Raw genomic sequence first — 53,918 nt, 5'->3', positions numbered from 1 at the left:
CGCCGGTGCCGGAGTTCAGCACGGTCAGCGTGGACGACGAGGAGTTGCCGGACACCGGGACGTCGCCGCCGGACCAGGACACCTTCAGGGAGTCCTTCTCGTTCGGCGGGGTGATCAGCAGCGCGGCGGGCTTGGCCGCCTTCGCACCGCTGACCTGCGGGTTGGAGAACGTCAGACCGGACCAGGCGCTCTGTCCCGGACGCAGCGTCACGGTCACCGGGGAGCCGGAGGTCCGCTTGGGGTCCGCACCGAGCTGGGAGCCGGAGGCGCTGACGAACGCCGCACCCGGATAACCGGTCAGCGTGCAGGTGCGGGAGGACTTGTTGGTGAGCACCAGCGGGAAGTTCTCCTGCCCGGCGCCCGGATTGTTGGTGCCCACCGAAGCGCTCAGCTCCGATGTGTGGCAGCGGCTGCCCGACGCCGCGCTGTCGGCCTTGGTCTGCCCGCCCGCCGACGCCGACGCCGCCGCCGAGTCGGAGCCCTTGGCCGAGGCGGAGGCCGCGTCGGTCGGGGTGGAGGCCGACGAGGAGGCGGCGGAGTCGGAGCCCTGCGGGGCCTCGGTGGCCGGGCCCGCCGTCCCCGGGTCCTTCTGCGGACCGGAGGCCGTCTGGCCGCCGCACGCGCTGAGCACACCCACCATGACAGCCGCGCCCGCGAAGAGGGCTCCGCGGCGGTAGGACCGGGAAGAGTACGCCATGTCGCTCAACACTCCTGGATCGTCATGGCACGCGTCCCGCGCGTGCCGTCGGCGCCGGGTGCGCCGTCACCACATCCGATGACGGACCCGGAGGAAAAGTTCGGAGACCGCCGGATTCTTTTCCGGGCGCCCGCTTCGCGCACCCCCCTCCGACCGTCCCCGCCCACGGATTCAGATGACCCGCAGCGAGCGGAGTATGCCCGGCGTCGCGTCCGTTTTGTCCCGCTGGCGCACCTGCACGTACACCTGCGGCTGAGCCGCTCCGCCGACCGGCCTGAGCGCCGTCTCGGTGACCGTGCCGCCGCCCGGACACCCCGTCCAGGTCCGCACCCGGCCTGTCCAGTGGGCGTCCGTGAACGCCTGCCCGCCCGCGTAGTCGCAGTCCGTGTGCGCGAGGGCGTCCACCCGCGGACCGACCTCACCATGTTCGCTGACGCCGACGAACGCGCCGTCCACGGGCGCCTTCAGGTTCGGCCAGTCGGCCAGGTCGTCGCTCACCACCAGCCCCGGCTCATGGCCGCGGGCCAGCCCGAGCGCGTGCGGGTCCCAGCCGGAGTCACGGAACTGGCGTGCCCACGAGGACGGCACCTGCACCGACACCCGGTCCGAGGCGTCCTTCACCGTGGTCCGCGCGGCCGTGGTGTCCGGGTGGTGCTGCATCAGGGTGACGACGACGGCGGCGACCGCGGCGGCCGTCACCCCGGCCCCGGCGAGGGCCACCGTGCCGAGCCGGGAGCGCAGCCCGTCCAGCCGACGACGCCGGCCGAACGTCCCGGCCAGCCGCTCCAGTTCGGCCGCGAACGCCAGCGCCGTCGGCCAGCGCCGCTCGCGGTCCGGCTCCAGCGCCCGCAGCAGCGCCCGCTGCGCCTCGTCGCCCAGCTCCGGCCGCAGCCGCACCGGCGGCACCGCCCGGCCCGGCGGTCCCGGCACCGTGCCCGTCACCAGGTTGTAGCCCACCGCGCCCAGGCTGTAGACGTCGGCCCGCGCGTCGATGCCCGCGCCCGGCTCCGCCTGCTCCGGCGGCTGGTACCCCGCCGAGCCCGCCGCCAGCGTCAGCTGCGACGCCTGCGCCAGCGACTTGGCCAGCCCCAGGTCGGCCAGCAGCAACCGGGTCGTGCCGTCGGGCGCGGTGTGCAGCAGGACGTTGGTCGGCTTGATGTCCCGGTGCACGATCCCCGCCTCGTGCAGCGCGGCGGCGCCCCGCGCGGCCTCGGCGGTCAGCGCCAGCGCCCGCGGCACGGGCAGCGGGCCGTCCGCCGCCGCGTCGGCCAGGGTGCCGCCGTCGGCGTACTCCATCACGAAGTACGGCCTGCCGTCGGGCAGCTCCCCGATGTCGTAGACCTGCACCACCCGTGACGAGCCCGCGCGGCGCAGCAGCCGCGCCTCGGACAGGAACCGCTCCCGGATGTCGAGCCGGTGCGCCCAGTTGTCGGCGAGGACCTTCACCGCGACCGGCGCGTCGAGGTCGTCGTCGTGGGCGAGCCACACCGTGGCGAAGGCTCCGGTGCCGAGGCGCCGTTCCAGGCGGTAGCGGCCGATCCGCTCCAGGGAGTGCATGCGACTATCATGCCTGCCTGGAGAGCGACCCCGAGGAGAACCCCGACGTGCACGACGGTATGACGGTCGAGGAACTGGCCCGGCAGGCGGCGACGGGGGACCCGACCGCGCTCGACCGGCTGCTCGCCGAACTGCGCCCGGAGGTGCTGCGCCGCTGCGGACGCTTCCTGCCCTGCCGGGAGGACGCCGAGGAGGCCGCGCAGGACGTGCTCCTCCAGGTGTCCCGGCACATCGGCTCCTTCGAGGGCCGCAGCCGCTTCAGCACCTGGCTGTACACCGTGGTCGCCAACTGCTGTCGGCAGAAGTACCGCGAGCTGAAGCGCCGCGCCGCCGAACAGCCCGTCGTCTTCGAGCCCTCCGAGCACGTGGACCCGCGCACCACCAGCGTCATCGCCGGGTCCCGCGTCGATCTGCTGGACGCCCTGGACCGGCTGGAGCGGGAACACCCCCAGCTCGTCGCGCCGCTCGTCTACCGGGACATCTGCCAGCTCGACTACGCCGAGGTCGCCGAACGCATCGGCGTCCCGCTCGGCACCCTCAAGTCCCGGCTGCACGAGGCCCGCAAGCAGGTACGGCCCTGGCTGCGCGCGCAGTGAACCCCCGGTCGGCACGGACCGCCCCGTACTCGCTCGGCGCGGGCCGCGGCTAGAACAGGCGCGGGCCGCGGCTAGAACACGTCCCCGCCGAACGCCAGGCCCTCGTCCTGCGGGCCCAGTTCCGCCCAGATCGTCTTGCCCTCCGGGGTGTGCCTGCTGCCCCAGCGCTGGGTGAGCTGGGCGACCAGCAGCAGCCCGCGGCCCCCCTCGTCGAACGTCTTCGCGCGCCGCAGGTGCGGTGCGGTGTGGCTGGTGTCGGAGACCTCCACGATCAGCGTGTCGGCGTCCTGGATCAGCCGGAGCCGGATCGGCCGGGCGCCGTACCGGATGGCGTTGGTGACCAGCTCGCTCACCACCAGCTCCGCCGTGAACGTCATCTCCTCCAGCGACCACTCCTCCAGCCGCTCCACCACCTGCTTGCGTACGTTCGCCACCCGTGCCGGGTCGGCGGGCACGTCCCAGGTGGCGACCTGGGAGGCGGGCAGCGCGCGGGTGCGGGCCAGCAGCAGCGCCACGTCGTCGGCGGTGCCGCCCGGGGGCAGCAGCGAGTGCAGGATGCGGTCGCAGGTCTCGTCCAGGGAGTCCGCGTACGCCGACAGCGCCGGGAACAGCCGCTGGGCGCCCTGCTCCGCGTCCGGCTCGCGGGACACCACCAGACCGTCGGTGTACAGCGCGAGGACCGTTCCCTCGGGCAGTTCCACCTCGGCCGACTCGAACGGCAGCCCGCCCACGCCCAGTGGGGGACCGGCGGGCAGCTCCACTTGGCGGGGCGGCTCGCCGGGCTCCCGCAGCACCGGCGGCGGATGTCCCGCGCGGGCCATCGTGCACCGCCGGGACACCGGGTCGTAGACCGCGTACAGACAGGTCGCGCCCACCTCGCCGGGGCTGCCGTCCACGCCGTGCTCCGCGGAGAGCCGGACCACCAGGTCGTCCAGATGGGTGAGAAGTTCGTCCGGGGCGAGGTCGATGTCGGCGAGGGTGCGCACGGCGGTGCGCAGGCGGCCCATCGTCGCCGACGCCTGCACTCCGTGCCCGACCACGTCCCCGACCACCATCGCCACCCGCGCCCCGGAGAGCTGGATGACGTCGAACCAGTCGCCGCCGACCCCGGCGCGGGCGGCCGGGAGATAGCGGAACGACGCCTCCAGGGCCGCCGTCTGCGGGAGCGTGCGGGGCAGCAGGCTGCGCTGGAGGGCCAGCGCGGTCTCCCGCTCGCGGGAGTAGCGGCGGGCGTTGTCCACGCAGACCGCGGCACGGGTGGTGATCTCCTCCGCCAGCAGCCGGTCGTCCGCCGTGAACGGATCGGGGCGCCGGTGCCGGGTGAACACCGCCACCCCGAGGGTGAGTCCGCGCGCCCGGATCGGCACCGCCATCGACGAGTGCATCCCGTACCGGCGCACCCGCTCGCCACGCGCCGCGTTCCAGGACAGCCAGGGCCGCATGTCGCCGCCGGTCGCGGAGGCGATGATGGTCCGGCCCGCCGTCAGTGAGTCGCACTGCGGCGAGCCGGGCGGATAGACCTCCGTCTGGCCGGGCTTGAGCACCGACTCCGGCACCCCGTCCAGCACCGAGCGCTGCGCGGTCCGGCGCAGCGTGACCGGCGCGGTGATCCGGGCGGGCGGCTCGCCGCCGTGGGCGGGCGGGTCGAGGAGGTCGATGGTGACGAAGTCGGCGAGCGCGGGCACGCACACGTCCGCCAGCTCCTGCGCCGTACGGGTGACGTCGAGGGTGGAGCCGATGCGCACGCTCGCCTCGTTGACCAGTTGGAGCCGCTCGCGGGCGCGGTAGTTGTCGGTGACGTCGTGGGCGGCCAGGCACACTCCCCGCACTCGCCCCGTGTCGTCGGTGACCGGCACCATCCGGGCCAGCCAGGCACGCGGCCGGTCCCCGCCCCCGGTGCGCATATAGGTCTGCACGTCCAGCGGGCGGCCGGAGGAGAGCACCTGGAGCAGCGCGCGCTCCATGTCCTCGCTCTGCGGCTTGCCCCCGATCTCCGACGGGCGCAGCCCCCGCACCCGGTGCTCGGGCAGCCCGACCACCTCGCACATGGCGTCGTTCATCCGGCGCAGCCGCAGGGTGTCGTCGTAGATGGAGACCGCGCAGGGCACCTGGATCAGCTCCGCGCGGTCCAGCGGGTCGTCCGGCGGGGCGGGGAGGGGGGCCGCCGCCGGGGACAGCGGGGTGACGACGAGCCAGTCGCCGGGACGGCCGTCGGCGGCCGGGCGGTGGTGGGCGAGCAGCCAGACCGGGAGCGTACGGCCGTCCCGGTGGCGCAGTTCGACCGTGCCGTCCCAGCGCCGCGCGGTGGGTTCCACCGGCGGGACGGGCCCGGCCAGCAGCTCGGCCGCGGGGCGGCCCACGACGGCGTCGGCGGAATGGCCGAGCAGGCGGCGGGCGCCCTCGCTCCAGCCGACCAGCGTTCCGTCGTCGGCGATGACGGCCCGGCCCGTCGGCGCGTCGTCGAACGGATAGACCCGGCTCATCGTCGCCGCTCCCAAGCGCACACTCACAGTGAAAAGGTGGCACTACCTGGGTTCCAGCCTAGTGCTTCCGGGGCTCCCGTGTTCGGCGACCGGAAGAGCCGCCGCGGTCCGTCACCCCCGGTCAGGGGCGGTTTTCGGCCGCGCCGGGTCCGAAGCGGGCGCCCGGTGGCGATTCCGTGCCGCACCCGCGTGCCAGTCCGCCGGAGTCCGCCCGTTCACGATCGGTTGTGAACGATCCGGCGCGGAACGGGGTGCCGGGCGTGTACCGCCCCGGCCGGACCAGCCGGGGCGGTACGCCTGCGTCAGCTGCGGTAGCCGAGGATCGTCATCATGCCGCTCTCCGAGTGGTACTGGTTGTGGCAGTGCAGCATCCACAGGCCCGGATTGTCCGCGTCGAACTCGACGACCAGCTTGCGGTGCGGCAGCACCACGGCGGTGTCCTTGCGGACGCCGCGCCCGTCGATGCCCGCGATGGCGAAGGTGTGCCCGTGCAGATGCAGCGGGTGCCACATGTCGGTGGAGTTGATCAGCGACAGCCGCACCCGCTCGCCCGCCCGCACCGGGTGGCGCTGGCGGACGTCGTACGCCTTGTGGTCGAAGCCCCAGTCCCAGCGGTGCATGTTCCCGGTGACCCGGACGCGGATCTCGCGGTCCGGCTCGCGGTCGGGCAGCGCCACCGACTCGTGCGGCTCGAGCCGCCGCGCCTGGATGATCCGGCCGTCCAGCTCGGCGGGACGCACGGTCACCGGCGGAACGGTTCTGCCGTTGTCGGTGCGGAGCACGGCCAGCGCCTTGCCCTTCTTGCCCTCGGCCAGCGCGACCAGCGGGAACACCCCGTCCTTGGCGGTGACCAGCACGTCGTAGCGCTCGGCCATGCCCACCAGCAGCGCGTCGGTCTCCTTGTGCGCCACCGGGTAGCCGTCGGTGTGCGTGACCGTCATGGTGTGGCCGCCGAGCGCCACCCGGAACGCGGTCTCGGACCCGGCGTTGATGATGCGCATCCTGATCCGGCGCCCCGGCTTGCAGCGGAACGTGGCGGGCCGGGCCGGGGTCTTCCCGTTGATCAGGTACAGCGGGTAGTCCACGCTGCCCGCGTCGCCCTGGAGGAGTCGGCTGTGCGAGTCGCGCAGCACCCGCGAGGGGCCGCCGCCCGCGTGCGCGGAGTGCGAGGCGTGCGGGCTCGCCGTGCCGCTCGCCCGGCCGCTCGGCGCCGGGTGCTCGGGGCCCCCCATCGCCATGCCCGGCTTCATGCCCTTCGGCATCAGCTGGGCGAGCGCCGAGTCCGGGGTGGAGCCGTCCACGCCGTCCAGCCAGTCGTCCAGGACGACGATCCACTCCTCGTCGTACTTCAGGGGTTCGCGCGGGTCGTCCACGATCAGCGGCGCGTACAGCCCCCGGTCGGGCTGCATGCCGACGTGCGAGTGGACGAAGTAGGTGCCGGGGTCCCGCGCGGTGAAGCGGTACGTGAAGTCGCTGCCCGCCGGGATCTCCCGCTGGGTCAGGCCCGGCACGCCGTCCATGTCGCAGCGCAGCCGTACGCCGTGCGAGTGGAGGGTGGTCGTCTCCGGGAGCCGGTTGGCGAGGGTGAGGCTGAGGACGTCGCCCGCGGTGACCCGCAGCAGCGGTCCTGGCAGTTCGTCGTGGTAGGCCCAGGTCCGCACGTGCCGTCCGCCGAGGTCCAGCTCCGTCTCGGCCGCCGTCACCTTGAGCATCCGCACCCGGCCCGCGCCCCGGGCCCGCTCGGCGGCGCGGACCTCCGGACCCGACGGATCGACATATCCCTTCGGCCCCGGAGGGACGAAGGGCCCCTCGGCCGCCGCTCCGCCCTGGGGGCCGGAGGGGCGGGAGGAGCCGGAATCGGTGCAGGCCGCCAGGAGTCCCGCCCCGGCGGCAGCGATGGGGGCCCGGAGCAGGGTACGCCGCGAAGGTGTGTGCATGAAGAAAATAAGACACTTTTTGCAGTGATATGTGATGGAACCTCGGCGGCGCGTCCGAGCGGTGTCGGCGCGCCCGTCCACCCGCGCCCCGCGCCGGGTACCGGGTCGGCGGGGGCTTGACATGCCGACATTTACGGGTGAGTACCGGCGCGGTACCGTGACGGCATGCCAGCTCTCAACGTGGAGTTCAGCGAGCGCGAACTTGAGGACCTGCGCCGGATCGCCAAGGAACGCGGCACGTCGATGAAGGCCCTCGTCCGTGAGGCCGCCGCCGCGGACATCGCCCGCCACCGGGCGCTGAAGGAGGGCGCGGAGGCGTTCCGCGGCTTCTTCACCGCCCACGCCGAGGAGTTCGCCGCCGCCTTCCCGGACGACGAGCCCCCCGCCCGCGGCGCCGCCGCCTGACCGATGTCCTCCGTCATCCACATCGACGTCCCCTGGCTGCTGCGGCGCCATGAGGAGGTCCTGCCCGGGCAGCCCGCGGTGGACGACTTCTCCGCCCTGGTCGCGGCCGTCGCCCGGCACCATGTCGATCCGCCCCGGTTCGGCACCGGCTCCGATCCCGCCTGGCGGGCCGCCGCGCTGCTGCACACCCTCGCCGTGCTGAGGCCGCTGCCCGCCGCCAACGTGCGGTTCGCCTGTGCCGTCGCCGTCGCCTACATGTCCGTCAGCGGCGCCGCGCTCGACCCGCCGCCCGGTGCCCTCGTGGAGCTCGCCCGCGACCTGATGTCCGGCCGGACCGATGTCCACGGGGCCGCGGGGCGGCTGCGGGGGTGGCGGATCTGACCTGGGGCGTGTTTTGAAAGTGGCGTCGTCCGCCCGGAGGGCGGGCGCGGCGGCGCCGGGGGCCGCCCGTCCGCCCGACCCCGACTCACCACACGGCGGCCGGAGTTGACGGCTCCCCGGTCCCCGCGCGGGCCCCCGCGCGCTGTCGTGCTCAGCCCGCCGTCTCCGCGAGGTCGGCCGCCGTGACCGTGCCCGGTTCCCGGTGCCCGGAGAGGGCGAGGGTGAGATCCAGCTCGGCGAGCAGGCAGCGCACCACGTGCTCCACGCCCGCCTGTCCGTCCAGGCCCAGCCCGTACACATAGGGGCGGCCCAGCAGAACCGCCCGCGCACCGAGCGCGAGCGCCTTGAACACGTCGTCGCCGGAGCGCACCCCGCTGTCGAACAGCACCGCCAGCCGCTCCCCGACGGCCGCCGCGACACCGGGCAGCGCGTCGGCCGCCGCGACCGAACCGGCGACCTGTCGGCCGCCGTGGTTGGAGACCACGACACCGTCCATCCCGGCGTCGGCGGCCTGCCGGGCGTCGTCCGGGTGCAGGACGCCCTTGACGACGATCGGGCCGTCCCAGTGCTCCCGCAGATACGCGAGGTCCGGCCAGGTGTGCCCGGCGTCCCCGAACAGGCCGAGGAAGTGCAGCACGGCCGCGTTCGGGTCCTCGTGCACCGGCTTGGCCAGACCCGCCCGGAACGCCGGGTCGGTGAAGTAGTTGGCGGTGCCCACGCCGTGCAGGAACGGCAGATAGGCGCGGTCCAGGTCGCGCGGGCGCCAGGACAGCAGCGGGGTGTCCAGGGTGACGACCAGCACCGAGAACCCGGCCGTCCGGGCGCGGGTCAGGAAACTCCGGGTCACCTCGCGGTCCTTGCCCCAGTACAGCTGGAACCAGCGCTCGGCGTCCCCCATCGCCTCCGCGACGGTCTCCATCGGGGTGCTCGACGCCGACGACAGGATGTACGGCACGCCCTGCGCGGCGGCGGCCCGCGCGGCAGCGGTCTCCGCGTCCGGGTGCATGATCGACAGCACGCCGACCGGGGCGAGGGCCAGCGGGGCGGGCAGGGTGCGGCCCAGCAGGCTCACCGAGAGGTCCCGCCGCTCCACGTCCCGCAGCATGCGGGGCACGATCCGGCGCCGGGCCAGCGCCTCGCGGTTGGCGCGGGCGGTGCTGCCGTCGCCCGCGCTGCCCGCGACGTAGCCCACCGGTCCGGGACCGAGCCGGTGCTCGGCCAGCTCCTCCAGCCGGGTCAGGTCCGTGGGCAGCCGGGGCACGGCCCCCGTCATCCCGTTCAGATAGATCTCGTACTGGAAGTCCGCCCAGTGCTCGGCCATCCGGCCCTCCCGCGCTCGTCGTCCGTCGCTGCCTGGCGAGGGCCGAGGATACCGGCCGGTATGCGGGGTGACGGAGCGGGCGTACGGGGGCCGGGCGGGGATGATCACCGGCCACGGGCGGCTGAACACGAGGTGTCACCGGGAGGTCGGGGTCCGGCCGAGCCGGAATGTTTCCGGCCTATTCGCCGAGCGCTGTCTTTCGGCCACCGTGCCGGGCGAACCGATCAAGAACCCCGCCGTTGAGCGGTCGAGCTGTTCGATTTCTGTGACTTCGCGCCACTGATTCAACACGCAAGGTTACTCAAACGGGTGGGGTCGATGTGTGTTTCCCCGGCGGACTCGGCAGAGTGGCGCCCGCCGCCCGGGGCCGAACCGGGCCGGGGCGGCGCGACCTCGTCACGTCGAGGTATCTCCGAGCGGAAGGAAGCACACCATGCGGAACACCGCGCGCTGGGCAGCGACCCTCGGCCTCACGGCCGCCGCCGTCTGCGGACCCCTGACCGGGGCCTCCGTGGCCGTCTCCGACGCCGCCCCGTCGTCGCTCTACGCCCCCTCGGCGCTGGTGCTCACCACCGGCCCCGGCGGCGCCGCCCCGGCCGACGCCGAGCGGGCCGTCACCCTGAGCTGCGCCCCGACCCCCTCCGGCACCCACCCCGCCGCCGCGGAAGCGTGCGCCGAACTGCGGGGTGCGGGCGGCGACCCGGCCGCCGTGGCGCCGCGCGCCGGGGTGCGGTGCGGCCGTCTGTACGACCCCGTGGTCGTCACCGTCCAGGGTGTCTGGCAGGGCAAGCGCGTGGCCTTCGAACGCACCTTCGGCAACACCTGCGCGAAGGACGCCGCGAGCGGCGCTCTCTTCGCCTTCTGAGACCGGGATCGCGGGATCCCCGATGCGACGGATCAGGTTGCCACTGGGGAGTGCGGCCTTCTGGAGCGGGGCCCGTGATCTCGAACCGGAGCCCGGGCGGGCGGAGTGGGGTCGCCCGCCGGACACCGGTGCACCACACCGTTTCCCGGTCCGGCCCGTGGGGGGCCGGACCGGGAAACGGCCCGAAACCGACTGTTTGGAATCCGGAAGCCGCAGAAGACAAGAGTGACGGCGGGGCGGTCAAGTACGCCGTCGGTGACTCGTGTCGCACCACGGGTAACGGTGGCTCCTGCGGCAGGTGCACACCGCGACCCGGAACCGGTCGGAGAACACCGTCGTGCCGTCCTCCAGCTCGATCTCCACCGGCCCGTCCACCAGGACCGGCCCCTCCCGCTGGACGCGTATCCGGCAGGGCCGCACCTTCGGGTCATCGGATTCGTCCGGCACGGATCACCACCAGTTCCTCCCGGTCCCCGCCGTCGGCGAGCAGGCCGCGCCCGCGCAGCCATTGCGCGCGGGCCCGCAGCACCGGCCCGAGGGCGATGCGCCGCCGGTCCACCACCGACGCGGTCAGCCCCGCCGAGCGCAGCGCCGCCAGGGTGCGGTCCGGGCCGCTCAGTTCCGAATGGACCAGCAGCAGCGCCCCGCCCGGCCGCAGCAGCGCCGGTGCCTCCCGGCAGATGCGGTCCAGCACCTCGCGCCCGTCCCGCCCCGCGTCCCAGGCACGCGCCCGGCCGCGCGGACCCCGCCCGCCCGCCGTCGGCGCGGGCACGTACGGCGGATTGGCGAGGATCAGGTCGTACGACCGGCCGCGCACCGGGTCGAAGAGGTCGCCGTGCCGGACGCCGACCGGCAGCCGGGCCCGCCGGGCGTTGATGCGGGCCGTCCACACCGCGCGCCGGGACACGTCCACGGCGGTGACCCGCGCCCCGTGCCGCGCCGCGGTCAGTGCCAGCGCGCCGCTGCCGGTGCCGATGTCGAGCACGTCGGCCCCCGGTCCCGGCCGCTCCGCGCGCAGCGCCTCGGCGAGAAGGGCCGTGTCGTCCTGTGGGGCGTAGACACCCGGCAGTACCCATGTGCTCACCGCGGCTGGGTACCCCGGGGATCAGGATGTATGGGAGATGTCCGGCTCGACGGGGGCGAAGAGCGCGGTGCGGCCCGCGCGCCACGCGGTGAGCAGCCGCCGGGCGAGGCGGTCCTCCAGGAACTCGGTGGCGTCGATCCCGAAGACGACATCGTCGGTCAGCTCGGGTTCCTCCGCCAGCAGCCCGCCGATCACGTCGTGGCGGACGATCTGCTCGTGCACCGCGTCCGCCTCCACGTGCTCGTCGTAGAAGAACGCGGCGGCCGGGCCCGCGCCGTTGCGGCGCATCGCCGCGGCCAGGCGGCGGGAGGCGGGGGAGGAGGTGATCTCCACGTCCGCGAAGTGCCCGATCAGCGCTCCGCGCAGGTCCCGGTGCAGCCCGAAGAGGGACATCATGTTGACGACGGCCAGCATCTCGGCCGTCCCCGCGGGCAGATGGCGGCCGTACGCGCTGTCGAGACCGAGATCGCCCATCAGCTCAGCGAAGAGGTGCGCGTGCACCCGGTCGGCGTGGCCGCCGCCGAACTCGTCGAACTCCACCGCCGCCATCGCGGCCTTCGCCCGCCCGTGCAGGCGGGGCAGCACCCACGCGTGCGGGTCGGCCTCCTTCAGGTGGTACAGCGAGCGGAGCGCCGCGTACTCCCTGAGCTGCCACAGCTCGCCCTCCGCCTGGAGGTAGTGGCTGACGCCGGTGCCGTCCAGGGGCTCCGTCAGCAGGTCGGCGAGGGCCTGGTCCAGGTCCGGGTGCCGGGGGGTGTCCTTGTCGAGCGCCCCGAGGAAACGGTCCTCCAGCTCGGCTCGCCGTTCGAGCAGCTCCGGGTTCCACTCCAGGGCCTCGGAGACGCCCGCGAAACCTCTGTAGTGCAGCTCGTAGCAGAGGTACAGGGCCAGTTGGAGGTCGTCGCCGTAGGGGTCGGCCGTCCTGGCGTGGGGCGGGTGGGGGAGTGGGGCGGTGCGGGTCAGCAGGGCGAGGACTCCTTCGGAGAGGGGACCTCGCGGTGGTGGCAGGGCCGGGGCGCGGTGGTCGTTCATGGGCGCCGGGTACCCGGATGGACGGGGGTGGCACGGGCCGCGGTGCGTGGGCGGGGGTTCGGGGGCCGGTGCCTGCCCGGTGGGGCCGCGCCGTACGGGCCGGGAGGCGGGCCACCGTCCCGGTACGGACGACGGCCCGCCTCCCGCGAGCAGGTCACATGTGGACCACCGGGGCCGCCTCCGGGTCCTGCTGGGGCACCCCGCGCCGGTAGAGGAGGAACGCCGCGACGGTACCGGCGGCGAAGAGGACGGCGGACCACCAGAAGGCGGTGGTGTAGCTCTCGATGCTGGCCTGGGCCCGCACCAGCGGGTTCTTGGGGTCGCGGCCGGAGAGGTAGTTGGTGGCCGCGCTCGCCGCGAGGGTGTTCAGCAGCGCGGTGCCGATCGAACCACCCACCTGCTGCATGGCGTTGACGGTGGCCGACGCCACCCCCGCGTCCTCGGCCGCGACCCCGCCGGTGGCGAGCTGCATGGCCGGGGGCATGACCAGGCCGAGGCCGAAGCCGATGACGAGGAGCTGCGGGAGCACACCGGAGGCGTAGTGCGTGCCGACGTTCATCCCGGTCAGCCAGGCCATGCCCGCCGTGGCGACGGCGAAGCCCAGCGGGATGATCACCTTCGGGCCGGTGCGGGGCACCAACAGCGTGGTGCCGAGCTGGGCGGCCACCATCAGCGCGGCGACCATCGGCAGGAACGCGACGCCGGTCTTCGTCGGGCTGAAGCCCAGGTTGAGCTGGAGGTAGTAGGTGAGGAAGAGGAACACGCCGAACATGCCCGCGCCGGTGACCAGCACCGCGAGGAACGAGGCACCCCGGTTGCGGTCGAGCAGGATGCGCAGCGGCAGCAGCGGATGGGCGGCGCGGGTCTGCCAGTACGCGAACCCGGCCAGCAGCAGCCCGCCCGCGACCAGGAAGCCCCAGGTCAGCGGTGAACCCCAGTGGTGGGACTCGGCGTTGGAGAAGCCGTAGACCACGGCGAAGAGCCCGGAGGCGACCAGGACCGTGCCCGGCACGTCCAGCTTGGCGTCGCTCGCGTCCCGGTGGTTGCCGAGCAGCACCCAGCCGCCGATGAACGCGACGACCGCGATGGCCACGTTGACGTACAGCGTCCAGCGCCAGTCGAGCGCGTCGGTGAGCAGGCCGCCGAGCAGCAGCCCGATCGCGCCGCCCGCGCCCGCGATCGCGCCGTAGACGCTGAACGCGCGGGCCCGTTCGCGGGCATCCGTGAACGTGGTGTTGAGCAGCGACAGCGCGGCCGGGGCGAGCAGGGCGCCGAACGCGCCCTGGAGCGCGCGGGCCACCACCAGCATGGTGAAGCCGTTCGCGGCGCCGCCGAGGGCGGAGGCACCGGCGAAGCCGACCACGCCGACCAGGAAGGCGGGCTTGCGCCCGAAGAGGTCCGCGATGCGCCCGCCGAGCAGCAGCAGGGAGGCGAAGGCGAGCGCGTACGCGGTCACGATCCACTGCCGGTTGCCGTCCGAGAAGCCCAGGTCGGCCTGGGCGGAGGGCAGCGCGATGTTCACGATGGTGGCGTCGAGGACCACCATGAGCTGGGCGATGGCGACGACGCCGAGAATCCACCAGCGCCTGCCCGGCGCCGCCGCGCCGGGTGCCGGCCGGGCCGCGTCCGCCGACGTGCCGTCGGCGTCGGTGAGGGTCTTCTGGGACATGGAGGGCCGCTCCGGGAGGCTAGAGGGGAACGAGGAAACGCGGGTACGGAAGGGCACGCCGGGGCATACCGGGCGCCGGGAACGGTCCGCGAAAGAACGAAACCGTTTCGTACAGCTCGACGTTAGAACACTGCCAGCGAAACGGCAACGTTTCGCTGGCAGTGTGCTGTTCCCGAGGCGCCCGATCTACGTCATCTGACGGCGCACCAACTCGTGCAACCGTCCCGTGGTGTCCGCCAGAAGCTCCGCGGGCGGACCCTGCTGGACCACCTTGCCGTCCTCCATGACCACCACCCGGTCCGCGTCCATCACCGTGGACAGCCGGTGCGCGATCACCACCCGGCTCGCGTTCAGCTTGCGGGTGCTCTCGATGACCGTGCGCTGCGTCTCGTTGTCGAGCGCGCTGGTCGCCTCGTCGAAGAAGAGGATGCGCGGGCGCCGGATCAGCGCCTGCGCGATCATCAGCCGCTGCCGCTGGCCGCCCGAGATCGCCCCGCTGCCCGCGACGATCGTGTGCAGCCCCATCGGCATCCGCTCGATGTCCCCGGCCAGCCCCGCCAGTTCGGCGGCGGCCATCACCTGCTCCGGCGGATACGGCTCGGTGCCGCAGATGACGTCCATGATCGACCCGGTGAACGGCTGCGCGTGCTGGAGCACCACCCCGCACTGCCGCCGCACCGCCGACTGGTCCAGCGCCGCCAGGTCCTGCCCGTCGTACAGCACGCTCCCGGAGACCGGGCGGTCGAAACCGATCAGCAGCCGCAGCAGCGTGGACTTGCCGCAGCCGCTCGGGCCGACCACCGCCACGAACTCGCCCGGCCGCACCTCGAACGACACGTCGTCCAGCACCAGGGGCCCGTCGTCGGCGTACCGGAACGACAGCCGACGGGCCTCCACCGCGCCCGACAGCGGACCGGGCCGGGTGCTCGTGCCCCGCACCTCGGGCGTCGCGTCCAGCACCGGACGGATCTCCTCGAACAGCGGGAGCGCGGCCACCGCCGACACGAACGAACCGGTGAGCTGGGTGACCGAGGTCAGCACCATCGTCACCGCCGTGTTGAAGGTGAGGAACGCCGCCGCCGACATCGCGCCCCGCGCGGGACCCGCCAGCAGCATGAACATCAGCAGCGTGCACACCGGCAGATACACCGCGCCCAGCACACTGGTCAGGTTCTTGATCCGGCCGACCTTCTGCTGGAGCTCCCGGCTGCGCGCGAACTCCCGCGCCCAGGCCGCGTACGCGTAGTTCTCCGCCGCCGCCACCCGCAGCTTCGGCAGGCCGCGCAGGGTCTGGAACGCCTGGTTGTTCAGCTTGTTGCCGAGCACCACCAGCCGCCGCTGCCAGCGCACCTGCCACAGCCCGAGCCCCAGGAACACCGCCGCGATCACCACCAGCATCCCGACCGCCGCCAGCGCCATCGGCACGCTGTACCAGAACAGCAGACCCAGGTTCATCGCGCCGATCGTCACCGACTGCGCCACCACCGGACCGGTCCCGGCCAGCAGCCGCCGGATCGAGCTGATGCCCATCGCGGCACTGGCCAGCTCACCCGTCGAACGCTGGGTGAAGAACCGCGTCGGCAGCCGCAGCAGCCGGTCCCACACCGCCGGCTGGAGCGACGCCTCGATCCGGCCCTCGAGACGCAGCATCGTCAGGTTCTCCAGCAGCGTGAACGCCGCCGACACCAGCGCGCTCACCATCACCGCCAGACACACCCCGACGATCAGGTCCGTCTGCGCCCTCGGGACGTACTCGCCGAGCACCTTGCCGGTCGCCACCGGCACCAGCGCGCCGATCGCCACCGTCACCAGACCCGCCAGCAGCAGGTTCGCCAGATCCCCGCGCGTACCGCCCAGGCTGAACCGCAGCAGACCCAGCGGACCCAGCCGCCGTTCGGGCAGCGGACGGTAGAACATCACCGCCCGCTCCTCGAACTCCCCGGCGTTGACCTTCTCCACCGGCGTCTCGCGCCCCGTGCCCGGATGCACCGCCACATAACCGCCGCGCCGCCACAGCAGCGCCACCGGCGCCCCCGACAGCGCCCGGTGCGCCACCAGCGGGCCCACGTTCTCCCGCCACCAGCGCCCGTCGAGACGGACCGCGCGGGTCCGCACCCGCGAGGCCAGCGCCACCCGCTCCACCGGGTCGAGCCGCTCGCTCTCGGTGCCGCTCTGCGCCGGTTCGGCCAGCCTGATCCCGGCCGCCTCCGCGACCAGGCGGCACGCCGCGTAGGTGGCGTCCGCGTCGGCGGCCGTCGCCGGACGGGCCGGACGGCGCCCGATGGACGCGAGCAGCGCCTTGTCGGCGTCCGCGCGGACCGTCTCACCCGCCTTGATCCCGGCCGCCGTCCGCGTCTCGTGGGTCCGCTCGACCTGCTCGATCCACCGGTCCAGCGCGGTCAGCAGCCGGAACTGCTGGTCCACCATGCTCTGCCACAGCGCCGGGTCCATCAGCAGATCGGCCGCGGCCTCCGCGCCGTACAGCGAGCCGTACTGCACGCTGCCCGGCGGCACCTGCATCCAGAACACGTCGTCGTCCGAGGGCGCGGTGGCGCGTTCCTCGGCCATCGGCGCCTGGAACAGCACCGACAGGCCCCGGCCGACGCCGAGCGCCACCGCGTACTCCAGCGGGGACGTGGTCGGCGGCACGTACTGCGGGGTGCCGTACTCGTCGTAGGACCACGTCTCGGTCTGCGCGGGCCCGTACAGCTCGCGCAGGTTCATCCGGTGCACCACGCAGTCCCGGACCGGACGGGCGACCAGGGTGTGCCGGGCGCCCGCGACCGGACCGAGCAGCAGCGCGCCCGGCTCCAGACGGCCCAGGTGGTGCCAGTGGCCCTGCGCCTCGGCGTCCACCGCGAACAGGTCCAGCGCGCCGGACACCACCAGCCACAGCACCTGCGGACCCTCCAGGTCCAGGCGGCCCGACCCGGCGCAGTCCACCCGCGCGCCCATCGCACCCAGCGCGCCGAGGACCAGGTCTCCCTCCCGCACGGACGTCATCTCACCGCTCCCTGACCAGTGCCGCGTACGCGCCGCCGCGTGCCACCAGTTCCTCGTGCCGTCCGCGCTCGACCACCGTGCCGTGCTGGAGCACCACGATCTCGTCGCTGTCCCGCACCGTGCTCAGCCGGTGCGCGATCACCACGCACGCGCAGCCCCGGCGGCGCAGGTTGTCCATCACGGTCAGCTCGGTCTGCGCGTCCAGCGCGCTCGTCACCTCGTCCAGCACCAGGATGCTGGGCCGCCGCACCAGCGCCCGCGCGATCTCCAGCCGCTGGCGCTGCCCGCCGGAGAAGTTGCGGCCGTCCTGCTCGACCCGGCTGTGGATGCCGCCCGGACGCCGTGTCACCACGTCGTACAGCGCCGCGTCGCGCAGCGCCTCCACCACCGCCTCGTCCGGGATCGACGGGTCCCACAGCGCCACGTTGTCCCGGACCGACCCCTCGAACAGGAACACGTCCTGGTCCACGAAGGACACCGAACCGGCGAGCGCGCCGCGCGGGATGTCGTCCAGGCGCCGCCCGTCGATGCGGATCACCCCGTCCCACGGTGTGTACAGGCCCGAGATCAGCCGGGACACCGTGGACTTGCCGCTGCCCGAACCGCCCACCAGCGCCACCTGGCGGCCCGGACCCACCGTCAGGTCGAACCCGCTCAGCAGCGGCTGGTCCAGCGGGCTGTACCCGAACGTCACGTTCTCCAGCTCGACGTGCCCGCGCAGCCGCCGCGCGTCGCCCGAACCGGGCCGGGCGTACAGCGGGTCGGCCTGGAAGTTCTCCACGTCCTTCAGCCGGGCCACGTCCGCCGCGAAGTCCTGGATACGGCCCGCCACGCCGTTCAGCCGGGTCAGCGGCGCGGTGAACCGGGTCACCAGCGCCTGGAACGCCACCAGCAGACCGACCGAGATGTGCCCCTCCACCGCCCGCATTCCGCCGATCCACAGGATCAGCGCGCTGTTCAGCGTCGCCAGCGTCGGCGCCACCACGCCCAGCCAGGCGCTCGGCACCCCGAGCCGCTGCTGCTCCTCCAGCGTCGTCGCGTGCTGCCCGGCCCACTTGCGGAAGTAGCCGTCCTCGCCGCCCGTCGCCTTCATCGTCTCGATGAGCTGGAGCCCGGTGTACGAGGTGTTGGTGAGCCGTGCGGTGTCCGCGCGCAGCTTCGCCGTCCGGGTGGCCCGCATCCGGACCACCATCCGCATCGCCACCACGTTCAGCAGGGCCACGCCGATGCCGAGGAAGGTGAGCTGCGGGTCGTAGGTGTAGAGCAGCAGCGCGTACAGCACGACGACGACCGCGTCCACGCCCGCCGAGGCCAGGTCGCGGGCGAGGGTCTCGGCGACCTGGTCGTTGGACTGGAGGCGCTGCACCAGGTCGGCGGGGGAGCGCTGGGAGAAGAAGGTGACCGGCAGCCGCAGCAGATGGCGCAGGAACCGGGCGCTGGACAGCGTCGAGGAGATGATCCGGCCGTGCAGCAGATTGGCCTGCTGGAGCCAGGTCAGCACCAGGGTGAGCGCCACGCAGGTGCCCATCGACGCGAAGAGCACGCCGAGCAGCGAGGTCTGGCCGCCGATCAGGAACAGGTCGATGTAGGTGCGGCTGAGCGCGGGCAGGGCGGCGCCGACCGCGACCAGCAGCAGGCTGGCCAGCACGGCGGCGGGCAGGGTGCCCGCGGTGCCGCGCAGCCGGGCGGGCAGCGCGCCGAACACACCGGCCTTGCGTCCGCCGCGGGTGAAGCCCTCGCCGGGCTCCATCGTCAGGACGACACCGGTGAAGCTGCCGTCGAACTCCTCGATGGGCACGAACCGGCGGCCCTTGGCGGGGTCGTTGATGAACACCCCGCGCCGTCCGAACCGGCGGCCCATGCCGTCGTAGACGACGTAGTGGTTGAACTCCCAGAACAGGACGGCAGGCGCGGTGACTTCGGCGAGGGCGGCCAGGTCCATCTGCATGCCCTTGGCGGTGAGGCCGTAACTCCGGGCAGCTTTCAAGAGGTTGCTGGCGCGCGAGCCGTCGCGGGAGACACCGCAGGCGATCCGCAGCTCCTCCAGCGGGACGTGCCGTCCGTGGTGGCCGAGGACCATCGCCAGGGAGGCGGCGCCGCATTCGACGGCCTCCATCTGGAGCACGGTGGGGGTGCGGACCGTGCCGCCGCGCGGCTTGGGCACCGGCCGCCGGGCGGGTGCGGCCCGTCTGCGGCTGCGGCTGCGGCTGCGGCTGCGCGAGTCCGGGGCGTCCTGGGTGGTGGTCACGGGAGCAGCCAATCGAGAGGACGCTGGTCGGGCAGCCGGATCGAGGCGTCGGCGAGCGTCATGGAGTCGAGCGCGAACGGCGGCCCGTCCGCCGTGGACCAGCGGTATCCGCTCCGGGTGCTCTTCGAGGTGTCCAGCGAGACCAGGACCGCCACCGGGCGTCCGTCGCGGGTGAACTGGCGGCCCAGCTGGGCGTCACCGAGGAACGCGCCGATCGACTGGGTGGACTGCGCGGCCCGGTCCACCGAACGCACGTGGCCGCGCAGCACGCCGTACCGCTGGGACGGCACCGAGGAGACGGTGAGGTCCACCGAGGCGTGCGCGGTGAGCGAGCCCGCGTTCTCGGCGGGGACGTACACCGTGGCGTACAGCGGGTCGGAGGCGCGGGCGACCTTCTCCACGGCGGCCACGGTGGTGCCGGTGCGGATGATCTGCCCGATGGTGGCCGTCAGCGAGGTGATCCGGCCCGCCGCGACCGTGCGGACGACGGAATCGCCCTCGCCGGTACGGACCTTGAGCACGGGGGCGTCGGCCGGGAGGCGCTGCCCGGCCTGCGCGAGCACGGCCGTCACCTGCCCGGCGACGGGGCTCTGCAACTGGTAACTGCCCTGTGCGTGGGTGAGCACGGCCTGCGCGCTCACGGTGGAGGCGACCGAACCGGTCACCGTCCACACCGAGGCCGCCGCCATCACGACGACGGTGACACCCAGCGCGAGCCAGCCCTGCGGGCGTGCCAGCCGCACCGGGAGGTCGAGTTCCTCCGGCGACTGGAGCTTGGCGAGGGCCTGTTGGCGGAACTGCACGGGACTTCCCTCACCCGAGGCGGGACGACATCACGGTGTGTCCGGGGAGCACCCGAGGTCCCGGAAGCCGGGGGTGCGGCTTCCGGGACCTCGGTGACACCACGGTGCGGTCAGAGACCGGCGACCAGGTTGGTGACCGGCGTCACGTTCAGGCCGGTGACGCCCTGCACGGTGCCGATGGCGCCGTCCACCACGTGGCTGACCGGGACAGCGGTGTTCACGGTGCCGGTCAGGTCGTTGAGGGCGTTGACGGCCAGACCGCCGGAGACGTTGTCCAGCTCGGCGTCCGAGATCTCGGCGGTCTCGAAGCGGGGGGTGGAGTTCATGATGGAACTTCCCTTCGTATGGATATTCACAAGGGGGACGGCGGCCCCTCTGGGGGACAGACAGCCGCGCACCGCGGGCTCGGAGTGCCCGTTCCGGAAGCTCCGGGGAGCCCTGCGGTGCGATGGATCAAAGCACGGGCGCCGGTCGCCGTTCCACTCGGCCAAACCCCTCACCAGCACACTTGGCAGGGCATCGGGTCCCGGTCGTGCAGGTTCGCGCACCAGGTGTCGGCGGCTTCTTCACACGGTGCGCCGTATCGGCGCACGACCTCCCTTGCCCGCCGGGCGGGCGGACCGGTATCCCGCGCCGGGAGCGCTCCGGGAGGGGCGCGGATGTGTGCGTCCGCCGCCCCGCGTGCCCTCGATGGGAAGTGGATGTGCAGATTCCCTGAAGCCGGGATTCCGGTACGTGTTCGAGACCGACCGCTACCGGGTGGTGGCCCTGTGTGCGGGACAGGGGCGGTTCTCCGCCGGGATGGCCGAATCCCGTGCCCGGCAAGGGAGTTGATTGAACACGCGCCCCCGGCCCCTCGTACCTCCTGCCGTCCGGGCGCCCCCCAGCGACCGCCCCTCGTGGCGGTCTCCCCGTACTCAGGAGGTCGAGAGACGTGAGTCATCAGCGCACGCACGGGCGGAAGGCGGCCATAGCCGTGGGCGGTGCGGCGGCACTCGGCGCGGCGGCCCTCCTGCTGCCCCACGCCGACGCCTCCCAGAACGGCACCTCGCGGAACGGCGCCGCCGCCACCGTCCGCACGCTCAGTGCGGCGGACGCGCCCCGCCTGGCCGGACAGCTGCGACGGATGCTCGGCGACAGCGCCGCCGGTTTCTCCTACGACGGCACCCGGCGCCGTCTCGTCGTCAACGTGGCCGACGGCGACGGCGGCGACGACGCGGCGGCCAGGGCGGAACGGGCGGGTGCCGACGTGCGCCGCGTCGCCAACAGCACCGCCGACCTGGCGGCCGCCGCCCGCACGCTGCGCACCCGCGCCACCCTGCCCGGCACCGCCTGGGCCGTGGACCCGCGCACCGACAAGGTCGTGGTCACCGCCGACGCCACCGTCACCGGCGCCCGCTGGGACCGCCTGGAGGCGACCGTACGCGGCCTCGGCGACGGCATGGCCACGCTGAAGAGGTCCTCCGGCACCTTCCGTACCCTCGCCTCCGGCGGCGACGCGATCTTCTCCCAGGTGACCGGCGGAACCGTCCGCTGCTCCCTCGGCTTCAACGTCACCGCCGCCGACGGCAGCCCCGCCTTCCTGACGGCCGGTCACTGCGGGGTCGCCGCCGAGCGGTGGTCCGACGCTCAGGGCGGGCAGCCCGTCGCCACCGTGGACCGGGCCACCTTCCCCGGCGCGGGCGACTTCTCCCTCGTCAGGTACGACGACCCCGGCACCGACGCGCCGAGCGAGGTGAACGTGGGCGGTGGCCGGACCGTCCCCATCACCGGCGCCGTGGACGCCGTCGTCGGCCAGACCGTGTTCCGGATGGGCTCCACCACCGCACTCCACGACGGACAGGTCACCGGCCTCGACGCCACCGTCAACTTCCAGAGCGAGACCGACCCGAACGGGGTGGACACCGTCACCGGGCTGATCCGGACGGACGTCTGCGCCGAGGCCGGTGACAGCGGCGGCTCCCTCTTCACCCGGGACGGCGGCGCCGTCGGCCTCACCTCCGGCGGCAGCGGCGACTGCGCCTCCGGCGGCGAGACCTTCTTCCAGCCCGTCACCACCGCCCTCGCCACGACCGGCGCGACCCTGGGCGACGGGGGCGACGGAGCGGGCGCGGATCAGCGGGGCGACGGCGAGGGCGACGGCGCCGACGACGGGGCCGACAGCGGTGCCGGTCAGCAGGGCGCGGCCGGGCAGTAGCCGGGCGCGAACGACATGTCCTCCCCGGCCGGGACGCGCTGAGCCGGACCCCGGCCCGGCGCACACCGGGAGTTCGGGCCCGGCACACACCGGGTCCACGGGCCCGGACTCCCGGCGGCCGAAGCGAAGTTCACCCCTCCGCGGCCCCCGCCTCCACCCCGGCCTCCCCGGTCGCCCGCAACAGCAGCAGCGCCACGTCGTCCATCCGCTCGCCCGCCGCCGCGCTGTGCCGCACCAGCCGGTCGGCCAGCGTCTCCAGCGGCAGACCTCCCAGCTCCTGCAGCAGCTCACCGAGCGCGATCAGCGAGTCCTCGATGTCCACCCCCGGCGACTCCACCAGCCCGTCCGTGTAGAGGGCCAGCACCGAGCCGGGGGAGAAGTCCACCTCCGTGGTCGGGTACACCGCCTCCGGGTCGATGCCGAGCAGGGGCCCGCCCGCCAGGTCCAGCACCCGCACCCTCCCGTCCGGGCGGCGCAGCAGCGGCGGCGGATGCCCGGCCCGCGCCATCACCGCCCGGCCGCGCGCGGGGTCGAGCCGCAGATACAGACAACTGGCGAACAGGTCCGAACCCAGGTCGATCAGCAGCCGGTTGGTGCCCCGCATCACCTCGTGCGGCGCCTGCCCCACCGTCGTGTACGCCCGTACTCCCGTGCGGAGCTGCCCCATCAGCGCGGCGGCCGTCACGTTGTGCCCCTGCACGTCCCCGATCACGGCGGCGGCCAGCGGACCGGTGGGCACGAGGTCGTAGAAGTCGCCGCCGATCTCCATGCCCTGCGTGGCCGGGAGATAGCGGGCGGCGGCGTCGATGCCCGGCAGCCGTACCAGCGAGTCCGGGAGCAGCGCCTGCTGGAGCCCCTGCGCCAGCCGGTGCTTCGTGTCGTACAGCTCGGCCCGCTCCAGGGCCTGCGCGATCAGCCCGCCGAAACTCGTCAGCACCGCCCGCTCGTCCGCCGGGAACGGATGCGGCTCGGCGTAGGCGAGGACACAGGTGCCCACCGGGCGCCCGGACGCGATCAGCGGCAGATACGCCCAGGCGGCGAAACCGTCCCGGTGCCCCTGCCGACACGGGTACAGCCGCTCCAACTGCTCCCGCGACTCGAAGAAGGCGGGCACCCCGCTGTTCAGCACCTGGGTGCCCGGTGTCCGTCTGCTCAGCGGCATCCCGTCGAACCGCTCCACCGCGTACGGGTCGTCGTACCCCCGGTGCCCCAACACGTGCAGTCGGCCCGCCATCGAACCGAGAACCGCCAGCGCCTGGCTGCCCACAGCCGGGGCGACCTGGTCCGCGACCAGTTGCACCACGTCCTCCACGCCCACCGCCTCGGTCAGCGATCCGGCGAGATTCAGCATCTGACTGATCGTCACCAACCGTCCGGAGTCCGGCCTTTCCCTCTCCCGCCTCAGCTCCGCGACCGCCCGCGCCCGGCTGATCCGCACCGTCAGCCCGGTCGTCGTCGGGTACATCCGGAACGACAGCCACTCGCCCGGCGGACGCAGCGCCACGAACGACGTGACCCGCTGGCTGACCAGCGCCGCCCGGTAACGGTCCTCGTACAGTGGGTCGTTGAGCCACGCCACCGACGCCCAGGGCAGGGTGCCGAGCAGGTCCTCGGCGGGCCTGCCGAGAAGTTCGGCACCGGCGGCGTTGACGAACGAGATCCGCCCGTTGAGGTCCAGCGACGCCAGACCGTAGGGGAGTCGGCCCACCATCCGGGCCGCCTCCGCCGAGCCCAGCGTGCCCGCCACGCCCGACATCGGCGCCGACAGCAGATCCGTCTGCGGGCCGAGCGGCAGCCGCGCCGCCGCGGCCCGCTCCAGCCGTACCGCCAGCCGTTCGCAGCCCGAGGTGAGCCGCTGCCGCTCCGCGGGGGACAGCTCCTCCTGCCGGTCGCCCGGCCAGGTCACGAACACCACGCCGTACAGCGTGCCCGCCGTCGCCAGCGGGGCGGCGGCCAGCGCGAACGGGTACGGCAGCACCACCGCGACGCGCGGATACCGGCGCGCCATCTCCTGCTCGCCGCTCACCCACACCAGCCGCTGCTCACGGGCCGCCTCGGCCACCGGGATCGGCGCGCTCAGCCCGACCCGCTCCCACGGCGCCGCGAACGCCCGCGGCATCCCCGCCATGACGGCCATGTCCAGCACCGGCTCGTCGGGCCTGCGCAGGTACACCGCTCCGGAGTGCGCGCCCAGGTCCTCCATCAGCGCGGCCAGCGCGAGCGACAGCACCGGCGGCTCGACCGCCGTCACGGCCGCCGGGGCCGCCCGCGACCCGTCGGACACGCCGACCACCTCCTCGTACGGCCGTCCGTCCTGGGGACAAGGCTCCCGCGCGCGGCGGCCGACCGCACGGCGAGAGGGCGTGAGTGGGCGGGTACGGCGGCACGGCGGGTCGGGGCGCCGGGGCGGGCTGGTGATACGTGGCGGGTCGCCGGGGGAGCCCCGAGGGCGGAGAGTCCGGAGAAGTCCGGGGGCGCGAGCGGGGCAAGGGGTCCCGGGGACTTCCGGCAGGTCCCGGCGGGGGCGCGACCGGCGCGTCCCGGCGCACGGTGCCGCCCCCGCGCCGCCGCGAGCGCCCCCACATCCGTCCCTTCCACCACACAGACCCTGCACAGGGGCTGCGCTCGGGCCGCCCGCACGCTCTAATGGCCGGGTGGCCGGAGAAGGCGCAGGGGTGCGCGTATCGAGAGCCGAGCGGGCCGGCACCGCCCTGACGGCGCTCCTGGCCCAGCCCGACACGCCCGACCGGCTCCGCCGTGTGCTGGAACAGGCCCTCGTCCTCGCGGGCGCCGCGTTCGCCGGGGTGTACGTCCCCGGCGCCGATCCCTCCGTGCTGTGCCTGGCCGAGTCCGCCGGTCTGCCCCGCACCCTGTACGGCCTGCGCGACACCTACTCGTGCGACGGCGCCTCCCCGATCACCCGCGCCCACCGCGCCGGACGGGCCGAGTGGCTCGGCCCCGGGGACACGTGGCCCCGCGAAGCCACCGGCACCCCGGACGGCCCGGGCCACGCGGAGGGCCACTGTGTCCCGGACGGCCCGGCCACCGGCCCGGACAGCCACCGCGCCCCCGGCACCCCGGCCTCCTGTCCGGAGGGCGGGTCCGCCCGGGCCGCGCCCTTCTCCCTCGCCGTCCTTCCCCTCCACCCCGCCGGGCGCGGCTGCCTGGTCGCCGTGGGCGAAGACCCCGGCGGATTCGGCACCGAGGACCGGGACTGCCTCGAAACCATCGCCCGCGCCATCGCCGTACCCGCCCCGGCCTTCCCGGCGGCCGACGGCGGCGGACTGCCCGCCGACGCGTTCAGTCTGGCGATGGACAGCGGCCGGGTGGCGGTCGGCGCCGGGCTGTTGCGGCTGTTCGGACTCGAACGGGACGGCTTCGACGGCCGGGTGGAGACCCTGCTCGGCCGTACCGTGCCCGAGGACCTGCCCGCGCTGATGTCCGTGGTCGAGGCCGACCACATGTCGCCGGGCGACCGCGAACTGGAGTTCCGCGTCCTGCGGCCGTCCGGCCCGCCCCGCTGGCTCCGGCTGCGCGGGCGGCTGCTGCCCGGCGGCGAGGGACGCCCCGCCCGGCTGGCGGGCACCGTCGTGGACGTCTCCACGCTGCGCTCCGACGGCACCGACGTGGCCCGCGTCCAGCGGCTCGCCGCCGCGCTCGCCACCGCCGGTACGGTCAAGGACGTCGGCCGGGCCGTCGTCGCCGCCCTGCGCGCACCGCTGCGCGCCGACCGGATCGCGCTCGCGGAACTGGAGAACGACCGCCTCGTCGTCACCGTTCTCGACCCGCCCCAGCCCGACGCCTGGCCCGAGCTGTGGCGCACCGAGTGGCGCACCGAGTGGCCCGACGCGCCCGTACGCGCCATGCCCGCCCTCGCCGCGGCGCTCCGCGAGGGCGGCACCCGGATCTGGCCCGCCGGGTCCGCCCTGGAACCCGCGCTCGCGGAGGTCGGACCCGGCGGCCTCGCCGTGCTCCCGCTGCCCGCGGGCGGCCGGATGGCGGGCGCCTGCCTGATCGGCTGGGACGAACCGCACGAGTTCGGCCCCGACGAACGCGCCCTCCTCACCGCCTGCGCCGGTCTCACCGGACAGGCCCTGCTGCGCGCCCACGCCTTCGACGCCGAACACGAACTCGTCGGCATGCTCCAGCGCACCCTGCTGCCCCGCCGTCTGCCCCGGCTGCCCGGCGCGGTCGCCGTCGCCCGCTATCTGCCGACCGTCGCGGGCCTGGAGGTCGGCGGCGACTGGTACGACGTCATCCCCCTCGCCGACCACCACGTGGCCTTCGTCATCGGCGACGTCCAGGGCCACAACGCGGGCGCCGCCACCCTCATGGGCCAGATGCGCACCGCCCTGCGCGCCTACGCGGCCGAGGGACACCCGCCCGACGTCGTCGTCACGCACGCCAACCGGCTGCTGCTGGAGATGGAGACCGACCTCTTCGCCACCTGCTGCTACATCGACGTGGACATGGAACGCGGCACCGCCTGGTGCGTACGCGCCGGGCACCCGCCGCCCGTGCTGCGGCGACCGGACGGCAGCACCGAGATCGCGGAGACCGAGGGCGGCCCGCCGCTCGGCGTCCTCACCCGCGCCGAGTACCCGATGACCCCGCTGCGGCTCCAGCCCGGCACCGTCCTCGCGCTCACCACCGACGGCCTGGTGGAGTCCGCCGAGACCGACCTCGACACCGGCATGTCCCGGCTGGCCGGGCGGCTCGCCGCCGCCGACCCCGCCGACCTGGGCCCGCTCGCGGACACCCTGCTCGCGGACGCCCACCGCACCGACGACGTGGCGCTGCTGCTGGTCCGCTACGACGGCCTCGCCGTACGCCCGCTGCGCGAGAGCTGGACGGTGTGGCGGGTCCCCGAGGCGGTCCGGCACGCCCGCCGGTTCGCCCGGCGCACCCTGCGCGGCTGGGGCGTGCCCCGCGATCTGCTGGACGGCGCCCTGCTGATCGTCTCCGAACTCGTCACCAACGCCCTCGTCCACACCGGGGGACAGGTCCGCCTCGACCTGGAACTCGCGGGCGAGCGGCTGCGCCTCTCCGTCACCGACTCCTCGCCGCGCGGCCCGGTCAAACCGCCCAGCATCGGCTGGGAGGCCACCGGCGGGCGCGGCATCCTGCTGGTCGAGGCGGTCTCCGACCGCTGGGGCATCGTGCCGGTCAGCGGCGGCAAACAGGTCTGGGCCGACCTCGGCCCCGTCCCCACCAGCACCGCGACCGCTGGACAGGCGAGCCGACGCGACCCTGTCTAGGGTCGGTGGAGTGGCACACACCTTCGAAGAACTCGTCCAGAAACAGCGCGCGGCCAAGGCGGCACAGTCCACGGTCGATGACCTGCGGGACGCCTACGGGCCACCGGCCGGGCAGCGCATGAAGGGCGCCCGCACGGGCACCTACGAGACCGCCGTACGCGCCTGGCGCGACCTGGCCCGCGACGCGCGGACGGCGGTCAGCGAGTACGCCCGCGAGACCGGCCGCAGCCGGACCGAGGTGGAGGCGGAGGTGGAGCGCGCCCTCACGGGCGCGGGCCACGAGAGCTGACCGCCTGGCTCCCTACCCCGGTGCGGCGGCGGCCGCGCCCCGGACGCGGCCGGACGGCTGACCGTCGCCCCGGCGGGCATCGGCGGCCACGCCAGGGGTACCCGGCGTTCATGAACTCTGCCATGTACGAAGCGGCCACCGGCGCGCAGGTGTTCGGGTACGTGATGATCCTCGTCGTCGGCCTGGCCGTCGCCGCCGGTCTCATCCTCGCCTTCCGGCTGGGCTTCAAGGTGCGGCAGCGCGAGCCCGCGCCGCCGAGGCCGGAGGAGCAGCCCCGGCTGCCCGAGGGCGGCCCGGTCGGGGACTCGCTGGAGATGCGCGAGCCCGACGAGGTGCCCGTCGCCGACGCCGGGGACGACCGCCTCACCCCGCACCACTTCGGCAACGTCGCCAGCAGGCGCGCCGAGGACCAGAGCCGGCCGCGCTGGTCGTCCGGTTCCTCGGGCTCCGCGGGCGGCGGAGGCGGCGCGGGTGGCAGCGCTACCTGAGCACCCCCGGCAGATCAGGACCACACCAGGAAGGAAGCGAACTCCGTGACCGCGCCCACCACAGAACAGACCGTCCAGGACGCCACCGACCGCCGGGAGGCGACCGGGCCCCACAGCCCGCGTCCGCCCCGTGGCGGTGTGCGCACCTGTCGGCCCGCCATCGTGCGGACCGGTGCCCCGCGCGACCCGTCCGCCGACCCGGACGGCAACATCGTGCGCGGCGAGGACTGACCCACGCCCACGCGCCGACCCGGCGCACCGGCCCGGCGTGTACGCGACGACGGCCCCTGTACGACATTCGTACAGGGGCCGTGCTCCGTGCCGGGGCGTGCCGGGATCAGGCGTGCGTCTTCGCCAGCAGCTCCAGGATCTCGGCGGTCGTACCGCTCTCACCGAGGCGCGGGAACAGCCGCTCGACGCTGTTGGTGTGCGCCTCGGCGTCGGCGTCGGCCATCGCGTCGGTCGCCAGGGTGACGTGGTAGCCGGAGGCGTAGGCGTCACGGGCGGTGGACTCGACACCGATGCTGGTGGCGATACCGGTCACCACGACCTGCGTGATGCCCCGGCGGCGCAGCTGCACATCCAGGTCGGTGCCGAAGAACGCGCTCCAGTTGTGCTTGGTGACGTGGATGTCGCCGGGGTGGCCGGACATCTCGTCCACGATGACGTCCCAGCCCTCCGGGAACGCGGCGCCGCTGCCCTGGCGCTCGGTGCGGCCGGGCATGGCGTCGGCGCCGTCCGCGGCGAAGGAGACACGGACCAGCACGACGGGCAGGTTCCGGGCGCGGAACGCCTCGGCCAGCTCGACGTTCCGGGCGACCACGTCGGCGGCCGGGTACGGCTTGACGGGCAGGCCCACGATGCCGTGCTGGAGGTCGATGACGACCAGGGCGGTGCGGGGGTCGAGGGTGGTGACGGACATGGGTGGATCAGACCTCTCGAAAGACGGACCGGTCGAGGGAACGGCCGGGGGAGCCGTCACCGGCGGGGGACGTCCGGTGGCGGAAGGGGGACGACGGCCGGGGTCCCGCGGCGGAGCGGGACAGGGCGGCGGACGGGGGCGGCGTGCCGGGTCGCGGAGTCGCGGCGGGCCGGGATGTCACGGCCGGGACAGCCGTTCCAGCAGTTCCAGCGCGGTGAGCACGGTCCGCCGCTCCTCCTCGGTGTAGCGGTCCTGGAACGCGCGGGTCAGCCACTCCTCGCGGAGCTGCTTGTTGCCCTCGATGCGCGCCCGGCCCGCCTCGGTCAGCGTCACGAGCTGGCGGCGGCCGTCGTCGGGGTCCGGCGCCCGCCGGATCAGCCCGTGCTGTTCGAGCCCGCCGAGCGTGGTCGCCATCGACTGCGGCCGTACGCCCTCGGCGGCGGCCAGCGCGCTCGCGGTGGCCGCGCCGTGCTTGCCGACCAGCGAGAGCGCCGACTCCTGCGAGGGCGTGAGGTCCGAGTCCTGCGCCACCTCGCGGATGCGCCGCCGCAGCCTGCTGAACACCACACGCAGATCACGCGCGGTGCGGGCGGCGGAGTCCGAGCCGTTGTCCATACCCGCACCCTAGGACCGACAGGTGCGGCTGTCCAGTTCCGACTGTTCAGTTAGAACTGGGTAAGAGAACGGGGAGCGCGAACGGTCTGTGCGAACAGGCCGGGTGGAGGCGCGGGGGCCGGGGCCCGGTCGGCTCGACGCGCGCGATCGGACCGGAGCTGGTCTGCTGGACCGGGGGCCCGCCGCCCCCGTTTCCTTCCGCGCGACCCGTCGGAGCGATACATGAGCACCTACCGAGCAGCGCAGGTCACCGCACCCAACGGCACCTTCGAGATCGTCGAGCGGGAGACTCCCGAGCCCGGCCCCGGACATGTCCGGATCGCCGTCGAGGCGTGCGGGATCTGCCACAGCGACTCCATGTTCGTGGGCGGCGGCCTGCCCGGCATCACCTTCCCCGAGGTCCCGGGGCACGAGATCGCCGGACACGTCGAGGCCCTGGGCGAGGGCGCCCGCGAGTACGGCTGGCAGATCGGTGACCGGGTCACCGTCGGCTGGTTCGGCGGGAGTTGCGGCCACTGCCGGGCCTGCCGCGAGGGCGACTTCATCGTCTGTCCGAACCTCCGGACCCCCGGCTGGACCTACGACGGCGGCTTCGGCGAGAAGGTCGTCGCGCCGATGGACGCCCTGGCCCGTATCCCGGACGGTCTGTCCGCGAGCGACGCGGGCCCGATGGCCTGCGCGGGCGTCACCACGTACAACGGGCTGCGGCGCAGCTCCGCGCGGCCCGGCGACCTCGTGGCCGTGCTCGGCCTCGGCGGTCTCGGCCACCTCGGCGTGCAGTACGCGGCAGCGATGGGCTACGAGACGGTGGCCGTCGCACGCGGCGCGGAGAAGGAGGAGTTCGCCAAGCGGCTCGGCGCCCACCACTACGTGGACAGCACCGCCACCGATGTCGGCGAGGCCCTCCAGTCGCTCGGCGGTGCCCGTGTCGTGCTCGCCACGGCGGGCAACTCCGCCGCCATCGCGGCCACCGCGGGCGGTCTCGGCCACCGGGGCGAACTCGTCGTCATCGGCGCCGACGCCGAACCGCTCGGCCTCTCGCCCGTCCAGCTCCTCATGAAGGGGCTCATCGTGCGCGGCCACCCGTCCGGTACCGCCCAGGACGTGCAGGACACCCTGGAGTTCAGCGCGCTGCACGGCATCAAGCCGATGACGGAGACCGTGCCGCTGGACGACGTGGACGCGGCATACCGGAAGATGATGGACGGACGCGCCCGGTTCCGCATGGTGATCACCAACACATGACCCCGGCCAACCTACCGGCGGAGTACGGCAGTTGACGGCCGTCCTCCGCCGGTCGCGCCGCTCCGGCCCCCGCAGGGAACGGAGTTCAGCCGCGCCGTCCCCGCCGCCTTGTCGGCGGCAGCGCGGTGCGCCGGGCGCGGGCCGCGCGCAGCAGCGATCCGAGCAGCAGCGCCGACGACCGCAGCCCCGTACCCGCCGGGTGCGCCGGACGGCGGGTCCGGCCGAGCGCCGCACGCGCCGAGAAGGACCACGTCAGCCGTGAACTGACCTGTACGCGCGCGAACCTGCCGCCCATCCGCATCATGCCCGCCCTCTCCCGGGGCGCCCGGCGCCCGCCGGGGGCGGGAACGGCGGACCCCGTTCCTCCGAGACTCCCCCGAGCGGGCGGCGACGGCAAACGCGGACGGCGGAATCCGCCTCACGAGTGAGCGGCGCCGGGTGCCCGTGTCCCCGCGGGGGCCGCGGCCGTTGCTGGAAACATGATCTCAACACGACGTATCGTCGCCGCCGTCGGTCTCGCCGTCGGCGTCACGGCCTTCGCCGCGCCGCTCGCGAGCGCGGCCGACGCGAGCACCCCGGACAACGGGCAGATCAACCCGATGACCATGCTCGACTCGGTCGTCACCAGCGGCCTCCCGGCGGACCAGCAGGGCAGCGTCCCGCACATGGCGGAGCAGATGCGCGGCCTGAACCAGCTCGGCGAGCTGGACAAGCTGAACGAACTGCACCAGGTCACCGACCTCGTCGCCCCCGTCACCGGTCTGCTCCCGGCCGTCGAGGCCTGAACCCGCCGTACGCCAGGGCCGTTCCCGCGAGGGAGCGGCCCTCAGCGCTGTCCGGGCACCGCGCGGCACCCGGCCGGGAAAGATCGGGGGACACGCCGTGCGCCGATGCCGGGCCCGCCCGTTCGACGTAGGGTCGGCACCGTAGGAACGACGAAGGAAAAGGGGCCAGGGCATGGCGCAGGAAGTACGCGGCGTGATCGCACCGGGGAAGGACGAGCCGGTGCGGATCGAGACCATCGTGGTCCCCGATCCCGGCCCCGGCGAGGCGGTCGTACGCATCCAGGCGTGCGGCGTCTGCCACACCGACCTGCACTACAAGCAGGGCGGCATCTCCGACGACTTCCCCTTCCTGCTCGGCCACGAGGCCGCGGGTGTCGTGGAGTCGGTGGGCGACGATGTCACCGACGTGGCCCCCGGTGACTTCGTCGTCCTCAACTGGCGTGCGGTGTGCGGCACTTGCCGGGCCTGTCTGCGCGGTCGCCCGTGGTACTGCTTCAACACCCACAACGCCAAGCAGAGGATGACCCTCGCCTCGACCGGCCAGGAACTCTCCCCGGCGCTCGGCATCGGCGCCTTCGCGGAGAAGACCCTCGTCGCCGCCGGACAGTGCACCAAGGTGGACCCGGCGGTCTCCCCGGCCGTCGCCGGACTCCTCGGCTGCGGGGTGATGGCCGGTATCGGCGCCGCCATCAACACCGGCAACGTCGGCCGGGGCGACACCGTGGCCGTCATCGGCTGCGGCGGTGTCGGGGACGCGGCCGTCGCGGGCGCCCACCTGGCGGGTGCCGCGCGGATCATCGCCGTGGACATCGACGACCGCAAACTGGAGAAGGCCCGCGCGCTCGGCGCCACCCACACGGTCAACTCCCGGCAGAGCGACGCCGTCGAGGCCATCCGCGAACTCACCGGCGGCTTCGGCGCCGACGTCGTCATCGATGCCGTCGGCCGCCCCGAGACCTACCAACAGGCCTTCTACGCCCGCGATCTCGCCGGTACCGTCGTCCTCGTCGGTGTCCCCACCCCCGAGATGAAGCTCGAACTCCCGCTGCTGGACGTCTTCGGACGCGGCGGCTCCCTCAAGTCGAGCTGGTACGGCGACTGTCTGCCCTCCCGCGACTTCCCGATGCTGATCGACCTCCACCTCCAGGGCCGCCTGCCGCTCGACCAGTTCGTCACCGAGACGATCCGGCTCGACCAGGTGGAGCAGGCGTTCGACCGCATGCACGAGGGCGACGTGCTCCGCTCGGTGGTGGAGTTCTGATGACCGCGCGCATCGAACGCCTCGTCACCTCGGGGCAGTTCAGCCTCGACGGCGGCACCTGGGACGTGGACAACAACGTGTGGATCGTCGGGAACGACGAGGAGGCCGTCGTCATCGACGCCGCCCACGACGCCGAGGCCATCGCCCGCGCGGTCGGCGACCGCAGGCTGACCGCGATCATCTGCACCCACGCCCACAACGACCACATCGACGCGGCCCCCGCGCTCGCGGACCTGACGGGCGCCGTCATCTGGCTGCACCCCGACGACCTGCCGCTGTGGCGGATGACCCACCCCGACCGCGAACCCGACCGTGAACTGGTGGACGGCCAGGTCATCGAGGCGGCCGGTGCCGACCTGACCGTGCTGCACACCCCCGGCCACGCGCCCGGCGCGGTCTGCCTGTACGAACCCGCGCTCGGCACGCTGTTCACCGGCGACACCCTGTTCCAGGGCGGTCCCGGCGCCACCGGGCGCTCGTACTCCAGCTTCCCGGCCATCATCGACTCCATCCGGGACCGCCTCCTCGACCTCCCCCCGGACACCGAGGTCCTCACCGGCCACGGCGACCCCACCACCATCGGCGCCGAGGCCCCGCATCTGGACGAGTGGATCAAGCGGGGGCACTGAGACCGGGGCCTGAACACGGACGTGGGGAAGGGCAGTTCCGCCCCACTCCGTGCACGCTCCTCAATTGGGGTGCCGGGACCGTCCCCGCCCCCTAAAGTCACGGACATGTCCACCGACACACCTGTGATCCTGCACTCCGTCCCCGTCCTGCGCTGCGCCCCCGAGGGCCCGCCGCTGGACGGTGAGCGCGCCGCGCTCGATCTCGTCGGGGACGCGTTCGGACACGGCGCGGAAATCGTCGTCGTCCCCGTTGAGCGCGTCCCCGACAGCTTCTTCCGGCTCCGCTCCGGTGTCGCGGGGGCCGTGGTGCAGAAGTTCGTCAACTACAGGCTGCGGCTCGCCGTCGTCGGTGACATCTCCGCGCGGGTCGCGGCGAGCGACGCGCTGCGCGACTTCGTCCGCGAGTCGAACCGGGGGCGCCAACTCTGGTTCGTGGCAACGGAGTCGGAGCTGTCGGACCGGCTGCGCCCCTGACACCCGCGCGGGCCACGACCCGACCCCGGCGGCCCGGGAACGTCCGGCCCGGCGTCGTACCCTGTTGCCGCGCCCGCCGGACCTCTACGGTTCGGCCCATGACCGATCTCAAGCGCTTCACCGGCCACGGAGTTCTCGTCACGGGCGCCGCGCGCGGCATCGGGGCCGCCGTCGCGCGGCGTGTCGCGGAGGAGGGCGGCCGGGTGCTGCTCACCGACCAGGACGCCGAGGAAGCGGAGCGGACCGCCGCCGGACTGCGTGAACAGGGCTTCGCCGCCGAGGCGTTGGGGTGCGACGTGGCCGACGCGGACGCCGTGCGCGCGGCCGTCGCGCACGCCGTGGACCTCTTCGGCTCACTCGACGTGCTCGTGACCTGCGCCGCCCACTGCACGCGGGACGCGGCCCGGTTCGAGGACGACGCCGACGAGAGCTGGGCGCTGGACCTCGACATCACCCTCACCGGCACCTACCGGTGCTGCCGTGCCGCGCTGCCGCACCTCGCCGCCTCCGGGCGCGGTGCCATCGTCGCCATCGGGTCGGTCAACGGCATCCAGGACTTCGGCAACCACGCCTACAGCGCGGCCAAGGCCGGGCTCGCCTCCCTGGCCCGTACCCTCGCCGGGCACGCGGCGCGGCGAGGCGTACGGGTCAACGTCGTGGCGCCCGGCACCGTACGCACCTCGGCGTGGGAGGGGCGGGACGTCGAGCTGGCGGCGGTCCGGCCGCTGTATCCGCTCGGCCGGATCGGGGAGCCCGAGGACGTCGCGGCGGCCGTCGCGTTCCTCGCCTCCGGGGACGCGGCCTGGATCACCGGCACCACACTCGTGGTGGACGGCGGTCTGACGGCCGTCAACACCGGGTTCCGTACGGCGATCGACGGCGCGGGCGCGTCCTGAGCGGGCCCCGCTCCCCACAGGGGCGAACTCCGGGCATAAAACGGGATTTTTCGGTCAGCTTGGCCCCCCGCCGCAACCGTCCGGGACCCCGGCGGGTCTACTGGTCCGAGGCCGCGGCAACCGCGCGGAGGACCGTCCGGCGAGCAGCCGGCGCACACGAGGGGAAGAGGACGATGGGGGACATACGCAGACGCAGTGCCGTCGCGCTGGGCCTCACCGCGCTGGCGGCGCCGCTCACGCTGGCCGCCACGGCCGCACCGGCCCAGGCGGCGAGTTGCAGCACGCAGGCGGGGCCCTACCAGAAGCAGGCCGAGAAGTTCCTCGGCCGCCCGGTGGACGGCAAGCAGTCCAGCGCCGACTGCAAGGCGATCCAGGCGTTCCAGACCCGCAACGGCATCACGCCGAACATCGGCTACGCCGGGCCCGTGACCTGGGGCGTCATGGACCTCATCACCAAGCAGCGAGCCGTCGGGAAGACCCCGAACAAGAACGGCGCGTGCCCGGTCAACAAGGGCCGGATCGCCTGCGTCAACCTCACGCTCCAGCTCAGCTGGATACAGGACGGCAAGAGGCTCGTCTACGGCCCCGTCCCGGTGCGCACCGGCCGCGACGGCTTCGAGACCCGCACCGGTCTGAAGAAGATCTACTGGCGGCACATCGACCACGTCTCCTCGCTCTACAACGTGAAGATGCCCTACAGCCAGTTCTTCGACGGCGGCCAGGCGTTCCACTCGGTGGGCGTGAGCATGTGGAACCCGCCCGGCTCGCACGGCTGCGTCAACATGACCACCACCGACGCCAAGACGTACTGGTCGCTGCTGAGGACCGGTGACGACGTCTTCGTCTACGGCCGCAAGCCCGGCACCTGACCGGACCGCCACGCAACGCCACCGGGCGCCCCCTCTGACGAGGGAGGCGCCCGGCGGCGTACATGGGTCAGTCCTGCGGCGCGTCCCCGAAGTCCGGGATCGGCAGCCGCGCACCGTCCTGTCGCGCCGAGTCGTGCGCGACGATGCCCGGCAGGGTGTAGCGCGCGGCCGTCCACGCGTTCACCGGGGGCATCGTCCGGGTGTTCACGGCGCGTACGAAGTCGTCCGCGAGGAAGTGATGGCTGCCCTCGTGCCCGTTGGGCAGCTGGGCGAACTCCCTGGGCAGCCGCCCCCGGTCGTGCACCGGCGCCGACCCGGAGGTGAACGCGGCCCGCAGCTCCGGCGCCACGTGCGCGAGCGCGGGATCGTCCGGTGCCAGGCTCCGCCTGGGCTCCAGCAGGTCGCTGATGTCCTCGACACCCTTCTTGTCCTGCCACAGCGCCACGGTGGCGAGCTGCTCCATGCTCCCCTCCGTCCCGAAGAACCGGAACCGGGACTCACGGATGTGCGAGGGATAGCCGACCCGCCGGAACTCGTTGGTGCGGAACGAGCCCCCGCCCGCCACCTCGAACAGCGCGGTCGCGTTGGACACGTCGTTGTCGAACCGGCTCACCGACCGGTCGAAGACGCCGTCGCCCCGCTCGTCCCGTACACCGAGCGCCGACACGCTGACCGCGTGCGTCCGCCAGGCGCCCAGCACCCCGCCCACCGAGTGCGTCGGGTACAGCAGCGGGGGATAGCTGGCGGTCGCCTTCCAGTCCGGGCCGCCGCTGTAGCGGTACGCGTCGTAGAAACCGAGGTCCATGTCGTGGACGTAGTCGCCCTCGGCGTAGAAGAGGCGTCCGAACGCGCCCGCGGCGATCTGCTGGCGGGCGTGCACGGTGGCCGGGTTGTAGTGGCTGGTCTCGCCCATCATGTACGTCAGCCCGGTGGCCCGGACCGCGTCGATGATCGCGGAGATCTCCTCGACGGTGATCGCCATCGGCACCGCCGAGTACACGTGCTTGCCCGCCTCCAGACCGGCCAGCACCAGCGGCCCGTGCGTCCAGCGCTGGGTGAAGACCGCGACCGCGTCGATCTCCGGCGACTCCAGCATGGCTTCGTAGGACGGGAAGGTGCCCGCGAGCCCCTGGGTGGCGGCGAGCTGTTCCGCCCGCTCGGGCAGCAGGTCCGTGACGTAGACGTCGCGGACACCGGGATGGGCGTGGAAGAGGGCGGCGAACTGTCCGGAGAACTGACCGGCGCCGACGATCCCGAGGGAGAAGGTCATGGGAATACTTTCCCCGCAGAAGAATTCTCCCGTCAAGAGGCGCACACGGGGGCGCACGGAGAGGGATGCGGGGCGTTACGCTGGCCGGTGTTGTTTCCGTGGCAAAAGGAACCGGAGGCGTCCGTCATGACCAGTTGGCTGCCGCTGAGCGCGGGGGAGCGGGCCGTGGCGATCGAGGTGCTGGTGCACGGGCCGCTGTCCCGCACCGAGGTGGCCCGGCGGCTCGGGCTCTCGCAGGGCAGCCTGACCCGGCTGACGAAGCCGCTCATCGGGTCCGGGCTGCTGGTCGAGGTCCCGGAGGCCGGTGCCCCCGCCGCCGCCCGCCAGGGGCGGCCCTCCCAGCCGCTCGACGTCGTCACCGGGTCCCGCTCCTTCCTCGGCTTCAAGATCACCGAGAACGCGCTGCACGGCGTGGTGACCACGCTGCGCGGTGACGTGGTCGCCGCCCTGGACCGCCCGCTGTCCGGCCGCGCCCCGGCCGCCGTGGCCGACCTGATCGCCGGGACGGCCGCCGAACTGAGCGCCGGACACCCCGCACCCGCGGGCCTCGGCATCGGCGTGGGCGGCCTGGTGCGCGACCGTGCCGTGGTCGCCGACTCGCCCTACCTCGGCTGGCGGGAGGTACCGCTGGCCGAGCTGGTCCGGGCGCGCGCCGGGCTGCCGGTGGTGGTGGAGAACGACGTGGCCGCGCTGGTGGAGGCGGAGAGCTGGTTCGGCGCCGGACGCGGCCTGGACCGCTTCGCCGTGCTGACCATCGGCGCGGGGATCGGTTACGGCCTGGTCGCGGGCGGGCGCCGGGTGCCCGCCGTGGAGCCGCTCGGCTTCGGCGCCGACCTCGTCCTGGACCCCGCGGGGCCGCTCACCCCGGACGGCCGTCGCGGCAGCGCCGTGTCCCTGCTCACCATCCCCAGCATCCGCTACCAGATCCGGGCCGCCACCGGCCGGGACACCTCCTACGAGGAGATCCTCGCCGGCGCGGCGGCGGGGGAGCCACTGCCCGGCCGGGTGGTCACCGAGGCCGCCCGCGCGCTCGGCCTGCTGCTCGCGCAGATCGCCAACTTCGCACTCCCGCAGAAGATCCTGCTCGCCGGAGAGGGCGTCGGACTGATGGATGTGGCGGGAAACACGGTGCGCGAGACCATCGCCGCCAACCGGCATCCGGCGGCGGTTCCGGTTGAACTGGAGAGCAGGGTCTCGGACTTCCACGACTGGGCGCGCGGGGCTGCGGTACTGGCGATCCAGGTGCTGGTGCTGGGCGGCGCCGGAACGTGAACTCCCGCCCCCGCGCGATCCCTTGGCGTACACGGGGCGATCACGGGACGTGATGAGGGACACGGTCCGATTTGTCCGCATGGGAGGTGCTTGGTCACGGCGCCTTCACTTCGATCGGCATATGCTTCACAGCATGTCCACCACTGTTGAAACCGCCTCCGAGCGATCGGCCGCGGAGGTCAACGAGGAGATCCGTGCGCTGTGGCGCCGGTCGGGCGGCATTCTGACCACCGAGCAGCGCGCGGAGTACCAGCGCCTCGTGATGGAGTGGGCCGCGGCGACGCCTCAGCCCTCCGACGCGGCCTGACGCCGCGACCCCGCAGAACCGTCCGCCCGGGCACGTTCGTCCGCCCCGGCGCAACCGCCCGTCCCGGCACCCGCGAAGGCGCGGGTGCCCTTTTTCTGCCCTCCCGTGCCTCCGGTGCCCGCCGCCCTCCCCGTGCCGCCCGTCTCCGGCGTCTCCGGCGTCTGCGGTCGGGTCGGCCGGAGACCGTCCGGTCGCGGTCCGTCTGACTGCGCTTCGTCTGGCTGCAGTCCGGCTGATCGCGGTCCGGCTGAATCCGGGGAGTCTGATTCCGGTGCGCCGGTGACCCATGTCTCCCCGGCCCGGACGTACGCCCGAGTGTTGTGTGATCAGCCCCAGTTCGCCGAGTAGTGCCGCCGGTAGGCCCGGCGGTCCTGCTCCGAGCGGATGTAGCGGGTGGCGGCGAGCGCGATCGCGCTGCCCGCGACCACCAGTAGACCGGGCCCGACGTTCCGGGGGTCCGTGATCCGCGCCACGAGTGACCGCGCGGGCGTGCCGCCCGCCGGGGACGCCGAGACGCCGGGCTTCGCCGCGCCCCGCGCGACCGCGCCTCCGGTCGCCCCGGCCGCCGGCGCCTTCCGGGCGGCGCTGCCGCTCACGCCGGCCGAGGTGATGAGCCGGACGTTCAGCGCCGTCAGCGCGCGGGTCACCGGCTGGAAGAACGTCGTCCCGCCGGTGGCGCAGTCGCCGCTGCCGCCCGAGGTGACGCCCAGCGCGACCCCGTCCGCGAACAGGGGGCCGCCGCTGTCGCCGGGTTCGGCGCACACGTCCGTCTCGACCAGCCCGCTCACCGAGCCCTCCGGGTAGTTCACCGTCGCGTTCAGCGCGGTCACCGCGCCGTCGTGCAGGCCGCTGGTGCTGCCGCTGCGGAACACCCGCTGTCCCACCACCGGGTCGGCTGCGCCGGTGATGCGTACGCCCTTGCCGTCGCCCACCGCGACCACGTCGGCGCCGGGCCCGGCCCTGCCCGTGTCGTACCGGACGAGGGAGAAGTCCGCGTTCGGGAAGGTGCTGCCGACCGTGCGGCCCAGCGGCGGACCGCTCTGGTCCTCGCCGAACCACACCGACCCGGTCGGCCCGCAGTGTCCGGCGGTCAGGATGAAGTCACTGCGCCCATCGGTCACGTTGAACCCCGCCGAGCACCGCCCGCCGCTCGACAGGATCGGTCGCGCGCCGTTCAACCGCGTGGTGAACCTGCCCGCCGCACGCTCCATGCGGACGAAGTCCCCCAGTTTCGTGGCCAGTTGGCTCATCTTCGCCCAACCGGCCGCCGACACGGTGCTGTCGGCCCGGACCACCACCCGGTTGGTGCGGTAGTCCAGCGCCCACGCGGTGCCCGCCACGCGCGGCGCCGAACGCAGGCCGGACACCGCCGACTTGAGCTCGTCCATGCTGTGCGGGACCACCTTGGCCTCGGCGCCCGCGCTCCGTACGGCGCGGGCCGTGTCCTCGTCGGTGACCGCGACGACGGGGCGTCCGTCGGCGCCGATCCAGCTCCCCGCCGTACGCGCCGTACCGAGGCGAGCCGTCAGTGCCGTGCCGGTGTCCGGGGCGGGGGAGGCCGTGGAGAGGGTGCCCGACGCGGGGGGAGCGGTGTCGGCCAGGGCGGCCTGCGCCACCATTCCGCAGCCCACCAGGAGTCCGCCGACGGCCACCACCCGTGTCACTCGCCGGACGATGCGTCGTCGTGCGTGCCTCATACGTGGCTCCCGAAACCGTGCGCGCGGACGGCCCGGACGGGACCGCCGGGCGCACCGGCCCTCGGGCACGCCCGGACCTGAGTACGGTGCGGGGTGCCGGGGCGTTCACACGGGGCGGCGATCTCCTGCTGGTGCTGGTGCTGGTGCTGCCGGGTGGTGCTGTTGGTCGGTGCTTCTGTCCGCTCCGATGTGTGCCGGGCGGGTGGGGCTTCTAGGCTGCGGAGTATGGAGCACATGGGCGCCAACGGCGCGGCGGGCGAAAGTGGTGCGAGTGACCGGAGCGGGCTGCTCGCGCGGCTCGGCACGGGGAAGTACCTGCTGGTGAGCACTTACCGCAAGGACGGCACCCTGGTGGCCACGCCGGTGTGGGTGGTCGCGGACGGGGACGCGCTGGGCGTGTGGACGGCCGCCGACAGCGGGAAGGTCAAGCGGATCAGGCGGAACGCCGAGGTGCTGGTCGGCCCGTGCGACCTGCGCGGCAACCCCACCGGCGAACAGGTCCCGGCCACGGCCGAGATCACGGACGCGGCCACCACCGCCCGCTACCGCACCCTCATCGCCCGGAAGTACGGCATCGTCGGCCGCCTCACCCTGCTGTTCGGCACGCTGCGGCGCGGGGCCGACAGGAGGGTCGGGATCAGGATCGCGCTGAAGCCCTGAACGGGCTGGTGCGGAACGGGTACGCGGAGGGGGCCTGAGCGAGCGGAACTGCTCCAACGGGCTTGTGCGGAAACTGAGTTGTAGTTCGGTCGAGCCCTGGGAACGCCTCCGTCACCCGGCTGACGTTCCGTCAGGTCCAGGCCCGGCACGGCTCGTCCACCAGTTGGAAGACGGGCTCACCGCGCACCGGGTCCTTGGCGGTCGAGAGCCGGACCCGGTCCCCGCTGTGGATGCCGATCAGCGGACCCATGACCCGGCCCCGTACGACGAAGCCCTCGGTCAGCTCCACCATTGAGACGTTGCGGGCGCCGGGCGTGTTGCGGTGCACGATCGTGGCGTGCCGGATCGTTCCGACGCCCTCACTGTGCTCGGTGCGCAGTTCGCTGCCCTGGCAGACGGGACAGAGCAGCCGGTGGTAGGTGGCCGTGCCGCACCATGTGCAGCGCTGGAAGGTGAGGGTGTCCCTGGGGGGTGTCGCGCGCGGGGTGTCCATGCGTGCGGGGTCCCTGCGTGCGGGCTCCGTGCGCGCCGGGTCGAGGAGGCCCGCCGTGGACCCGCCCGCCAACTGCGAGACCGTTGCTGAGTGGTGGTACACGCTGGTCATCTCCCTGCGCTCGGCCCGTATTCCGCCCCTGCCGCGTGCGCGGAGCGGGCACGCGGGTGCCCCGGTCGCCGTGCCACCGTGCACCGCCGTCAGACTATGGCACTCAGTGTCACTCGTAAAGGCACTGCGTACCCTGAATATGGAGAGGGAGCGGGCACGCCCCACGGGGGAGGGCTCAGGCGCGTCCCGCCGCCGTCTCGAACTCCCTGACGACCTGCCAGAGCGGCGCGTCACGGCGGGCGACCACGACGACCACCTCGTCCGGAGAGGGACGCGCGACCCGCGTGGACGGTGCCGTTCCCGCCTTCCGGGCGGCGGAGGGCGCTGGATGCGCGGAGGGCGAGGAAGGTGGCGCGAAAGGTAGGGAGGCCGTGGCGGGCGCGGCCGCGTCGGTGCCGAACGCCGCCCGGACCTGGGCCAAGGCGTGGTCCACGGACGCCTCCGCGTCGTCCCGGCCGTCCGAACGCAGCCAGGAACGCAGGGCGTTGTTGTGCGCGGCGACGACGGCCGCCGCGATCACATCGGCGCGCAGCGCCCCGTCGGGGTGGTCGGCCAGCCGGTCGCGCAGATACCGGGCGAGGGCACGCTCGTAGCGCCAGACGACCGACAACTCGTAGGCGCGCAGGCCGGGTACGCGTCTGGTGAGGCGGTAGCGCTGCACGGAGAACGCCGGGTTCTCCGCGTACATCCGCAGCACCAGCCGGGCGGCGTCGCAGACGCGGCGCACCGGTTCGTCGTCCGCCGAGCCGGTGTCGAGGTAGGTCGTCATGTCGGCCAGGCAGCGTTCGTGGTCGGGGAAGACCACGTCCTCCTTGGACGGGAAGTACCGGAAGAACGAGCGCCTGCCGACCCCGGCCAGCGCGACGACGTCGTCCACCGTGGTCTGCTCGTACCCGCGCTCCAGGAAGAGCTGGAAGGCCGCCGCGACCAGGGCGTCCCGCATCGGCGGTTTGGCGTCCGGCGCGGTGCTGCTGTGGCTCATGAACGGGAACGTAGCACCTCATGTATGGCACTCCGTGCAGGACACGGGGAACTCAGTGCTCTCAGGGGCGGGTTGCGCGGGCACCTTGATCGTTCAGGGCGGTACCGGACGCGGGGGCCGGGACACCGCGCCGTAACCTTTCTGCCGTCCGTCCGGTCAGCCCCCTGACCGTGCCCGCACCGGCCACGCACGCACCCCTCCCGGCCACGCAAGGCCGTCACGCAGCACGAGGAGCCTCCATGTCCGCCGAACGCCCCCGCCTCCTCTACGTCACCGACCTGGCGTACCCGGCGAAAGGGCGCCGCTACTGCGACGAGGACATCTACCTCACCGCCCGGCTCCGCGCCCATTTCGACCTGGCGCTGTGTCACCCCAAGGACGTGGCGGCGCTGATGGACGGTTTCGACGCGGTCGTCGTCCGCAACAGCGGGCCGCTGCTCGGCCACCAGAGCGAGTTCGATGCGTTCCGCGCCCGCGCCCTCGCCTCCGGCACCCCCGTCTACAACCCGCTCGGCGGCAAGGCCGACCAGGCCGGGAAGCAGTACCTGCTCGATCTGACCGCCGCCGGATGGCCGGTCATCCCGACCGTGGACCGGGTCGAGGACGCGCATCTGCTGCCCGCCGCCGCCCGGTACGTCGTCAAACCCCGTCTCGGCGCCGACTCCCTCGGCCTGCGCATCGCCCCCGCCGCCCGGCTCGCCGCCTACGCGGGCGACGACGTGCTGATCCAGCCCTTCATCGACTTCGCCTACGAGGTCTCCTTCTACTTCGTGGACGACGATTTCCAGTACGCCCTCAACGCCCCCGACCCGCGCAACCGTTGGGAACTCAGGCCGTACGCGGCCACCGCCGCCGACCTGGAGTTCGCACGCCGTTTCGTGGACTGGAACGGCCTCGGCCACGGCATCCAGCGCGTGGACGCCTGCCGCGCCCCGGACGGCGAACTCCTCCTGGTCGAACTGGAGGACCACAATCCCTTCCTCTCCCTCGACGCGCTGCCCGAGGACGACCGGGAGGCGTTCGTCGGCGCGCTGACGACCTCGCTGAACCGGTTCGTCAGCGCCGACACGCGGTGTGCGCTGCCCAGTTGAGGGATGCGCGCGGTGTCGTTCGGGGGTGATCGGCGAGCCGGGGTGCGCTGGCGCGGCGCGGCGGATCGGGGGCGGTCGGTGAAGCCGGGGTGTGGTGGCGCGGTGTGGGGGCGTGTGGTGATTCGGAGTGGTGGCGCGGTGAGGGGGCGTGTGGTGATTCGGGGTGTGGTGGCGCGGTGAGGGCGCGCTTGGTGATTCGGGGTGCGGCGACGGGGCACTCTGAGAACCGGGCGGGTCATCCGGTGGGCTGAAATCGGCCTCGAACACCCGGCGACACTCCGGGGAACATCCCTCGGCATCGACCGCACGCCCCACCATGAGGGTGTCCGGCCGGGGCTCGGCCGGACACCCCCGAGCATCACGCACCGCGCACCACGATCGAAGGCCACGCCGATGAGCGGCTCCCGCATTCCGGGCCTGCTAGTGCCCGTCCTCTTCCTGCTGGTCCTGGTCGCCGGACTGTTCTGGTATTGGCGGCACCGGGGCGACGACTGAGCGGGGGAGGGGCGGTGTTCGGGTGCCGACACGGGTGGCCGGACACCGCCGTGAGCGGCCGGACACGGTCCGGGAGTGCGGGGCGTCAGGGTGTCTCGGGCATCCGGATGTCCACCACGCACACGTCGTCGCGCCGTTCGTCGGCCAGCATCGTGGCGAGCAGGGACTCCAACAGCGCCTCGCCCACGCGGCCTTGGGCACGCACCGCCTCCGCGAGCCGGGAGAAACCCGCGTCGATGCCCTCGCGCGGCCGTTCCATCAGGCCGTCCGTGAACAGCAGCAGCCGGTCGCCCGACTCCAGGCGAACGCGCGCCGACTCGTAGACCGGGTCCGCCGTGGCGCCGAGCAGCATGCCGTGCGGGCGGCCGAGATAGTGCACCCGCTCCCCGCGCAGCAGCAGGGGCGGCGGATGCCCGGCCTGCGCCCAGGACAGCACCCCGGTCGCGGGCTCGTAGCGGGCAAGGACCATCGTCGCCGTCGATCGCCCGTCCGGTGAGTGCAGCAGCAGGGTGTTCAGCCGGGCGAGCGCACCGGTCAGCGACGACCCCGTACTCACCATCCCCTTGGTGGTGAAACGGAGTTGGGCCATCGTCGCCACCGCCCCGATACCGTGCCCCGCCACATCACCGACCACGAACAGCGCGGCCTCGTCGGGCAGTTGGACGGTGCTGAACCAGTCGCCGCCCACGTGGATGCCCGACTGGGCGGGCAGATAGGCGACTTCGACCCGCAGCCCCGCCAGCGTCACCGGCTTGCTCGGCAACGGCAGCAGCGCGTCCTGGAGCCGGGCCGCGAGCGCCCGTTCCGCGTGCAGTATGCCGCGCTGGAGCAGCATCGCGCGTTCGCTCTCCACCAGGGCGAGTTCGGCACTGCGCTGCGCGGTCAGGTCCTGCACGAAGCCGTGCACATCGGCGGGCGTGCCGTCCGGCTCGGTCACCGCCTCCGCCACGATCCGCAGATGCCGCACCCCCTCCGGCGCCTCGATCCGGAACGGCGCGTCGAACGGCCTTGCCCGGTGCACGAGTTCGCCGATCGCCTGCCCCAGCGCACCCGCGTCCCGCTCCACCGCGAGGTCCGGCAGCCGCTCCAGCGGGAGGGGCCCGCGCGCCGGATCGAGGCCCAGAATGCCGTACGCCTGCGGGGACCAGGCGATCTCCCCGGTGACAAGATTCCAGGTGGCCCAGCCGAGGTTCCCGAGCCGCTGCACGTCCGCCAGGCGCTGTTCCTGGACCTCCTCCGGTTCGTGCCGCGACCAGGTGACGAGCAGCCCGTCCGCGAGCGGCGCGGCCCGCACCGAGTACGTGGCGAACAGCGGCACACCGCCGACCTCGTCCTGATAGGCGAACGGCTCGCTCTCGAACGGCACTTTGCGGGTGAGGGCACGCAGATAGCCGTCCCACAGCGGCTCGCCCGCCACGGACGGGTAGCTCTCCAGGATGTGCGCGCCCACCATCTCCCGCCCGGTGCGCCCGAACACGTCCACCGCACCGGGGGACGCGGCGGTGATCCGGTAGTCCTCCACCGCGCCGGACGGGCCGCGCAGCGGGGTCAGCAGGATCGCCGCGCCGGGCAGCGCGTCCAGCACCGCCTGCACGGTCCCCGGCTCCTCCTCGCCCACGCGCTGCACGGGCAGGTCGAACGCCCGCAGCCGTCCCGCGCACAACCGGGCCACCGCCCGCAGCAGCTCCCGCTCGCGCGCCGTGAACACCCCGTTCCTGTGGCGCAGCACCCCGAGCGCGACCGGCGCGGGCCCGTCCACCGGTACCGGCAGCCAGGCACGGGAGCCCCACCGCTCCGGCGGGTCCCCGATGAGCGGACAGCGCTCGCGGTCCTGGTCTCGATCCTCCAGCCAGCGCGGCTCACCGGTACGCAGCACGTCCAGCGGCGCGACCCCGCTCAGCGGCGGCATCCGCTGCCACTGCGCGGCGACCGTCGCCTCCACCCCGGCGTATCCCAGCAGCTCCGCCCCGCCCTCCGACAGCCGCTCGTACAGCATCACGGTGTCCGCACCCGTCTCCGGCGCCAGATGCGTCAGCAGACATCCGGCCAGCTCACCGGCCGACCGTACCCGTACGAGGTCCCGGCCGAGCTGCCCGAGCACATCCGCCAGATCCCCGGCCCGCACGGCGTCCGGCCCGGGCAGCGGCCCGGCCGGGAGCTTCCGGGGAGCGTCCGCGTGGGTGGGCGGGGGTGGCGGCGGAGATGGGGGCGGGGCAGGGGTGGTGGACCGCGTGGGGGAGGCCGTCCGGGTGGGGGACGCCTGCGGGGTGGATGCCTGGGCGTCGGGGGTGGTCCGGGCGGGGTCCGTCTGCGCGGGGTCTGTCTGCGCGGGGGGATTCCGCACGGCGTCTGCCTGTGCGGCGCCGGTTCGTGGGACGCCCGTCTGTGAGCCGGTCTTCTGCGAGGGGGCGCTCTGGGAGGCGGCCAGCGGTGAGGTGGGCACCTGTGGAGCGGCCACCTGCGAAGCGGTCACTTGTGAAGCGGTCACCTGCGTGGGGGTCGGTCCCAGCACACCCAGCGCCAACCAGCACTCCTCCAGCAGTGAGCGTCCGCCCGACTCCGCGCGCCGGGTCAGCTCGGCTTCGGCCGCGTCCGGAGTACAGCCCGCCGTCGCCATCAGCGCGCCCTTGGCACGCTCCAGCACGGCAGCGGTCGCCGTGGCGTCCCGCAGCCGCTCCAGCTCCGCGCGCTGCCGCGCCACCACCTTGGCCAGCGCCGCGACGTCGGCGCCGGAAGCGGCGTCCACCGGCGGCACGGACTCACTCGTCACGCGTTGAGCATCGCACAAACGGGGGCACTCGCTCATTCGCACGAACGGGGGACGACTGCCGGTGAGGTCGGGGGCAGAGATCCGCTGGTGGCTGTGGCTGTGGCTGTGGCTGTGGCTGTGGCTGTGGCTGTGGCTGTGGCGCGATGCGGTGCCCTGGGGCGTGCTCGGGCGTTCGGGGCTGAGCGCGCGTGGTTCCTGCGTCCGGTGCCTCACCTCCGGTACAGCGTGATCGAGTGTCCGACCTCGCCCACCGGCCGACTGGACGCGATGAGCCCGGCCAGCTTTCCCCGGGCCTTCGCGGCGGCGGAGTCGGAGACCACCAGCACCCCGTGCACCTGGTCCTCCGGCACCCGGCGCGGATCGGCCGCGTGGATGCCGTAGAACGCGGGAACGCCGCTGCCCTTGTAGACCAGCCACACCCGCTCGCCCCGGTGCCGCTCGCGCAGTACGACCGCCAGTCGCCCCAGGTCCTGGCCCCAGTCCACGTTGGAGTCGTGCAGCAGCAGATGGGTCCGCGCCGGACCGCCGTACGCCTCGTTTGCGTACGGCAGGTAGTACGGGAACGTCCGCAGCGAACTCACCGCCACCCACAGCACCAGCAGCACGGCGGGCGGCACCGCCCGGCGCCGTGGCCACCGCAGGACGCAGCCGCCCGCGACGGCCAGGAACACCGGCACGAACAGCGCGTACCGCGTTCCGAAGTCCCGGGAGCCGGTCATCGCCGCCGCCAGCAGCACGGCGGGTGGCAGCAGCACGTACGGCGCGGCTGGGCGCAGTCGGCGCACCGCGAGCAGCGCCACCGCACCCGCCCCGCCCAGGGCGAGCAGGCCCAGCGGGGTCTTCACCAGCAGCGCGGCCGGGAGGTAGTACCAGCGCGCCCCCGTGTACAGACGGCCGAAGAGAAAGCCCTCCCACGGCAGATCCTCCTGGCCGAACTGCATCCGCATCCCGTCCCGGAAGGCGGGCGGTAGCGGCAGGAGGTCCGCCAGCCGCCCTCGTAGCTCGCCCGCCTCGGGCAGCGCACCGGCGGGCGCGGACCCCAGCCGGGGATCGAGGACCAGATACGTCGCCCACACCACGGCGATCGCCACCCCCGCCACCACGGCCGCCCCCGCCAGCGCCCCCAGCACCCGCCGTCCACGCCCCGCGTGCCAGGCCGCCAGCCCGCCGAGCAGCATCAGTACCGGTACGGCGGCCAGCGCGTTCATCTTCGTCGCCACCGCCGCTCCGAGCGCGACCCCGGCCACCGGAAGCCAGCGGCGGGGCCGCTCGCGCGCCTTCCACGCGGACCAGGCCGCCACCAGTGTGAACGCCGTCGCGGGGAGGTCCAGCGTCGCCAGCGAACCGTGCGTGATCACGTCCGGTGTGAACGCGTACAGGCCCAGTGCCACCAGTCCGCCCGCGGTCCCGGCGAGACCCCGCGCGAACCCGAACACCACCAGCCCGCACAACAGCGTCAGCACGATCACCGGCAACCGCGCCCACAACATCAGCCGCCACGGATCATTGCCCGACTCGTACAGCAGATGCCGCCCGACCGCCCCCTGCGTTCCCCTGTACGCCGAGTCGTAGTGCGGATCGGCCACCGCGACTCCCACCGCGATCAACAACTTGCCGAGCGGCGGATGCTCCGGGTTGTAACGCAGCCGATGCTCACGCAGATAGTCGGTAGCCGCGGCGACATACACGGGCTCATCGATCGTCGGCGTCTGCCGCACGGCCGTCCAGACCATCACGGCACCCATCTGTCCGAGCAACACCACAACGACCGTGGCAACCCCCCACCCCCGCCATCCCCGCCGGAGCCGAACCCCGCCGCCGGCAATCGAGCGGGGCCCGCCGTCCGCCCCAAGCCCACCCCCCACCTCGTGGCCGCCCACCCCACGCCCCGCACTCACCCGCATCCGACCCCGCATCCCCGCCCTCACCCAGGTGCCACCGCTTTACCCGGCCCGGCGGCGATCCGGCACCGCTCGTCCGTTCGTCGGTACGGCCAAGGGGGCGCCAGGGTTCATCCGCCACCGTGCACGGCACGCCGCCCACTCATCCGCGCGTCTCCCACACCCCCCGCAACGCCCCCGCCCCCACGACCAGATCCGCTCGTCCACGGGTCGTGGCGACGAGTTCCGCGTTGGGCTGGTCGGAGCGCAGTACCCATTCCTCGGCGGCGTCGGGGGACTTGCCGAACTGCCGGTGGCGGGCGATCAGACGGTGGAGCCTGTCCTCCTCGTCGATCTCGCAGAACCAGACCTCGTCGAGGCAGGGGCGTACCCGCGCCCAGGAACCCTCGGTGAGAAGCAGGTAGTTGCCCTCGGTCACGACCAGTCGCACCGAGGGCTCCACGGGTATCGCCCCGGCGATTGGTTGTTCCAGGTCGCGTTCGAAACCGGGTGCGTACACCGTCGTGTCCCGTTCCTCGCGCAGGCGGTGGAGCAGGGCCGCGTAGCCGCCCGCGTCGAAGGTGTCGGGGGCGCCCTTGCGGTCGCTGCGGCCCAGGCGGTCCAGTTCCGCGTCGGCCAGGTGGAAGCCGTCCATCGGGACGTGGGCGACCCGGGGCGGGCCCTCCGCGTCGAGCGTCCGCACCAGATGGGCGGCGAGGGTCGTCTTTCCCGCGCCCGGCGCACCCGCGATGCCCAGCACGGCGCGCCTGCCGGGCAGCATGAGTGCGCGGGCACGGTCGATGAGGTCTGCGTACGTCTCGGACATGGCACGAGTCTGGCATCCGGGAACGGGGCCGGGGGAGGGCCCGCGACCAGGATCAGGGCGAGGTCAGGGACGGCTATCCGGGTCGGCACGGGGTCGGGGTCGGGGGCCGGATCGGGGGTTACCCCGAAAAGACCCCCATGTGGGCCGCGACACCCACTGTTCCGCCGTTCGCGGGGAAGAGTGCCCGTATGACTCAGCTCGGTCTGCCCGACACCATCCGGGCCTGCCTCTTCGACCTCGACGGCGTCGTCACCAAGACGGCCGTCGTGCACGCCGCCGCGTGGAAGGAGACGTTCGACGCCTTCCTCCGCGCGCACGAGGGTCCGGACGCGCGCCCGTTCGACAGCACCGCCGACTACGACGAGTACGTGGACGGCCGACCCCGCGCCGACGGGGTGCGCTCCTTCCTGGAGTCGCGCGGCATCCACCTGCCCGAGGGCGGCGCCGACGACCCACCGGACGCGGAGACCGTGAACGGGCTCGGCAACCGGAAGAACGAACTCCTGCTGGAACGCATCCGCACCGGGGGCGTCGAGGCGTACGACGGCACCCTGCGCTATCTGGAGGAGGTCCGGGCGCGCGGCCTCGCCACGGCCGTCGTCTCCTCCAGCGCCAACTGCCGTGATGTGCTGCGTTCGGTGGACGCCGAGCACTTCTTCGACGTCCGGGTGGACGGCGTGGTCGCGGCCGAGCGGAAACTGCCCGGCAAGCCGCACCCCGACACCTTCCTCGCCGCCGCCCGCGACCTGGGCGTGGAACCCGGGCAGGCGGCCGTGTTCGAGGACGCGCTCGCCGGGATGGACGCGGGCCGCGCGGGCGGTTTCGGCTATGTGGTGGGCCTCGACCGCACCGGACAGAGCGACGCGCTGTACGCGCACGGCGCCAGTGTCGTCGTCAAGGACCTCGCGGAGCTGGGAGGCGACGAGTGATCACCCACCGGTCGTACACGGTCGAGCCGTGGGCGGTGCGCGAGACCGCGCTCAACCTCGACGTGCTGGCGCAGAGCGAGTCGGTGTTCGCCCTGTCCAACGGGCACGTCGGCTGGCGCGGCAACCTGGACGAGGGCGAGCCGCACGGCCTGCCCGGCAGCTATCTCAACGGCGTCCACGAGACCCACCCGCTGCCCTACGCCGAAGCCGGGTACGGCTATCCGGAGTCCGGGCAGACCGTCATCAACGTCACCAACGGCAAGGTGCTCCGGCTGCTCGTGGACGACGAGCCGTTCGACCTGCGCTACGGCCGGGTGGTCGCCCACGAACGCGTCCTCGATCTGCGCCGGGGCGTGCTGGAGCGGACCTGTGAGTGGACCTCACCCGCCGGTTCCACGGTGCGGGTGCGTTCCACCCGGCTCGTGTCCCTGACCCAGCGCGCGGTCGCCGCCGTCGCCTACGAGGTGGAGGCGGTCGGCAGCCGGAGCCGGGTGGTGATCCAGTCGGAACTGGTCGCCAACGAGCAACTGCCCTCCGGCGACGGCGATCCCCGCGCGGCGGCGGCCGTCACCTCCCCGCTGGAGCAGGAGGACCACTTCGCGGGTGGGACCCGGCTGCGGCTGGTGCACCGCACCAGGCGGAGCGGACTGCGGGTCGCGGTCGGCGCCGACCACACCGTCTCCGGGCCGGACCGCACCTCGGTGCGCGCCGAGAGCGACACCGACGTGGCCCGGCTGACCGTGACGTCCGTCCTGGAACCCGGCCAGACCCTCCGGGTGGAGAAGCTCGTCGCGCACGGCTGGTCCGGCACCCGGTCGCTGCCCGCGATGGCCGACCAGGTGGACGCGGCCCTCGCCGCCGCCGCACACGACGGCTGGCAGGGCCTCCTGGACGACCAGCGCGCCTACCTGGACGACTTCTGGAAGCGTGCCGACGTCGAGGTGGACGGCGACGAGGAGATCCAGCAGGCCGTGCGGTTCGCCCTGTTCCACGTCCTCCAGGCGGGAGCGCGCGCCGAGCGGCGGGCCATCCCCGCCAAGGGCCTGACCGGCTCCGGCTACGACGGGCACGCGTTCTGGGACACCGAGATGTTCGTGCTGCCCGTGCTCACCCACACCGCGCCCGAGGCCGTCGCCGAGGCGCTGCGGTGGCGGCACAGCACCCTGGACGAGGCCCGTGCCCGCGCCGCCCAACTCGGCCTCGCCGGGGCCGCGTTCCCCTGGCGCACCATCGAGGGCTCGGAAGGCTCGGCGTACTGGCCGGCCGGTACCGCCGCCTTCCACGTCAACGCGGGCATCGCGGACGCCGTACTGCGCTACACCGAGGCCACCGGCGACACGGAGTTCGAGCGCGAGGCGGGCGTGGAACTCCTGGTGGAGACCGCCCGGCTGTGGCGCTCGCTGGGCCACCACGACCACCACGGTGTCTTCCACATCGACGGCGTGACCGGCCCCGACGAGTACAGCGCGGTCGCCGACGACAACACGTACACCAACCTGATGGCCCGGCAGAACCTCCTGGCCGCCGCCGACGCCGTCGAGCGGTACCCGGCCGAGGGGAGGCGGCTCGGCGTGGACGCGGAGGAGGCCGCCGCCTGGCGGGACGCGGCCGACGCCGTGCACATCCCCTACGACGACAACCTCGGCGTGCACCAGCAGCACGCCGGGTTCACCCGCTACCAGCGCTGGGACTTCGACGGCACGAGCGCCGACCAGTACCCGCTGCTGCTGCACTTCCCCTACTTCGACCTCTACCGCAAACAGGTCGTCAAACAGGCCGACCTCGTCCTCGCCATGTACACCTGCGGCGAGCACTTCGACGACGAACAGGTGGCGCGGAACTTCGCCTACTACGAACCGCTGACCGTCCGCGACTCCTCGCTGTCCGCCTGTGTGCAGGCCGTCGTCGCCGCCCAGGCCGGGCACCTCGGGCTCGCCCACGCGTACACGGCCGAGGCCGCGCTGATGGACCTCAACGACCTGGAGCACAACACCCGCGACGGCCTGCACATCGCCTCGCTCGCCGGGACCTGGATGGCACTCGTCGCGGGCTTCGGCGGGCTGCGTCGGCACGGCGGCATACCCCGCTTCGCCCCGCGTCTGCCGGAGCGGCTGAGCAGGCTGGCGTTCAGCTTCCGGTTCCAGGAGTCCTGCCTGCGCGTGGAGATAGGCCCGGACAAGGCGACGTACACGCTGGTGGAGGGCGAGCCGCTCACCCTCCACCACCACGGCGAGGAACTGCGGGTCGGTCTGGACGATCCGGCCACCCGGCCGGTGGTGCCCGCGCCGAGGCGCCCGGTGCCGGAACAGCCCACGCACCGGCTCCCGAACGGGGGTTGAGCGGGGAGTTTTTCCTTCTCATGGGAAAGGGATGCCGTCAGCTTTACTGCACATGATGTGCAGGTACGGGAGGATGGCACAAAGCTGCGCTGTGCAGCGCCGACCGCACCACCGACCGCACACCGAAGGACCACCACCCGATGACGGCCGCCCCCGGTTCCGCTCCGACCCTCCCCGCACAGTCCGGCGCCCGGCGCTCGGCCTGGCACCGCGTCCGGGGTTCCATGACGCGGCAGGAGTGGATCGGGGTCGGCGGCATGGCGGCGTTCGTCCTCGCGCTGCACGTCATCGGCTGGGGCACACTCATCGGCATCGTCGCCCCGCAGCACCTCAGCGCGGGCGCCCAGTCCTTCGGCATCGGCATCGGTGTGACCGCGTACACCCTCGGCATGCGGCACGCCTTCGACGCCGACCACATCGCGGCCATCGACAACACCACCCGCAAGCTGATGGGGCAGGGCAGGCGGCCGCTCTCGGTCGGCTTCTGGTTCTCCCTCGGCCACTCCAGCATCGTCTTCGGCCTCGCCCTGCTGCTCTCCCTCGGCATGAAGGCGCTCGCCGGACCGGTCGAGAACGACGACTCCCGGCTCCACCAGGTCACCGGTCTCATCGGCACGACCGTCTCCGGCGGCTTCCTCTACCTCATCGCCGGGATCAACCTCGTCGTCCTCGCCGGAATCTGGAAGGTGTTCCGGCGGATGCGCTCCGGCGACTACGACGAGGCCGCGCTGGAGACCCAGCTCAACAGCCGGGGCTTCATGAACCGGCTGCTCGGCCGGGTCACCGG

At 73.5% G+C, this 53,918-nt stretch carries 48 protein-coding genes; 24 read left to right on the top strand and 24 right to left on the bottom strand.

Features of this window, described 5'->3' with window-relative positions; translation table 11 throughout:
* Both KUM39_RS22970 and KUM39_RS22965 read right to left on the bottom strand, forming a co-directional pair.
* A partial coding sequence (locus tag KUM39_RS22970) for a DUF4232 domain-containing protein (RefSeq protein WP_217787651.1) occupies positions 1–697 on the bottom strand: 697 nt, incomplete at its 3' end.
* Positions 698–868: 171 nt separating this feature from the next.
* Positions 869–2,254 carry a serine/threonine-protein kinase gene (locus tag KUM39_RS22965; RefSeq protein ID WP_217787650.1) on the bottom strand — a complete coding sequence of 462 codons (1,386 nt, stop codon included), beginning with the start codon at positions 2,252–2,254 and terminating at the stop codon, positions 869–871.
* Positions 2,255–2,313: 59 nt separating this feature from the next.
* On the opposite strand from KUM39_RS22965, the gene KUM39_RS22960 reads away from it, so the two are divergent.
* Positions 2,314–2,850: an RNA polymerase sigma factor gene (locus KUM39_RS22960; RefSeq protein WP_217787658.1), complete on the top strand. Its 537-nt coding sequence runs from the start codon at positions 2,314–2,316 to the stop codon at positions 2,848–2,850.
* Between the two features lie 71 nt (positions 2,851–2,921).
* Here KUM39_RS22960 and KUM39_RS22955 read toward each other — a convergent pair whose 3' ends face one another.
* On the bottom strand, positions 2,922–5,333 hold the full coding sequence (locus KUM39_RS22955; RefSeq protein ID WP_217787657.1) for a SpoIIE family protein phosphatase: 2,412 nt from the start codon (positions 5,331–5,333) through the stop codon (positions 2,922–2,924).
* Positions 5,334–5,635: 302 nt separating this feature from the next.
* On the bottom strand, positions 5,636–7,270 hold the full coding sequence (locus KUM39_RS22950) for a multicopper oxidase family protein (protein WP_217787649.1): 1,635 nt from the start codon (positions 7,268–7,270) through the stop codon (positions 5,636–5,638).
* Positions 7,271–7,435: 165 nt separating this feature from the next.
* Between KUM39_RS22950 and KUM39_RS22945 the strand changes: the two genes are divergently transcribed.
* Positions 7,436–7,675, top strand: a complete 240-nt coding sequence (locus KUM39_RS22945; protein WP_217787648.1) for a hypothetical protein — start codon at positions 7,436–7,438, stop codon at positions 7,673–7,675.
* A gap of 3 nt (positions 7,676–7,678) precedes the next feature.
* The gene (locus tag KUM39_RS22940; RefSeq protein ID WP_217787647.1) at positions 7,679–8,056 is read left to right on the top strand and encodes a toxin Doc; all 378 of its coding nucleotides are present in this window, start codon (positions 7,679–7,681) and stop codon (positions 8,054–8,056) included.
* Between the two features lie 151 nt (positions 8,057–8,207).
* Here the strand turns inward: KUM39_RS22940 and KUM39_RS22935 are convergent, their stop codons facing one another.
* Positions 8,208–9,377, bottom strand: coding sequence for a lactate 2-monooxygenase (locus KUM39_RS22935; protein WP_217787646.1), 1,170 nt, complete (start codon positions 9,375–9,377; stop codon positions 8,208–8,210).
* A 433-nt stretch (positions 9,378–9,810) separates the two neighbouring features.
* On the opposite strand from KUM39_RS22935, the gene KUM39_RS22930 reads away from it, so the two are divergent.
* Positions 9,811–10,242, top strand: coding sequence for a subtilase-type protease inhibitor (locus KUM39_RS22930; RefSeq protein WP_217787645.1), 432 nt, complete (start codon positions 9,811–9,813; stop codon positions 10,240–10,242).
* A gap of 240 nt (positions 10,243–10,482) precedes the next feature.
* On the opposite strand, the gene KUM39_RS22925 is transcribed toward KUM39_RS22930, so the two are convergent.
* From KUM39_RS22925 to KUM39_RS22890, 8 genes are all read right to left on the bottom strand, one after another.
* A complete protein-coding gene (locus KUM39_RS22925) occupies positions 10,483–10,689 on the bottom strand; it encodes a CDGSH iron-sulfur domain-containing protein (RefSeq protein WP_217787644.1) in 207 nt (68 codons plus the stop codon).
* Positions 10,670–11,326: a HemK2/MTQ2 family protein methyltransferase gene (locus tag KUM39_RS22920; protein WP_217787643.1), complete on the bottom strand. Its 657-nt coding sequence runs from the start codon at positions 11,324–11,326 to the stop codon at positions 10,670–10,672. Before KUM39_RS22920 ends, KUM39_RS22925 begins: the two co-directional genes overlap by 20 nt.
* A gap of 21 nt (positions 11,327–11,347) precedes the next feature.
* Entirely contained in the window at positions 11,348–12,358 is a 1,011-nt protein-coding gene (locus tag KUM39_RS22915) for an iron-containing redox enzyme family protein (RefSeq protein ID WP_217787642.1), read from the bottom strand.
* Between the two features lie 154 nt (positions 12,359–12,512).
* Complete coding sequence (locus KUM39_RS22910; RefSeq protein ID WP_217787641.1) at positions 12,513–14,027, bottom strand: MFS transporter; 1,515 nt, start codon at positions 14,025–14,027, stop codon at positions 12,513–12,515.
* A gap of 186 nt (positions 14,028–14,213) precedes the next feature.
* On the bottom strand, positions 14,214–17,030 hold the full coding sequence (locus KUM39_RS22905; RefSeq protein ID WP_217787640.1) for an NHLP bacteriocin export ABC transporter permease/ATPase subunit: 2,817 nt from the start codon (positions 17,028–17,030) through the stop codon (positions 14,214–14,216).
* A 1-nt stretch (position 17,031) separates the two neighbouring features.
* Positions 17,032–19,278: an NHLP family bacteriocin export ABC transporter peptidase/permease/ATPase subunit gene (locus KUM39_RS22900; RefSeq protein WP_372455801.1), complete on the bottom strand. Its 2,247-nt coding sequence runs from the start codon at positions 19,276–19,278 to the stop codon at positions 17,032–17,034.
* Positions 19,275–20,081 carry an HlyD family efflux transporter periplasmic adaptor subunit gene (locus tag KUM39_RS22895; protein WP_217787639.1) on the bottom strand — a complete coding sequence of 269 codons (807 nt, stop codon included), beginning with the start codon at positions 20,079–20,081 and terminating at the stop codon, positions 19,275–19,277. The genes KUM39_RS22900 and KUM39_RS22895 overlap by 4 nt, the downstream gene beginning before the upstream one ends.
* A gap of 110 nt (positions 20,082–20,191) precedes the next feature.
* Complete coding sequence (locus KUM39_RS22890; protein WP_217787638.1) at positions 20,192–20,407, bottom strand: type A2 lantipeptide; 216 nt, start codon at positions 20,405–20,407, stop codon at positions 20,192–20,194.
* 608 nt (positions 20,408–21,015) lie between these two features.
* Between KUM39_RS22890 and KUM39_RS22885 the strand changes: the two genes are divergently transcribed.
* Complete coding sequence (locus tag KUM39_RS22885) at positions 21,016–22,278, top strand: S1 family peptidase (RefSeq protein WP_217787637.1); 1,263 nt, start codon at positions 21,016–21,018, stop codon at positions 22,276–22,278.
* A gap of 130 nt (positions 22,279–22,408) precedes the next feature.
* Here the strand turns inward: KUM39_RS22885 and KUM39_RS22880 are convergent, their stop codons facing one another.
* Positions 22,409–24,571 carry a SpoIIE family protein phosphatase gene (locus KUM39_RS22880; RefSeq protein WP_217787636.1) on the bottom strand — a complete coding sequence of 721 codons (2,163 nt, stop codon included), beginning with the start codon at positions 24,569–24,571 and terminating at the stop codon, positions 22,409–22,411.
* A gap of 382 nt (positions 24,572–24,953) precedes the next feature.
* Here KUM39_RS22880 and KUM39_RS22875 point away from each other — a divergent pair, with 382 nt between their 5' ends.
* The 4 genes from KUM39_RS22875 (at position 24,954) to KUM39_RS22860 (ending at position 28,544) form a co-directional block, all read left to right on the top strand.
* A complete protein-coding gene (locus KUM39_RS22875) occupies positions 24,954–27,536 on the top strand; it encodes a SpoIIE family protein phosphatase (RefSeq protein WP_308288210.1) in 2,583 nt (860 codons plus the stop codon).
* Between the two features lie 10 nt (positions 27,537–27,546).
* A complete protein-coding gene (locus tag KUM39_RS22870) occupies positions 27,547–27,825 on the top strand; it encodes a hypothetical protein (RefSeq protein ID WP_217787634.1) in 279 nt (92 codons plus the stop codon).
* A gap of 110 nt (positions 27,826–27,935) precedes the next feature.
* Positions 27,936–28,313, top strand: coding sequence for a DUF6479 family protein (locus tag KUM39_RS22865; protein WP_246620589.1), 378 nt, complete (start codon positions 27,936–27,938; stop codon positions 28,311–28,313).
* Between the two features lie 45 nt (positions 28,314–28,358).
* The gene (locus KUM39_RS22860; protein WP_217787633.1) at positions 28,359–28,544 is read left to right on the top strand and encodes a hypothetical protein; all 186 of its coding nucleotides are present in this window, start codon (positions 28,359–28,361) and stop codon (positions 28,542–28,544) included.
* Between the two features lie 106 nt (positions 28,545–28,650).
* On the opposite strand, the gene KUM39_RS22855 is transcribed toward KUM39_RS22860, so the two are convergent.
* A complete protein-coding gene (locus KUM39_RS22855) occupies positions 28,651–29,235 on the bottom strand; it encodes a hydrolase (protein WP_217787632.1) in 585 nt (194 codons plus the stop codon).
* Positions 29,236–29,412: 177 nt separating this feature from the next.
* The gene (locus KUM39_RS22850; RefSeq protein WP_217787631.1) at positions 29,413–29,850 is read right to left on the bottom strand and encodes a MarR family winged helix-turn-helix transcriptional regulator; all 438 of its coding nucleotides are present in this window, start codon (positions 29,848–29,850) and stop codon (positions 29,413–29,415) included.
* Between the two features lie 222 nt (positions 29,851–30,072).
* Here KUM39_RS22850 and KUM39_RS22845 point away from each other — a divergent pair, with 222 nt between their 5' ends.
* Positions 30,073–31,095, top strand: coding sequence for an alcohol dehydrogenase (locus KUM39_RS22845; protein WP_217787630.1), 1,023 nt, complete (start codon positions 30,073–30,075; stop codon positions 31,093–31,095).
* Between the two features lie 85 nt (positions 31,096–31,180).
* Here the strand turns inward: KUM39_RS22845 and KUM39_RS22840 are convergent, their stop codons facing one another.
* Complete coding sequence (locus KUM39_RS22840) at positions 31,181–31,399, bottom strand: hypothetical protein (protein ID WP_217787629.1); 219 nt, start codon at positions 31,397–31,399, stop codon at positions 31,181–31,183.
* A gap of 175 nt (positions 31,400–31,574) precedes the next feature.
* Here KUM39_RS22840 and KUM39_RS22835 point away from each other — a divergent pair, with 175 nt between their 5' ends.
* The 6 genes from KUM39_RS22835 (at position 31,575) to KUM39_RS22810 (ending at position 36,009) form a co-directional block, all read left to right on the top strand.
* Entirely contained in the window at positions 31,575–31,880 is a 306-nt protein-coding gene (locus tag KUM39_RS22835) for a hypothetical protein (protein ID WP_217787628.1), read from the top strand.
* A gap of 172 nt (positions 31,881–32,052) precedes the next feature.
* Entirely contained in the window at positions 32,053–33,141 is a 1,089-nt protein-coding gene (locus KUM39_RS22830) for an S-(hydroxymethyl)mycothiol dehydrogenase (RefSeq protein WP_217787627.1), read from the top strand.
* On the top strand, positions 33,141–33,770 hold the full coding sequence (locus KUM39_RS22825) for an MBL fold metallo-hydrolase (protein WP_217787626.1): 630 nt from the start codon (positions 33,141–33,143) through the stop codon (positions 33,768–33,770). The genes KUM39_RS22830 and KUM39_RS22825 overlap by 1 nt, the downstream gene beginning before the upstream one ends.
* 105 nt (positions 33,771–33,875) lie before the next feature.
* Positions 33,876–34,244, top strand: coding sequence for a DUF4180 domain-containing protein (locus KUM39_RS22820; protein ID WP_217787625.1), 369 nt, complete (start codon positions 33,876–33,878; stop codon positions 34,242–34,244).
* 98 nt (positions 34,245–34,342) lie between these two features.
* On the top strand, positions 34,343–35,140 hold the full coding sequence (locus KUM39_RS22815) for an SDR family NAD(P)-dependent oxidoreductase (protein ID WP_217787624.1): 798 nt from the start codon (positions 34,343–34,345) through the stop codon (positions 35,138–35,140).
* 173 nt (positions 35,141–35,313) lie between these two features.
* Positions 35,314–36,009 (top strand): L,D-transpeptidase family protein, encoded by a 696-nt coding sequence (locus KUM39_RS22810; protein WP_217787623.1) that lies wholly within the window; start codon positions 35,314–35,316, stop codon positions 36,007–36,009.
* A gap of 67 nt (positions 36,010–36,076) precedes the next feature.
* Here the strand turns inward: KUM39_RS22810 and KUM39_RS22805 are convergent, their stop codons facing one another.
* On the bottom strand, positions 36,077–37,279 hold the full coding sequence (locus tag KUM39_RS22805; RefSeq protein ID WP_217787622.1) for a Gfo/Idh/MocA family protein: 1,203 nt from the start codon (positions 37,277–37,279) through the stop codon (positions 36,077–36,079).
* A gap of 126 nt (positions 37,280–37,405) precedes the next feature.
* On the opposite strand from KUM39_RS22805, the gene KUM39_RS22800 reads away from it, so the two are divergent.
* A complete protein-coding gene (locus KUM39_RS22800) occupies positions 37,406–38,551 on the top strand; it encodes an ROK family transcriptional regulator (RefSeq protein WP_217787621.1) in 1,146 nt (381 codons plus the stop codon).
* 121 nt (positions 38,552–38,672) lie between these two features.
* Positions 38,673–38,858 (top strand): hypothetical protein, encoded by a 186-nt coding sequence (locus KUM39_RS22795; RefSeq protein ID WP_217787620.1) that lies wholly within the window; start codon positions 38,673–38,675, stop codon positions 38,856–38,858.
* A gap of 326 nt (positions 38,859–39,184) precedes the next feature.
* Here the strand turns inward: KUM39_RS22795 and KUM39_RS22790 are convergent, their stop codons facing one another.
* Positions 39,185–40,555 carry a S1 family peptidase gene (locus KUM39_RS22790; protein WP_217787619.1) on the bottom strand — a complete coding sequence of 457 codons (1,371 nt, stop codon included), beginning with the start codon at positions 40,553–40,555 and terminating at the stop codon, positions 39,185–39,187.
* A 234-nt stretch (positions 40,556–40,789) separates the two neighbouring features.
* On the opposite strand from KUM39_RS22790, the gene KUM39_RS22785 reads away from it, so the two are divergent.
* Positions 40,790–41,215, top strand: coding sequence for a PPOX class F420-dependent oxidoreductase (locus KUM39_RS22785; RefSeq protein ID WP_217787654.1), 426 nt, complete (start codon positions 40,790–40,792; stop codon positions 41,213–41,215).
* Between the two features lie 130 nt (positions 41,216–41,345).
* On the opposite strand, the gene KUM39_RS22780 is transcribed toward KUM39_RS22785, so the two are convergent.
* Entirely contained in the window at positions 41,346–41,708 is a 363-nt protein-coding gene (locus KUM39_RS22780) for a Zn-ribbon domain-containing OB-fold protein (RefSeq protein ID WP_372455802.1), read from the bottom strand.
* A gap of 286 nt (positions 41,709–41,994) precedes the next feature.
* Positions 41,995–42,801 carry a TetR family transcriptional regulator gene (locus KUM39_RS22775; RefSeq protein WP_217787618.1) on the bottom strand — a complete coding sequence of 269 codons (807 nt, stop codon included), beginning with the start codon at positions 42,799–42,801 and terminating at the stop codon, positions 41,995–41,997.
* Between the two features lie 239 nt (positions 42,802–43,040).
* Here KUM39_RS22775 and KUM39_RS22770 point away from each other — a divergent pair, with 239 nt between their 5' ends.
* Positions 43,041–43,892: a hypothetical protein gene (locus tag KUM39_RS22770; protein WP_217787617.1), complete on the top strand. Its 852-nt coding sequence runs from the start codon at positions 43,041–43,043 to the stop codon at positions 43,890–43,892.
* 580 nt (positions 43,893–44,472) lie between these two features.
* On the opposite strand, the gene KUM39_RS22765 is transcribed toward KUM39_RS22770, so the two are convergent.
* Positions 44,473–47,157 (bottom strand): SpoIIE family protein phosphatase, encoded by a 2,685-nt coding sequence (locus tag KUM39_RS22765; RefSeq protein ID WP_372455800.1) that lies wholly within the window; start codon positions 47,155–47,157, stop codon positions 44,473–44,475.
* A gap of 61 nt (positions 47,158–47,218) precedes the next feature.
* On the opposite strand from KUM39_RS22765, the gene KUM39_RS22755 reads away from it, so the two are divergent.
* Positions 47,219–47,386, top strand: coding sequence for a hypothetical protein (locus KUM39_RS22755; RefSeq protein ID WP_217787616.1), 168 nt, complete (start codon positions 47,219–47,221; stop codon positions 47,384–47,386).
* Here the strand turns inward: KUM39_RS22755 and KUM39_RS22750 are convergent.
* Positions 47,367–48,902 carry a phospholipid carrier-dependent glycosyltransferase gene (locus tag KUM39_RS22750; RefSeq protein ID WP_246620590.1) on the bottom strand — a complete coding sequence of 512 codons (1,536 nt, stop codon included), beginning with the start codon at positions 48,900–48,902 and terminating at the stop codon, positions 47,367–47,369. The two genes, KUM39_RS22755 and KUM39_RS22750, sit on opposite strands and share 20 nt — an antisense overlap.
* A 298-nt stretch (positions 48,903–49,200) precedes the next feature.
* Positions 49,201–49,863, bottom strand: a complete 663-nt coding sequence (locus KUM39_RS22745; protein ID WP_217787614.1) for a nucleoside/nucleotide kinase family protein — start codon at positions 49,861–49,863, stop codon at positions 49,201–49,203.
* A 188-nt stretch (positions 49,864–50,051) separates the two neighbouring features.
* Here KUM39_RS22745 and KUM39_RS22740 point away from each other — a divergent pair, with 188 nt between their 5' ends.
* The 3 genes from KUM39_RS22740 to KUM39_RS22730 form a co-directional block, all read left to right on the top strand.
* Positions 50,052–50,792, top strand: a complete 741-nt coding sequence (locus KUM39_RS22740) for a beta-phosphoglucomutase family hydrolase (protein WP_217787613.1) — start codon at positions 50,052–50,054, stop codon at positions 50,790–50,792.
* Entirely contained in the window at positions 50,789–53,131 is a 2,343-nt protein-coding gene (locus KUM39_RS22735) for a glycoside hydrolase family 65 protein (RefSeq protein ID WP_217787612.1), read from the top strand. The genes KUM39_RS22740 and KUM39_RS22735 overlap by 4 nt, the downstream gene beginning before the upstream one ends.
* A gap of 140 nt (positions 53,132–53,271) precedes the next feature.
* A partial coding sequence (locus KUM39_RS22730) for a HoxN/HupN/NixA family nickel/cobalt transporter (protein WP_372455799.1) occupies positions 53,272–53,918 on the top strand: 647 nt, incomplete at its 3' end.

Source organism: Streptomyces corallincola (genome assembly GCF_019104725.1).
GTDB classification, from domain to species: domain Bacteria; phylum Actinomycetota; class Actinomycetes; order Streptomycetales; family Streptomycetaceae; genus Streptomyces; species Streptomyces corallincola.
This window is presented reverse-complemented; position numbering and strand designations above follow the sequence as displayed.

What these genes read in the sequence shown, in the direction of transcription:
- KUM39_RS22965 (WP_217787650.1), bottom strand. Translation starts at nt 2,254, where the DNA reads ATGCACTCCCTGGAGCGGATCGGCCGCTACCGCCTGGAACGGCGCCTC.
- KUM39_RS22960 (WP_217787658.1), top strand. Translation starts at nt 2,314, where the DNA reads ATGACGGTCGAGGAACTGGCCCGGCAGGCGGCGACGGGGGACCCGACC.
- KUM39_RS22955 (WP_217787657.1), bottom strand. Translation starts at nt 5,333, where the DNA reads ATGAGCCGGGTCTATCCGTTCGACGACGCGCCGACGGGCCGGGCCGTC.
- KUM39_RS22950 (WP_217787649.1), bottom strand. Translation starts at nt 7,270, where the DNA reads ATGCACACACCTTCGCGGCGTACCCTGCTCCGGGCCCCCATCGCTGCC.
- KUM39_RS22945 (WP_217787648.1), top strand. Translation starts at nt 7,436, where the DNA reads ATGCCAGCTCTCAACGTGGAGTTCAGCGAGCGCGAACTTGAGGACCTG.
- KUM39_RS22940 (WP_217787647.1), top strand. Translation starts at nt 7,679, where the DNA reads ATGTCCTCCGTCATCCACATCGACGTCCCCTGGCTGCTGCGGCGCCAT.
- KUM39_RS22935 (WP_217787646.1), bottom strand. Translation starts at nt 9,377, where the DNA reads ATGGCCGAGCACTGGGCGGACTTCCAGTACGAGATCTATCTGAACGGG.
- KUM39_RS22930 (WP_217787645.1), top strand. Translation starts at nt 9,811, where the DNA reads ATGCGGAACACCGCGCGCTGGGCAGCGACCCTCGGCCTCACGGCCGCC.
- KUM39_RS22915 (WP_217787642.1), bottom strand. Translation starts at nt 12,358, where the DNA reads ATGAACGACCACCGCGCCCCGGCCCTGCCACCACCGCGAGGTCCCCTC.
- KUM39_RS22910 (WP_217787641.1), bottom strand. Translation starts at nt 14,027, where the DNA reads ATGTCCCAGAAGACCCTCACCGACGCCGACGGCACGTCGGCGGACGCG.
- KUM39_RS22905 (WP_217787640.1), bottom strand. Translation starts at nt 17,030, where the DNA reads ATGACGTCCGTGCGGGAGGGAGACCTGGTCCTCGGCGCGCTGGGTGCG.
- KUM39_RS22890 (WP_217787638.1), bottom strand. Translation starts at nt 20,407, where the DNA reads ATGAACTCCACCCCCCGCTTCGAGACCGCCGAGATCTCGGACGCCGAG.
- KUM39_RS22865 (WP_246620589.1), top strand. Translation starts at nt 27,936, where the DNA reads ATGAACTCTGCCATGTACGAAGCGGCCACCGGCGCGCAGGTGTTCGGG.
- KUM39_RS22855 (WP_217787632.1), bottom strand. Translation starts at nt 29,235, where the DNA reads ATGTCCGTCACCACCCTCGACCCCCGCACCGCCCTGGTCGTCATCGAC.
- KUM39_RS22850 (WP_217787631.1), bottom strand. Translation starts at nt 29,850, where the DNA reads ATGGACAACGGCTCGGACTCCGCCGCCCGCACCGCGCGTGATCTGCGT.
- KUM39_RS22845 (WP_217787630.1), top strand. Translation starts at nt 30,073, where the DNA reads ATGAGCACCTACCGAGCAGCGCAGGTCACCGCACCCAACGGCACCTTC.
- KUM39_RS22840 (WP_217787629.1), bottom strand. Translation starts at nt 31,399, where the DNA reads ATGATGCGGATGGGCGGCAGGTTCGCGCGCGTACAGGTCAGTTCACGG.
- KUM39_RS22835 (WP_217787628.1), top strand. Translation starts at nt 31,575, where the DNA reads ATGATCTCAACACGACGTATCGTCGCCGCCGTCGGTCTCGCCGTCGGC.
- KUM39_RS22830 (WP_217787627.1), top strand. Translation starts at nt 32,053, where the DNA reads ATGGCGCAGGAAGTACGCGGCGTGATCGCACCGGGGAAGGACGAGCCG.
- KUM39_RS22825 (WP_217787626.1), top strand. Translation starts at nt 33,141, where the DNA reads ATGACCGCGCGCATCGAACGCCTCGTCACCTCGGGGCAGTTCAGCCTC.
- KUM39_RS22820 (WP_217787625.1), top strand. Translation starts at nt 33,876, where the DNA reads ATGTCCACCGACACACCTGTGATCCTGCACTCCGTCCCCGTCCTGCGC.
- KUM39_RS22815 (WP_217787624.1), top strand. Translation starts at nt 34,343, where the DNA reads ATGACCGATCTCAAGCGCTTCACCGGCCACGGAGTTCTCGTCACGGGC.
- KUM39_RS22810 (WP_217787623.1), top strand. Translation starts at nt 35,314, where the DNA reads ATGGGGGACATACGCAGACGCAGTGCCGTCGCGCTGGGCCTCACCGCG.
- KUM39_RS22805 (WP_217787622.1), bottom strand. Translation starts at nt 37,279, where the DNA reads ATGACCTTCTCCCTCGGGATCGTCGGCGCCGGTCAGTTCTCCGGACAG.
- KUM39_RS22800 (WP_217787621.1), top strand. Translation starts at nt 37,406, where the DNA reads ATGACCAGTTGGCTGCCGCTGAGCGCGGGGGAGCGGGCCGTGGCGATC.
- KUM39_RS22795 (WP_217787620.1), top strand. Translation starts at nt 38,673, where the DNA reads ATGCTTCACAGCATGTCCACCACTGTTGAAACCGCCTCCGAGCGATCG.
- KUM39_RS22790 (WP_217787619.1), bottom strand. Translation starts at nt 40,555, where the DNA reads ATGAGGCACGCACGACGACGCATCGTCCGGCGAGTGACACGGGTGGTG.
- KUM39_RS22785 (WP_217787654.1), top strand. Translation starts at nt 40,790, where the DNA reads ATGGGCGCCAACGGCGCGGCGGGCGAAAGTGGTGCGAGTGACCGGAGC.
- KUM39_RS22780 (WP_372455802.1), bottom strand. Translation starts at nt 41,708, where the DNA reads ATGGACACCCCGCGCGCGACACCCCCCAGGGACACCCTCACCTTCCAG.
- KUM39_RS22775 (WP_217787618.1), bottom strand. Translation starts at nt 42,801, where the DNA reads ATGAGCCACAGCAGCACCGCGCCGGACGCCAAACCGCCGATGCGGGAC.
- KUM39_RS22770 (WP_217787617.1), top strand. Translation starts at nt 43,041, where the DNA reads ATGTCCGCCGAACGCCCCCGCCTCCTCTACGTCACCGACCTGGCGTAC.
- KUM39_RS22750 (WP_246620590.1), bottom strand. Translation starts at nt 48,902, where the DNA reads ATGGGTGCCGTGATGGTCTGGACGGCCGTGCGGCAGACGCCGACGATC.
- KUM39_RS22745 (WP_217787614.1), bottom strand. Translation starts at nt 49,863, where the DNA reads ATGTCCGAGACGTACGCAGACCTCATCGACCGTGCCCGCGCACTCATG.
- KUM39_RS22740 (WP_217787613.1), top strand. Translation starts at nt 50,052, where the DNA reads ATGACTCAGCTCGGTCTGCCCGACACCATCCGGGCCTGCCTCTTCGAC.